At 59.0% G+C, this 54,847-nt stretch carries 58 protein-coding genes, 1 tRNA gene and 1 riboswitch (2 of these 60 only partly in view); of the genes, 35 read left to right on the top strand and 24 right to left on the bottom strand.

Annotated features, from left to right (window positions below):
* From C5750_RS25065 to C5750_RS25055, 3 genes are all read right to left on the bottom strand, one after another.
* Window positions 1–430, bottom strand: the 5' portion of a protein-coding gene (locus C5750_RS25065) for an RES family NAD+ phosphorylase (protein ID WP_105737958.1). Its footprint begins 332 nt before the window's first position; only the first 430 of its 762 coding nucleotides appear in the window; it begins with the start codon at window positions 428–430; the stop codon falls past the left edge of the window.
* Entirely contained in the window at window positions 390–773 is a 384-nt protein-coding gene (locus C5750_RS25060; protein WP_105738136.1) for an MbcA/ParS/Xre antitoxin family protein, read from the bottom strand. Before C5750_RS25060 ends, C5750_RS25065 begins: the two co-directional genes overlap by 41 nt.
* A gap of 86 nt (window positions 774–859) precedes the next feature.
* Window positions 860–2,239, bottom strand: coding sequence for a cytochrome P450 (locus C5750_RS25055; RefSeq protein WP_105737956.1), 1,380 nt, complete (start codon window positions 2,237–2,239; stop codon window positions 860–862).
* 281 nt (window positions 2,240–2,520) lie between these two features.
* Between C5750_RS25055 and C5750_RS25050 the strand changes: the two genes are divergently transcribed.
* From C5750_RS25050 to gyrB, 3 genes are all read left to right on the top strand, one after another.
* Window positions 2,521–4,341 carry a S10 family serine carboxypeptidase-like protein gene (locus C5750_RS25050; RefSeq protein ID WP_105737954.1) on the top strand — a complete coding sequence of 607 codons (1,821 nt, stop codon included), beginning with the start codon at window positions 2,521–2,523 and terminating at the stop codon, window positions 4,339–4,341.
* Window positions 4,334–4,762: an EF-hand domain-containing protein gene (locus tag C5750_RS25045; protein ID WP_130502074.1), complete on the top strand. Its 429-nt coding sequence runs from the start codon at window positions 4,334–4,336 to the stop codon at window positions 4,760–4,762. The genes C5750_RS25050 and C5750_RS25045 overlap by 8 nt, the downstream gene beginning before the upstream one ends.
* 271 nt (window positions 4,763–5,033) lie before the next feature.
* Entirely contained in the window at window positions 5,034–7,475 is a 2,442-nt protein-coding gene (gene gyrB, locus C5750_RS25040) for a DNA topoisomerase (ATP-hydrolyzing) subunit B (RefSeq protein WP_105737950.1), read from the top strand.
* A gap of 33 nt (window positions 7,476–7,508) precedes the next feature.
* On the opposite strand, the gene C5750_RS25035 is transcribed toward gyrB, so the two are convergent.
* On the bottom strand, window positions 7,509–7,874 hold the full coding sequence (locus tag C5750_RS25035; protein WP_105737948.1) for an HVO_A0114 family putative DNA-binding protein: 366 nt from the start codon (window positions 7,872–7,874) through the stop codon (window positions 7,509–7,511).
* Window positions 7,871–8,158, bottom strand: coding sequence for a toxin-antitoxin system TumE family protein (locus C5750_RS25030; protein ID WP_105737946.1), 288 nt, complete (start codon window positions 8,156–8,158; stop codon window positions 7,871–7,873). Before C5750_RS25030 ends, C5750_RS25035 begins: the two co-directional genes overlap by 4 nt.
* Window positions 8,159–8,414: 256 nt before the next feature.
* Here C5750_RS25030 and C5750_RS25025 point away from each other — a divergent pair, with 256 nt between their 5' ends.
* The 11 genes from C5750_RS25025 to thiD all read left to right on the top strand — a co-directional run bounded on the left by C5750_RS25025 (window position 8,415) and on the right by thiD (window position 19,300).
* The gene (locus C5750_RS25025; protein ID WP_105737944.1) at window positions 8,415–9,470 is read left to right on the top strand and encodes a dipeptidase; all 1,056 of its coding nucleotides are present in this window, start codon (window positions 8,415–8,417) and stop codon (window positions 9,468–9,470) included.
* Between the two features lie 28 nt (window positions 9,471–9,498).
* Entirely contained in the window at window positions 9,499–11,109 is a 1,611-nt protein-coding gene (locus C5750_RS25020) for an ABC transporter substrate-binding protein (protein ID WP_105737942.1), read from the top strand.
* 27 nt (window positions 11,110–11,136) lie between these two features.
* A complete protein-coding gene (locus tag C5750_RS25015; RefSeq protein WP_105737940.1) occupies window positions 11,137–12,204 on the top strand; it encodes an ABC transporter permease in 1,068 nt (355 codons plus the stop codon).
* Complete coding sequence (gene nikC, locus C5750_RS25010) at window positions 12,201–13,136, top strand: nickel transporter permease (RefSeq protein ID WP_105737938.1); 936 nt, start codon at window positions 12,201–12,203, stop codon at window positions 13,134–13,136. Before C5750_RS25015 ends, nikC begins: the two co-directional genes overlap by 4 nt.
* Window positions 13,133–13,966 (top strand): ABC transporter ATP-binding protein, encoded by an 834-nt coding sequence (locus tag C5750_RS25005; protein ID WP_105737936.1) that lies wholly within the window; start codon window positions 13,133–13,135, stop codon window positions 13,964–13,966. The genes nikC and C5750_RS25005 overlap by 4 nt, the downstream gene beginning before the upstream one ends.
* On the top strand, window positions 13,963–14,736 hold the full coding sequence (locus C5750_RS25000; protein WP_105737934.1) for an ABC transporter ATP-binding protein: 774 nt from the start codon (window positions 13,963–13,965) through the stop codon (window positions 14,734–14,736). Before C5750_RS25005 ends, C5750_RS25000 begins: the two co-directional genes overlap by 4 nt.
* 125 nt (window positions 14,737–14,861) lie before the next feature.
* The gene (locus C5750_RS24995; protein WP_105737932.1) at window positions 14,862–15,809 is read left to right on the top strand and encodes a TadE/TadG family type IV pilus assembly protein; all 948 of its coding nucleotides are present in this window, start codon (window positions 14,862–14,864) and stop codon (window positions 15,807–15,809) included.
* 56 nt (window positions 15,810–15,865) lie between these two features.
* A riboswitch (TPP riboswitch) is annotated at window positions 15,866–15,968 on the top strand.
* Between the two features lie 111 nt (window positions 15,969–16,079).
* Window positions 16,080–16,823, top strand: a complete 744-nt coding sequence (locus C5750_RS24990; RefSeq protein WP_245421248.1) for an ABC transporter permease — start codon at window positions 16,080–16,082, stop codon at window positions 16,821–16,823.
* Window positions 16,824–16,861: 38 nt separating this feature from the next.
* Window positions 16,862–17,815 (top strand): ABC transporter substrate-binding protein, encoded by a 954-nt coding sequence (locus C5750_RS24985; RefSeq protein ID WP_105737930.1) that lies wholly within the window; start codon window positions 16,862–16,864, stop codon window positions 17,813–17,815.
* Window positions 17,816–17,840: 25 nt separating this feature from the next.
* Window positions 17,841–18,503 (top strand): thiamine phosphate synthase, encoded by a 663-nt coding sequence (gene thiE, locus C5750_RS24980; protein ID WP_105737928.1) that lies wholly within the window; start codon window positions 17,841–17,843, stop codon window positions 18,501–18,503.
* Complete coding sequence (gene thiD, locus C5750_RS24975; protein ID WP_105737926.1) at window positions 18,500–19,300, top strand: bifunctional hydroxymethylpyrimidine kinase/phosphomethylpyrimidine kinase; 801 nt, start codon at window positions 18,500–18,502, stop codon at window positions 19,298–19,300. The genes thiE and thiD overlap by 4 nt, the downstream gene beginning before the upstream one ends.
* On the opposite strand, the gene C5750_RS24970 is transcribed toward thiD, so the two are convergent.
* Both C5750_RS24970 and C5750_RS24965 read right to left on the bottom strand, forming a co-directional pair.
* A complete protein-coding gene (locus C5750_RS24970; protein WP_105737924.1) occupies window positions 19,242–22,082 on the bottom strand; it encodes a DUF2339 domain-containing protein in 2,841 nt (946 codons plus the stop codon). The genes thiD and C5750_RS24970 overlap by 59 nt on opposite strands.
* 72 nt (window positions 22,083–22,154) lie before the next feature.
* Complete coding sequence (locus tag C5750_RS24965; RefSeq protein WP_105737922.1) at window positions 22,155–22,961, bottom strand: lytic transglycosylase domain-containing protein; 807 nt, start codon at window positions 22,959–22,961, stop codon at window positions 22,155–22,157.
* Window positions 22,962–23,395: 434 nt separating this feature from the next.
* Between C5750_RS24965 and C5750_RS24955 the strand changes: the two genes are divergently transcribed.
* The 4 genes from C5750_RS24955 (at window position 23,396) to C5750_RS24940 (ending at window position 26,065) form a co-directional block, all read left to right on the top strand.
* Window positions 23,396–24,199 (top strand): D-alanyl-D-alanine carboxypeptidase family protein, encoded by an 804-nt coding sequence (locus C5750_RS24955; protein ID WP_245432930.1) that lies wholly within the window; start codon window positions 23,396–23,398, stop codon window positions 24,197–24,199.
* Window positions 24,200–24,313: 114 nt separating this feature from the next.
* Window positions 24,314–24,898, top strand: coding sequence for a hypothetical protein (locus C5750_RS24950; protein WP_105737916.1), 585 nt, complete (start codon window positions 24,314–24,316; stop codon window positions 24,896–24,898).
* Window positions 24,898–25,485 (top strand): hypothetical protein, encoded by a 588-nt coding sequence (locus C5750_RS24945; RefSeq protein ID WP_105737914.1) that lies wholly within the window; start codon window positions 24,898–24,900, stop codon window positions 25,483–25,485. The genes C5750_RS24950 and C5750_RS24945 overlap by 1 nt, the downstream gene beginning before the upstream one ends.
* Window positions 25,486–25,489: 4 nt before the next feature.
* Window positions 25,490–26,065 (top strand): hypothetical protein, encoded by a 576-nt coding sequence (locus C5750_RS24940; RefSeq protein WP_105737912.1) that lies wholly within the window; start codon window positions 25,490–25,492, stop codon window positions 26,063–26,065.
* A 5-nt stretch (window positions 26,066–26,070) separates the two neighbouring features.
* On the opposite strand, the gene C5750_RS24935 is transcribed toward C5750_RS24940, so the two are convergent.
* Window positions 26,071–27,369 carry a hypothetical protein gene (locus C5750_RS24935; RefSeq protein ID WP_105737911.1) on the bottom strand — a complete coding sequence of 433 codons (1,299 nt, stop codon included), beginning with the start codon at window positions 27,367–27,369 and terminating at the stop codon, window positions 26,071–26,073.
* A gap of 71 nt (window positions 27,370–27,440) precedes the next feature.
* The gene (locus C5750_RS24930) at window positions 27,441–28,625 is read right to left on the bottom strand and encodes an MFS transporter (protein WP_105737909.1); all 1,185 of its coding nucleotides are present in this window, start codon (window positions 28,623–28,625) and stop codon (window positions 27,441–27,443) included.
* A gap of 223 nt (window positions 28,626–28,848) precedes the next feature.
* Between C5750_RS24930 and C5750_RS24925 the strand changes: the two genes are divergently transcribed.
* On the top strand, window positions 28,849–29,487 hold the full coding sequence (locus C5750_RS24925; protein WP_105737907.1) for a glutathione S-transferase: 639 nt from the start codon (window positions 28,849–28,851) through the stop codon (window positions 29,485–29,487).
* A 36-nt stretch (window positions 29,488–29,523) separates the two neighbouring features.
* Here C5750_RS24925 and C5750_RS24920 read toward each other — a convergent pair whose 3' ends face one another.
* Together C5750_RS24920 and C5750_RS24915 are read right to left on the bottom strand one after the other, a co-directional pair.
* Entirely contained in the window at window positions 29,524–30,405 is an 882-nt protein-coding gene (locus tag C5750_RS24920; protein ID WP_105737905.1) for a DMT family transporter, read from the bottom strand.
* Window positions 30,406–30,413: 8 nt separating this feature from the next.
* Window positions 30,414–30,827, bottom strand: coding sequence for a VOC family protein (locus C5750_RS24915; protein ID WP_105737903.1), 414 nt, complete (start codon window positions 30,825–30,827; stop codon window positions 30,414–30,416).
* A gap of 216 nt (window positions 30,828–31,043) precedes the next feature.
* Between C5750_RS24915 and C5750_RS24910 the strand changes: the two genes are divergently transcribed.
* The 3 genes from C5750_RS24910 to C5750_RS24900 all read left to right on the top strand — a co-directional run bounded on the left by C5750_RS24910 (window position 31,044) and on the right by C5750_RS24900 (window position 33,119).
* Window positions 31,044–31,205 (top strand): Thivi_2564 family membrane protein, encoded by a 162-nt coding sequence (locus C5750_RS24910; protein ID WP_105737901.1) that lies wholly within the window; start codon window positions 31,044–31,046, stop codon window positions 31,203–31,205.
* Window positions 31,206–31,503: 298 nt separating this feature from the next.
* Window positions 31,504–32,508, top strand: coding sequence for a class I SAM-dependent methyltransferase (locus C5750_RS24905; protein ID WP_105737899.1), 1,005 nt, complete (start codon window positions 31,504–31,506; stop codon window positions 32,506–32,508).
* Window positions 32,505–33,119: a LysE family translocator gene (locus C5750_RS24900; protein ID WP_105737897.1), complete on the top strand. Its 615-nt coding sequence runs from the start codon at window positions 32,505–32,507 to the stop codon at window positions 33,117–33,119. The genes C5750_RS24905 and C5750_RS24900 overlap by 4 nt, the downstream gene beginning before the upstream one ends.
* 52 nt (window positions 33,120–33,171) lie before the next feature.
* Here the strand turns inward: C5750_RS24900 and C5750_RS24895 are convergent, their stop codons facing one another.
* Entirely contained in the window at window positions 33,172–34,059 is an 888-nt protein-coding gene (locus C5750_RS24895) for a LysR substrate-binding domain-containing protein (RefSeq protein ID WP_105737895.1), read from the bottom strand.
* 123 nt (window positions 34,060–34,182) lie between these two features.
* Between C5750_RS24895 and C5750_RS26440 the strand changes: the two genes are divergently transcribed.
* Window positions 34,183–34,419, top strand: a complete 237-nt coding sequence (locus C5750_RS26440) for a hypothetical protein (protein ID WP_130502073.1) — start codon at window positions 34,183–34,185, stop codon at window positions 34,417–34,419.
* A 9-nt stretch (window positions 34,420–34,428) separates the two neighbouring features.
* On the opposite strand, the gene C5750_RS24890 is transcribed toward C5750_RS26440, so the two are convergent.
* The 3 genes from C5750_RS24890 to C5750_RS24880 form a co-directional block, all read right to left on the bottom strand.
* Window positions 34,429–34,617: a hypothetical protein gene (locus tag C5750_RS24890; protein ID WP_105737893.1), complete on the bottom strand. Its 189-nt coding sequence runs from the start codon at window positions 34,615–34,617 to the stop codon at window positions 34,429–34,431.
* Window positions 34,618–34,678: 61 nt separating this feature from the next.
* The gene (locus C5750_RS24885) at window positions 34,679–35,080 is read right to left on the bottom strand and encodes a (R)-mandelonitrile lyase (RefSeq protein ID WP_105737891.1); all 402 of its coding nucleotides are present in this window, start codon (window positions 35,078–35,080) and stop codon (window positions 34,679–34,681) included.
* Entirely contained in the window at window positions 35,071–35,451 is a 381-nt protein-coding gene (locus C5750_RS24880) for an ArsR/SmtB family transcription factor (protein ID WP_105737889.1), read from the bottom strand. Before C5750_RS24880 ends, C5750_RS24885 begins: the two co-directional genes overlap by 10 nt.
* Window positions 35,452–35,573: 122 nt before the next feature.
* Here C5750_RS24880 and C5750_RS24875 point away from each other — a divergent pair, with 122 nt between their 5' ends.
* Entirely contained in the window at window positions 35,574–36,749 is a 1,176-nt protein-coding gene (locus C5750_RS24875) for an MFS transporter (protein ID WP_105737887.1), read from the top strand.
* Between the two features lie 58 nt (window positions 36,750–36,807).
* Here C5750_RS24875 and C5750_RS24870 read toward each other — a convergent pair whose 3' ends face one another.
* Window positions 36,808–37,269, bottom strand: coding sequence for a YidB family protein (locus C5750_RS24870; protein ID WP_105737885.1), 462 nt, complete (start codon window positions 37,267–37,269; stop codon window positions 36,808–36,810).
* A 161-nt stretch (window positions 37,270–37,430) separates the two neighbouring features.
* Here C5750_RS24870 and C5750_RS24865 point away from each other — a divergent pair, with 161 nt between their 5' ends.
* Window positions 37,431–37,688 (top strand): GlsB/YeaQ/YmgE family stress response membrane protein, encoded by a 258-nt coding sequence (locus C5750_RS24865; RefSeq protein WP_105737884.1) that lies wholly within the window; start codon window positions 37,431–37,433, stop codon window positions 37,686–37,688.
* 77 nt (window positions 37,689–37,765) lie between these two features.
* On the opposite strand, the gene C5750_RS24860 is transcribed toward C5750_RS24865, so the two are convergent.
* From C5750_RS24860 to C5750_RS24835, 6 genes are all read right to left on the bottom strand, one after another.
* Window positions 37,766–38,764 (bottom strand): DUF930 domain-containing protein, encoded by a 999-nt coding sequence (locus C5750_RS24860; protein WP_105737882.1) that lies wholly within the window; start codon window positions 38,762–38,764, stop codon window positions 37,766–37,768.
* Between the two features lie 86 nt (window positions 38,765–38,850).
* Window positions 38,851–39,354, bottom strand: coding sequence for an ankyrin repeat domain-containing protein (locus C5750_RS24855; RefSeq protein WP_245421247.1), 504 nt, complete (start codon window positions 39,352–39,354; stop codon window positions 38,851–38,853).
* Between the two features lie 139 nt (window positions 39,355–39,493).
* Window positions 39,494–40,519 carry a fatty acid desaturase gene (locus C5750_RS24850; protein ID WP_105737879.1) on the bottom strand — a complete coding sequence of 342 codons (1,026 nt, stop codon included), beginning with the start codon at window positions 40,517–40,519 and terminating at the stop codon, window positions 39,494–39,496.
* Between the two features lie 91 nt (window positions 40,520–40,610).
* The gene (locus C5750_RS24845; protein WP_105738132.1) at window positions 40,611–40,907 is read right to left on the bottom strand and encodes a hypothetical protein; all 297 of its coding nucleotides are present in this window, start codon (window positions 40,905–40,907) and stop codon (window positions 40,611–40,613) included.
* Between the two features lie 82 nt (window positions 40,908–40,989).
* On the bottom strand, window positions 40,990–41,790 hold the full coding sequence (locus C5750_RS24840) for a family 1 encapsulin nanocompartment shell protein (protein ID WP_105737877.1): 801 nt from the start codon (window positions 41,788–41,790) through the stop codon (window positions 40,990–40,992).
* Between the two features lie 8 nt (window positions 41,791–41,798).
* Window positions 41,799–42,857, bottom strand: a complete 1,059-nt coding sequence (locus C5750_RS24835) for a Dyp-type peroxidase (protein WP_199537978.1) — start codon at window positions 42,855–42,857, stop codon at window positions 41,799–41,801.
* Window positions 42,858–43,434: 577 nt separating this feature from the next.
* Here C5750_RS24835 and C5750_RS24830 point away from each other — a divergent pair.
* The 5 genes from C5750_RS24830 to C5750_RS24810 all read left to right on the top strand — a co-directional run bounded on the left by C5750_RS24830 (window position 43,435) and on the right by C5750_RS24810 (window position 49,145).
* Window positions 43,435–43,857, top strand: a complete 423-nt coding sequence (locus C5750_RS24830) for a hypothetical protein (RefSeq protein ID WP_105737875.1) — start codon at window positions 43,435–43,437, stop codon at window positions 43,855–43,857.
* Between the two features lie 80 nt (window positions 43,858–43,937).
* Window positions 43,938–47,360 carry a YadA-like family protein gene (locus tag C5750_RS24825; RefSeq protein ID WP_105737873.1) on the top strand — a complete coding sequence of 1,141 codons (3,423 nt, stop codon included), beginning with the start codon at window positions 43,938–43,940 and terminating at the stop codon, window positions 47,358–47,360.
* A 13-nt stretch (window positions 47,361–47,373) separates the two neighbouring features.
* Window positions 47,374–47,934: an invasion associated locus B family protein gene (locus C5750_RS24820; protein WP_105737871.1), complete on the top strand. Its 561-nt coding sequence runs from the start codon at window positions 47,374–47,376 to the stop codon at window positions 47,932–47,934.
* Between the two features lie 15 nt (window positions 47,935–47,949).
* The gene (locus C5750_RS24815) at window positions 47,950–48,618 is read left to right on the top strand and encodes a hypothetical protein (RefSeq protein WP_105737869.1); all 669 of its coding nucleotides are present in this window, start codon (window positions 47,950–47,952) and stop codon (window positions 48,616–48,618) included.
* 50 nt (window positions 48,619–48,668) lie between these two features.
* Window positions 48,669–49,145 carry a DUF4189 domain-containing protein gene (locus tag C5750_RS24810; protein WP_342588485.1) on the top strand — a complete coding sequence of 159 codons (477 nt, stop codon included), beginning with the start codon at window positions 48,669–48,671 and terminating at the stop codon, window positions 49,143–49,145.
* A gap of 547 nt (window positions 49,146–49,692) precedes the next feature.
* Here C5750_RS24810 and C5750_RS24800 read toward each other — a convergent pair.
* Window positions 49,693–50,796, bottom strand: coding sequence for a porin (locus C5750_RS24800; protein ID WP_105737865.1), 1,104 nt, complete (start codon window positions 50,794–50,796; stop codon window positions 49,693–49,695).
* 486 nt (window positions 50,797–51,282) lie between these two features.
* Between C5750_RS24800 and C5750_RS26435 the strand changes: the two genes are divergently transcribed.
* Complete coding sequence (locus C5750_RS26435) at window positions 51,283–51,822, top strand: hypothetical protein (protein ID WP_130502071.1); 540 nt, start codon at window positions 51,283–51,285, stop codon at window positions 51,820–51,822.
* A 193-nt stretch (window positions 51,823–52,015) separates the two neighbouring features.
* Window positions 52,016–52,447 (top strand): DUF2750 domain-containing protein, encoded by a 432-nt coding sequence (locus C5750_RS24790; RefSeq protein ID WP_105737861.1) that lies wholly within the window; start codon window positions 52,016–52,018, stop codon window positions 52,445–52,447.
* Window positions 52,448–52,509: 62 nt separating this feature from the next.
* On the opposite strand, the gene C5750_RS24785 is transcribed toward C5750_RS24790, so the two are convergent.
* Window positions 52,510–52,586 (bottom strand) — tRNA-Arg (locus C5750_RS24785).
* Between the two features lie 418 nt (window positions 52,587–53,004).
* Here C5750_RS24785 and C5750_RS24780 point away from each other — a divergent pair.
* The 3 genes in view from C5750_RS24780 to virB10 are tightly spaced (at most 3 nt apart) and all read left to right on the top strand, a layout consistent with a single transcriptional unit that may run on beyond the window.
* On the top strand, window positions 53,005–53,742 hold the full coding sequence (locus tag C5750_RS24780; protein WP_105737859.1) for a VirB8 family type IV secretion system protein: 738 nt from the start codon (window positions 53,005–53,007) through the stop codon (window positions 53,740–53,742).
* Window positions 53,739–54,542: a P-type conjugative transfer protein VirB9 gene (virB9, locus tag C5750_RS24775; RefSeq protein ID WP_105737857.1), complete on the top strand. Its 804-nt coding sequence runs from the start codon at window positions 53,739–53,741 to the stop codon at window positions 54,540–54,542. Before C5750_RS24780 ends, virB9 begins: the two co-directional genes overlap by 4 nt.
* A 3-nt stretch (window positions 54,543–54,545) precedes the next feature.
* A protein-coding gene (virB10, locus tag C5750_RS24770; protein WP_105737856.1) for a type IV secretion system protein VirB10 crosses the window boundary here: on the top strand, window positions 54,546–54,847 show its 5' portion. 994 nt of this gene lie beyond the right edge of the window; the window shows 302 of its 1,296 coding nt (coding positions 1–302); its start codon is at window positions 54,546–54,548; the stop codon falls past the right edge of the window.

The following is a 54,847-nucleotide window of genomic DNA, read 5'->3' as shown; positions in this document are numbered from 1 at the left end:
CAATGCCGCGCTTGGTTGCATAGCGGCTTTCGAATGCGGTGAATTCCAGCGCATTGCGCGGCCAAGGTGTTCCCGGACTCTCGCTGAAGAACAGGAGGCGGTAGAATGCCGTCTCGGCCACTGCCGTTTCAACCGCTTCGCTGGCATAGAACACGCCGGGGGAATAGCCCTCGCGCCGGAAGCGGGAATTGCCGGGATAACGGCCGTAGCGGAACGGTGTTGCCAGGAGATAATCGAGCCGGGCGCAATCCGGCGGCAAAGGCGGCTTGGTCGCTTCGATCTCGTCCTCAAGCAGAGCCTGCTCGTCGAGCGTATCGACAAGTTTCATGGTGGAAACGCGGTGTTGTGCCTCGACGAGACGCCAGCAGGCGCCATGCCGGTCGCGCGCCTCAGATCGGAGCGCGTCGGGCGTCCAGATAGGCAAGGACATGGGCGAGACCGTCAATGGTTTTGATGCGGTTGAGCGGCTTGCCCCCCAGCATGCTGTTGTCGGTGCGGATCCACTGCCGGGCGACGCTGTCGTCACCGCCGACAATGGCGTCCAGCGAGCGATAGAGCCGGATGAAAAGCAGCGCCAGTTCGTAACTCTTGCCGGTGAGCGGCGCGCCATCCTCGCTGCGCTTCAGGCGCGAAATGCTGGGTTCCGACAGGCCGACCACGGTCGACAGTTCCTTGGCGGTCAGCCCGAGCAGTTCGGACGACCGCAGCAAGGCCTTGGAAACAACGGCGGTCTTGCTGGTGTGTTCCGGTGTGCGTTGGGTGAGTGCCGACATATCCAAACCTTTCATCTGAAAGGAATATAGCTTTAATTTCAGGTGAAATCAATGGGTGAGGATTTTGGTTGTCTGGCAGCCATTCCCTACCGCCTTGCCGAAACCGCCATGGGCAGTCCGCCATCGGGTTGCGTCGTGAGTTTCTGCACCGGCCATGGCTTTGCGGTGCCCACCGTATCGAAACGGTAGCGGTGCAGCAGCGTTGCCAGCGCGATGATGGCCTCCTGCAGCGCAAAGCTGGCACCGATGCACACGCGCGGCCCGGCGCCGAACGGCAGGTACTGAAAGCGGTCGATCTTGTCGCGGTTTTCCGGATGGAAGCGCGAGGGCACGAAGGCTTCAGGATTGTCCCAGTAGAGGCGATGGCGATGCACCGTCCACGGCATGACCAGAATGGCGGACCCCTTGGGAATATGCAGATCCTTGTACTGGTCGTCTTCCACCGGTTCGCGATTGATCGACGGCGCTGGCGGGTAGAGCCGCATGGCCTCCTCGAAGGCGGCCCGCGTCAAGGGCAGGGCGTTCAGCCAGTCATGCGGCGCCGGCAGCGGGTCCTGCTGCATGAAGGCGTCGATTTCCTGCTCGATCAGATCGCGTTCCCATGGCGCCTGCGCCAGCAGATAGAACGTCCAGCCCAGCGCGCGTGCCGTGGTTTCGTGCCCGGCACCAATGAAGGTGATGATATTGTCTTCGATCTCGGCGCGCGACAGTCCGTCCGGCCCTTCCGCGCGCAGCAGCAATGTCAGGAAATCGTTGGGAACGGCATCGCCATCCCGGTCCATGCGCGCCTTGCGCAGGACGATCGTCTCGGCAACGATCTTGCGGAAGAAGGCCAGTGCCCTGCGGCCGCGGATCTGGGTGAAGCGCGGCAGCCAGCCCGGCGCGCCGAGGAGGTCCAGCGGATCGACCCGCCCCATTGTCTCGAACAGGCGGTCGACTTCATGAGCGAATTCATCGGGTTCGCCGGCAATTTCGCCGGAAAACAGGGTTTCCGCCAGAATATCGTAGGTGAGCATCGTCATGTCGCGGGACACGTCGATGGTGCCTGCCACGCTTTCATAGCGTTCGGCAAAGCTTTCCGTGGTCCGCTTCATCGCTGCGGCAAAACCGTTGATGTGGCGCGGGGTGAACACCGGGGCCATCGCCCTGCGCGAGCGTTTCCAGGTCTCGCCTTCGGCCGTCAGCAGTCCGTCGCGCAGGATCGGGCGCAGGATGCGCTGGCGCACCGCCGCCATCTTGTAATTCCTGGCGTTGTCGACGAGGACATGGCGGATCAGGCCGGGATCATTGGCGATGATCGTGTGCTGGAAGGCCCAGTCGATGGATACCCATGGTTCATTGTAGGACGGCTCTCCCCACAATTCGAGCGGATTGCGGTAAATGGTGCGGATCAGTTCGATCGTACCAACCGGGCCCGTGCGCGGCACCGGTGCGGGGGGAATGAATGCGGTTCTGACAGTGTCCATATGGCAGCCTCCAGACCCGGAATGTGGGGATGGTGTTTCCCGATGTCCACCCATTCAACCCTGATTCCTGCAATGCCCCGGCATTTCGCCGGTTTGCCGTTGGCCTATCGACCAATGGCTAATTGACGAGGGATGGCCGGGCGGGGTGTACTCATCCCATAGGCTGCCATTTTTGTGAGTCAGTCGAAACGGCCGGCCGAAAACCAGATATGCTTTCAATTTTTATCTCATTATATCAATAGTTTAAGTATTTTATCGATTTATATTGTGAGGTTGTGACCATGGCTTTTCGCCTGTATTGGCTCCTGCTGGCGGTGTTTCTCGCGTCCTGCAGTGGCGGTTCCGATTCCGGAAAATCCGATTCAACCGCCTCGTCAGGAACTTTTACCACCCCGGCGCCCAAGCCTGTACAGCCGGTGCCCGGGAGTGCCGTCTTTGCCTATGGGCTCCACGATGCGGTGGACCGCCTGGCCGTGAGCGAAACGCCTTCCAGCAAGGCACAGACGATCAACCTCAAGGGGAACGTCATTCCGTTCACCGCAACCGCCGGTCATATGATCGCCTATGACTGGGAAAGTGCCCCACCGAAGCCAGCTGATCTGGCTGGGCTCGATGCGCAAGCCGCCATTTTCTATACGGCCTATACGCGTGATGACCTGCCGCGCGAAACCCGCCCGGTTACCTTCGTTTTCAATGGCGGGCCGGGCGGCGCATCTGCAGTTCTGGATCTCGATTTCCTTGGGCCGAAGAAAGCCGATCCGGTGTCGCCGGAACTGAGGCTGCTCGATAATCCTGATACGCTGCTCGACAAAACCGATCTTGTGTTTGTCGATCCGGTTGGCACGGGCTATTCCACAGCGATCCGGCCGCATGAAAATGCGGATTTCTGGGGCGTCGACAGCGATGCTGAAGTCCTGCGTGATTTCATTACCCGTTACGTCAACCTCACCGGCCGGCAAAGCTCGCCGAAATATATTTACGGTGTATCCTATGGCGGTCTGCGTGCGCCCATCATCGGGCGCCGGCTCATCGAAAGTGGCAGCCGCGACTATATGGCTGGCCCGGATGGCAAACCGGCCAATATCCTTGCCGGACTGATCCTGAACTCGCCCATGCTGGACATTAAAACAGACTGCAGCCGATCCAACTTCTCCTGCGGGGGAGCGCTGCCCACCTACGCCATGGTTGCTGCCTATCACGGCAAACCCGCAGGACGTCAGGGTCTGACGGCCGAGGACCTGACAACGGCCGATCCAGCATCTGTGGCCCCAAAGATTGCGAGATTCCTGTCGGATGTCCGCGCATTTGCCACCACTTTCAACAGTCTGTATCGGGCCGTATTCCCGGGTGTTTCGCAAGCGGCCTCTGACCGAATCAACTGGGACGCTTACCTCAAGGCACCCAACTGGTCCGTTTCGGACGCAGGTCAACCCAATGCTGAAGATTTCCTCAATAGGCTCTACACGCTTACCGGCATAGGCAAACCGTACCAGAAAGGGGATATGCCCAAGGACAATCCCTGGATCGAAACCCCCAATCTCAATTCATTGCAATTCCTTGAAAGGTTTGATCCGGCGCAGGGTAAGCTTTTCATCAATGACGGACGGAAGTTTTTGCCCAGGCAGACAATCGATCCGATGTTGGACCGGACTGATATTTATTACGATTTCATAAAGACCTATCAGGCCAGTTTCATGAATTACAAGCCGACGTCGGAGTATCTGGGTCTCAACGGCCGCATCATCGACAACTGGAATTACTTGCCTGATCCAAGGCTGCCTGGTGCCGAACGCAGGTTCGCAACCAGTCTTCCGGATATGGCGTTTGCCTTGACCTTGAACCCCAGCCTGAAAGTTCTCATCCAGCACGGCTATTACGACCTCAACACCGTGTTTCATCAAACGGAACTGAACATAACGCGCGCTGGCTTGGCGGTGAAGGTGCCGGTCAAAACCTATGAGGGCGGTCACGGCATCCTGCCCGGCAAGACCCGTTCCTATGAACATGTCATGCAGGATCTCGATGCATTCTATGCACAGCCCCAGACGAACATGATTGCCGCGTTGAATGCGCCGCTCGCAGGAGGGGATAGCCATGAATAAATGTGCTTTGTGGATCACCGCGGTCTTGCTCGCCGTCAGCGCTCAAGCGCCGGCTTCCCATGCCGGGGATTCCATCAATCTGACCCGGCCGGATCCGGACATGCGGACGCGCATGCTGCGCGCCATTCCTTCGCATGACCAGCCGGGACGGGAACGTCCCGAGCCGATCACGCCGGAGGGCGTAGGCAGCGCTGTCGACCGGCGTATCCGCTCTCTGTTCGACCGGGCTGCTGACCCTGCCACGCAGCGCGTCACCGTCGCTTCGGCGGAAAAAGCCGGTGTTGGCTATTTTGCCGATCATTTCAGGGAAATCGATCGCGACGAAAGCGGCAGTCTCGACTTTGCCGAGGTCAAGGCGTTTTTCGGCGCCCAGTCTCCCATTGCACAGCCGGAATCGGCGGGAATTCAGATGATCAGGTAGCGCACACGGTCACCTTTCAGGTCAGACCATAGCGTCCGGATCAAATTGCGGGAAAAGGTTGGCCCTGCTCACGCCTGATCTGCGCCATACCGCAGGGTTCAGGCACAGATTTCCGTGTCAATCAGGCGTTTTTTGGCCATGATCCGTGGATAGCCTATAGGCTAAGAATTGGAAAAATGTACATTAACCACTATATCTAGGTCTGTAGCCGGGCATGATTCGCCCGGGTCCTTCACGCCAGTTCACGGCGCCAAGAAAAGATTGAATTTATATGAGTGATACACCTGAGATGACGACCGGAACCTCACCGGAATATGGTGCAGATTCTATCAAGGTTCTCAAGGGGTTGGATGCTGTCCGCAAGCGCCCGGGTATGTATATCGGCGATACGGACGACGGCTCCGGCTTGCACCACATGGTCTATGAAGTCGTCGACAACGCCATTGACGAGGCGCTTGCCGGTCATGCGACCCGCGTCACCGTCACGCTCAATCCCGATGGTTCCTGCACCGTCACCGACAACGGGCGCGGGATTCCCACGGATATGCACGAGGAAGGCGTCTCCGCGGCCGAGGTCATCATGACCCAGCTGCACGCCGGCGGTAAGTTCGATCAGAACTCCTACAAGGTGTCAGGCGGTCTGCATGGCGTGGGTGTTTCCGTGGTCAACGCCCTGTCTGTCTGGCTGCGTCTCAAGATTCGCCGCCAGGGCAAAATCCATGAAATGAGTTTCACCCATGGCGTTGCCGATGCTCCGCTGCGGGAAATCGGTGATTCCAATGGCGAGACCGGCACGGAAGTGTCGTTCCTGCCATCGACCGAAACATTCACCATGGTCGAGTTCGATTTCAAGACGCTGGAACATCGTCTGCGCGAGCTCGCGTTTCTGAACTCGGGTGTCCGCATCCTTCTGGCTGACCGCCGCCACGCCGATCCCGTCGAGCTTGAGCTGTTTTACGAAGGCGGGTTGACCGCCTACGTCAAATATCTCGATCGCACCAAAAAGGAACTGGTCAGCGAACCGATTTACATTCGCGGCGAACGCGATGACACCACGGTGGAAGTCGCCATGTGGTGGAATGACAGCTATCACGAAAATGTTCTGTGCTTCACCAACAACATTCCGCAGCGCGATGGCGGGACGCATCTGGCCGGTTTCCGTGGTGCGCTGACGCGCCAGATGACCGGCTATGCCGAAAACACCGGGCAGGCGAAGAAGGCAAAGGTATCGCTGACCGGCGACGATTGCCGCGAAGGTCTGACGGCCGTTCTCTCGGTCAAGGTACCGGACCCGAAATTCTCGTCGCAGACCAAGGACAAGCTCGTTTCATCGGAAGTGCGCGCTGTTGTCGAAAGTCTCGTCAACGAAGCCTTGTCGAGCTGGCTGGAAGAGCATCCCGCCGAAGGCAAGGTTCTGGTGGAAAAGGTCATCCAGGCCGCCTCCGCCCGTGAGGCCGCGCGCAAGGCGCGTGACATCACCCGCAAGAATTCGCTGAGCATCAGCTCGCTGCCCGGCAAGCTTGCCGATTGCCAGGAACGCGATCCGGCCAAGTCGGAAATCTTCATCGTCGAGGGCGATTCCGCCGGTGGTTCGGCCAAGGGCGGGCGCTCGCGCCAGAACCAGGCCATCCTGCCGCTGCGCGGCAAGATCCTGAATGTCGAGCGCGTCAAGCTGGACCGCATGCTCTCCTCCGACCAGATCGGCACGCTGATCCTGGCGCTGGGAACCAGCATCGGCAAGGACGAGTTCAACCCGGACAAGCTGCGGTACCACAAGATCATCATCATGACCGACGCCGACGTCGACGGGGCGCATATTCGCACGCTGCTGCTGACGTTCTTCTTCCGCCAGATGCCGGAACTGATCGAGCGTGGCCATATCTATATCGCGCAGCCGCCGCTTTATAAGGTGTCGCGCGGCAAGTCCTCGCAATATATCAAGAATGAAGCCGCCTTTGAGGAGTTCCTGATTGATTCCGGCCTTGAAGAAGCATCGCTGGAACTGACCGGCGGCGAAGTGCGGGCCGGCACCGATTTGCGGTCTGTCATCAACGATGCCCTGGCCGTCCGTCATCTCCTGCTGGGCCTCAACACGCGCTATGACCGCGCTGTCGTCGAGCAGGCGACTATCGCCGGAGCGCTCAATCCGGAAGCCATTTCCGATACGCCGCGCGCTGAGCTTTTGGTGAAGGAAGTCGCTGCCCGCCTCGACCTGATTGCCGAAGAGACGGAAAAGGGCTGGACCGGCCGGCTCGCAACCCCGGATGACGGTGTTGATGGTTATGTCCTGGAACGTTCGCTGCGCGGCGTGAAGGAAACCGTGACGCTCGATATGGCCTTGATCGGTTCGGCCGATGCGCGCCAGCTCGACCGCTATTCCCCGCGCCTGCAGGAAGTCTACGGCAAGCCGCCTGTCCTGCGCCGCAAGGAAAAGTCCGAATCCCTGGCCGGGCCGATTGCCCTGCTTGAGGCGGTCTTTGCCACGGGACGCAAGGGCCTGTCGCTGCAGCGTTACAAGGGACTGGGCGAAATGAACGCCGATCAATTGTGGGAAACCACGCTTGATCCCAATGCGCGTTCGCTGCTGCAGGTCAAGGTCAATGACGCCACGGATGCCGACAGCCTGTTTTCAAGGCTGATGGGCGATGATGTGGAGCCGCGCCGCGAGTTCATTCAGGACAATGCGCTGAGCGTTGCCAATCTGGACGTTTGATCCCGGACATAATCCCGGCTGCGGGCGTTGCCGTCAGGCTACCGCCCGCAGATCGAAATCGGCGTGAATGATGTCGAACGGCACGCAAACCTTTGCATCCTCGGTACGTTCGACAAGACCCCAATGGATCAAGGCCGTTACATCGTCATGAACCCGCTTCACATCGCGCTGGAGCGAGCGGGCAAGACCGCGAATGCTGGACGGGCCAATCTTTTGCAAATGCTCGATCAGTTCCCAACGTTTGGGCGTGATGATTGAAAACAGCTGGGCCGGGGAACTGAAGGTGAATGTCGCAACCGGATCGGCGCTCCCCTTGTTCCAGGTATTGGTAAATTCCTCGGCAGCATCACGCATGACGGCTTTCGTATCGCTGCATATCTGGATCGCTGCCCGTCTCATTTGGCTATTCTCCTGTCAATTTCCGAATAAAAATCGGCGATCAACGTCTCGACGGAGATGAAGCGATACGGATATTCCCGCCCATCGAGATGGCAGTGATCGCCTTTTCCTCTCTCATTGTCATATCCGACAATCCGCCGGCCCCAGAAGAGCCTGTATTTGTAAGGGTGCACGCTTCCTTTGACCGGTATGGGAACGAACCAGATGATCATCTCCATGATGGAGCCTTCGGGGAATATGCTCTTGTGCCGGTAGATCAGTTTGGCGCCGATATTGTCAATCATGCCAACGCTCCGGCGATATTTCACCTTCGTATGGGTAGCAAGTTTGGCAATCCGCAGCCACGATCCACAGGTTGCAATCCATCCACACAGGTGGCTCGGCACAAATGGGGTTGCTATTATACTTTTGTACAATTCCTATCTTGCCTGTTCCTCCGTGACATGATCTTTTGTCGAAGAAGAAGCGCGCGGCACCGGACGTTGATGAAACGATTTATCGGTGGGTGTGCCTTGTCGGGTAACCTGAGTGGGAATTGAAATGCAGCCTGTCTTTGATGGTCACAACGATGTGCTTTACCGGTTGTGGAAACATTCAAAAGACGGCGCCGACCCGGTTCGCGAATTCATCGAAGGCACCACATCGGGCCACATCGACAAAAGTCGTGCGCTGAAGGGCGGACTTATTGGCGGCCTGTGCGCCATCTATGTTCCGTCAGGCGATCTTGCCTTCAAGGCGCCCGACGCCAAGGGGCATTATTTTACCCCGCTCGCTGCGCCGCTTGAACGGGCACCATCCCTCGACATCTCCTTGGAAATGGCGTCGATTGCGCTGCGTCTGGAACAGGCGGGCGGATGGAAACTGTGCTGTTCCACCGCCGATATCGAGGAGTCGATGGCCAGGGACCTGTTCGCCGCGGTTCTGCACATCGAGGGCTGCGAGGCGATCGGGCCGGATCTGGCGGCACTTGAGGTTTTCTATGCGGCAGGGCTGCGCTCGCTCGGACCAGTCTGGAGCCGCAACAATGTTTTCGGCCACGGCGTTCCCTTCGCCTATCCCGCCGACCCGGATACCGGTCCTGGCCTGACGGCTGCGGGCGGGGATCTGGTCAGGGCATGCGACCGGCTCGGCATTCTCGTGGATCTCGCCCATATCACCGAAAAGGGTTTCTGGGATGTCGCGCGGATCAGCGATCAGCCGCTGGTTGCCAGCCATTCCAATGTTCATGCGCTCACGCCGGTCGCGCGCAATCTGACCGACAAGCAGTTCGATGCCATTCGCGAGCGCAAGGGGCTGGTTGGCCTCAACTATGCGGTTGCGATGCTGCGTCCGGACGCCCGCGAGAATGCCGACACGCCGCTCAGCGATATGGTCCGCCACATCGACTATATGGTCAATCGCATGGGAATTGACTGCGTGGCCCTTGGCTCGGATTTCGATGGTGCTAAAATCCCCAGCGAAATCACTGACGCGGCAGGCAATCAGGCGCTTGTCAAAGCGCTGGAAGATGCTGGATATTCAAACGAGGATCTTGCAAAGATTTGCTACGGAAACTGGATGCGCGTCCTGCGGTCCGCCTGGCATGAAACGAACTGAAACAATACAAAAAACAGGGGTGACTACTATGTTGATCAACCAGTTAAATGCAAAGTTCCGGCTGCTTGTCGGAAGTGCGGCGCTCTCCGCGCTCGTGATATCCGGTGTGCCCGCATGGGCGGGAACGCCAGCCGATACGCTGGTCGAAGCCTTCGCCATCGATGACGTGATTACGCTTGATCCGGGCGAAGCCTTCGAGCTCACCATGGGCGAGATCAACGGCAATACCTATGACAAACTGGTGCGCCTCGACATCAATGACCCCTCGAAGATCATTCCGGACGTTGCCGAGAGCTGGACGGTTTCCGACGATGGCCTGACCTATACGTTCAAGCTGAAGCCGGGCCTGAAATTTGCCTCCGGCAATCCGCTGACGGCCGATGATGTCGCCTATTCGTTCGAGCGCGCCATCAAGATCGACAAGAGCCCAGCCTTCATCCTCACCCAGTTCGGCCTGAAGCCGGACAATGTCACGGAAAAGGCCAAGGCGACCGACCCGAACACCTTCGTCTTCACCGTCGACCAGCCCTATGCGCCGAGCTTCGTGCTCAACTGCCTGACATCGACGGTTGCATCCGTCGTCGACAAGAAACTGGTCTCGCAGCATGTGGTCGACAATGACTACGGCAATGCCTGGATGAAGACCAATTATGCCGGTTCCGGCCCGATGAAGATCCGCGACTGGCGCGCCAACGAAATCCTGGTTCTGGAGCGCAACGACAATTACTACGGCACCAAGGCACCGCTCAACCGCGTGATCTACCGCCATGTCAAGGAAAGCGCCACGCAGCGTCTGCTCCTGGAAAAGGGCGATATTGACGTCGCCCGCAATCTGGAGCCCAACGATCTCGAACAGGTGGTCAAGAACAGCGACATCAAGACGACCAGCGCAGCCAAGGGCACGATCTATTATTTCAGCCTCAACCAGAAGAACGCCAACCTGGCCAAGCCAGAAGTGCGCGAAGCGCTGAAATACCTCGTCGATTATGACGCCATCGGCGAGAAGCTGATCAAGGGCATCGGCGAAATCCACCAGACCTTCCTGCCGAAGGGCATCCTGGGCGAGCTGGACGAAAAGCCCTATTCCCTCAACGTGGCCAAGGCCAAGGAACTTCTGGCCAAGGCGGGCCTGAAGGACGGCTTCTCGGTGACCATGGATGTGCGCAACGGCCAGCCGGTCACCGGTATTGCCGAATCCGTGCAGCAGACCTTTGCCCAGGGCGGCGTGAAGCTGGAGATCATCCCCGGCGACGGCAAGCAGACGCTGACCAAGTACCGCGCCCGCACCCACGATATCTATATCGGTCAGTGGGGCGTGGATTACTGGGATCCGAACTCCAATGCGGAAACCTTCACCAGCAATCCGGATAATGCCGATACCGGCACCAACAAGACACTCGCATGGCGCAATGCCTGGGATGTGCCGGATCTGACCAAGGAAACCAAGTCGGCCCTGCTGGAGCGCGACACGGCCAAGCGCGCCCAGACCTATCAGGATCTGCAGAAGAAGGTTCTGGCAACCAGCCCGTTCGTACTCCTGTTCCAGCAGACGGAAGTTGCCGGTATCCGCTCGAATCTCAAGGGTTTCAAGCTCGGACCATCTTTCGATACCAACTACGTTTTCACCGTATCGAAATGATCAGGGCAAGCGCCCAAGGCTGAAATTATGACGACCACAGAAACACAACTGGAGGCCAGGCGTTCAGGCGCCTGGGCCTCCAGCCTTGCCATTGCTATTGGCCGCTTCGTGCTGATCGGCGCGATCACGTTCCTCGGCCTTCTCGCCGTGACCTTCTTTATCGGACGGGTCATTCCCATCGATCCCGCCCTGGCGATCGTCGGCGACCGTGCCCCTGCCCATGTGGTTGAGCGCGTACGCGAGGAATATGGCCTGAACCTGCCGCTCTATGAGCAGTTTTTCATCTATGTGAAAGGCGCGTTGCAGGGCAATTTCGGCAGTTCGGTTTTGACCTCCAATCCGGTCATGACCGATATTCGCCGGGTGTTTCCGGCCACCATGGAGCTTGCCACGTTCGGCACGCTCATCGGCACCCTTTTTGGTGTACCGCTTGGGGTCCTTGCCGCCGTCAAACGCGGCAGCCTGATCGACCAGATCGTGCGTCTTATCGGCCTTATTGGCTATTCCATGCCAATCTTCTGGCTCGGATTGCTGGCGTTGCTGGTCTTTTACGCCAAGCTTGGCTGGACTTCGGGGCCGGGCCGCATCGACGTCATCTATGAATACACCTTTACCCCCATCACCGGCTTTTATCTGCTTGATGCGGTGCTGCAGGGCAATTGGGATGCCTTCTGGAACATCTTCTCGTTCATTATCCTGCCCGCGTCGCTGCTTGGTTATTTCTCGCTTGCCTATATCAGCCGCATGACCCGCAGTTTCATGCTCAATGAACTGGAGCAGGAATATATCGTTGCTGCCCGTGCCAAGGGCCTGTCGGAAACCCGCATCATCTGGGCCCATGCCCTGCGCAACGCCGCCGTGCCACTGGTGACGGTCATTGCCCTGTCCTATGCCAATTTGCTCGAAGGTTCAGTCCTGACCGAAACCGTCTTCTCGTGGCCGGGGCTTGGCCTCTACATCACCAATTCCCTGCAGAATGCCGACATGAACGCTGTGCTTGGCGGCACCATCATCATTGGCGCGGTGTTCATTGCCATCAATCTCCTGTCTGATCTTCTGTATCAGGCGCTTGACCCACGGACGCGCGCACGATGAGCCAGACGATCCATACACCGCCTCCACCCTTGTCACGCCGCGAGTGGCTGATGAGTGACCGTCCGCAATCGCGCCTGCAGGCAAGGCTTGGCCGCGCCTATCTGGTGTGGGGGCGCTTCGCCAGCAACCGGCTGGCGCTTGCCGGCCTTGCCATTATCGTCGCCCTGCTGGTGGTTGCAGCATTGGCCAATGTTCTTGCACCACATTCACCCGTTATCGGCGACCTGCGCAATGCGCGCCTGTTGCCACCCGGTGGTGATTATTGGCTCGGCACCGATGATCAGGGCCGCGATATTCTCTCACGCCTGATCTATGGCTCGCGCCTCACGCTCTATGTCGTGATCCTCGTAGCGATCATCGCAGCGCCCATTGGCCTGATCGTCGGCACCGCTGCGGGTTATGCGGGAGGCTGGGTCGATTCCATCCTCATGCGCCTCACCGATATTTTTCTGGCCTTCCCAAAGCTTATTCTTGCACTTGCGCTCGTCGCAGCCCTGGGGCCTGGCATCGAAAATGCGGTCTTTGCCATCGCGGTGACGTCCTGGCCACCCTATGCGCGTATCGCGCGGGCCGAAACACTGACGATTCGCAATTCCGACTATATTGCCGCCGTCCGCCTGATGGGGGCCTCGCCGGTCCGCATCGTCCTGCGGCACATCATGCCACTCTGCCTGTCCTCGCTGATTGTCCGTGTGACGTTGGATATGGCCGGTATTATCCTGATTGCCGCGGGTCTTGGCTTTCTTGGTCTCGGCGCTCAGCCGCCATTGCCGGAATGGGGGGCGATGATTGCGTCGGGCCGCCGTTTCATCATGGATCAGTGGTGGGTTGCCGCAGCACCGGGCTTTGCCATCCTGATTGTCAGCCTTGGCTTCAATCTGTTGGGCGATGGCCTGCGCGATGCGCTTGATCCGCGAGGCAACAACCAATGAGCACGCTTTTGACGGTCAAGGACCTGCGGGTCCAGTTTCCGACGCGGACAGGGGTGGTCGATGCCGTGCGCGGCGTATCGTTCACGCTCGGCCGCGAACGTCTCGGCATTGTCGGCGAATCCGGTTCGGGCAAGTCCCAGACCGGGCGTGCCATCATGGGGCTGACGCCGCCGCATGCGAAAATCACCGCCGAGACGCTGAATTTTGACGGGATCGATCTTCTGCATGTTTCGGCTGCCGAACGGCGGTCGCTGCGCGGCAACCGTATCGCCATGATTTTGCAGGACCCGAAATATTCGCTCAATCCGGTCATGAGCATCGGGCGGCAGATTGTCGAAACGCTGCGCACCCATGAAAAGGTCAGCAAATCCGAGGCGCGCAAGCGCGCGCTCGACATGCTGGCCGCCGTGCAGATCCGTGACCCCGAGCGCGTCTTCGATCTGCATCCGCACGAGGTATCGGGCGGCATGGGACAGCGTGCCATGATTGCCATGATGCTGGTCACCGGCCCGGAACTCTTGATCGCCGATGAACCGACATCGGCACTCGACGTGACCGTCCAGCTGGATGTTCTCGCCATTCTCGACAATCTGGTGCGGGACCGCGGCATGGGGTTGATCTTCATTTCGCACGATCTGCGGCTGGTCTCGTCGTTCTGCGACCGGGTCATCGTCATGTATGCCGGCCGGATCGTCGAGGAGATCGCCGCCAAGGATCTGCACAATGCCAAACATCCCTATACGCAGGGGCTTCTGAACTGTATGCCGAAAATTGGTGCCGATACCCATCCTCTGCCTGTTCTCGACCGCAAGCCGGAGTGGGCAGCATGACAACATCTCCCGTCAAAGCGCTTGTCGTCGACAAGCTTGAAGTCACGTTCGATCGCTTCCGCGCCTTGCGGGGCGTCAGCCTCGACGTGATGCCGGGTGAATCCTTCGGGCTCGTCGGTGAGTCCGGCTCCGGCAAATCGACTTTGCTGCGGGCCGTTGCCGGGCTTGCGCCGACCAGCGGCGGTTCGATCAGCGTGAACGGCAAGCGGCTGGACGGGAAGCGCACCAAGGCGTTCTACCGTGAAGTGCAGATGGTGTTCCAGGACCCCTATGGCTCGCTGCATCCGCGCCAGACCGTCGACCGGCTGCTGCTCGAACCATTGGCAGTCCACGGATTTGCCGACATCGAAAAGCGCATTCTGCGCGCGCTCGATGAGGTGGGGCTCGGCTCCAGCTTCCGCTTCCGTTATTCGCATCAGCTGTCCGGCGGCCAGCGCCAGCGTGTCGCCATCGCCCGGGCATTGATCCTGGAACCGTCGATCCTGCTGCTTGACGAACCGACATCGGCGCTCGATGCCTCCGTGCAGGCCGAAGTGTTGAACCTGCTGGAACAGATACGCCGCGACCGCAAGCTGACCTTCCTGATGGTCAGCCACGATCTGGCGGTGGTCACCCACATGTGCGACCGGCTGATGGTCATGCAGAATGGCGCCGAGGTGGAACGCCTTTCCGCCGCGGATCTTGCCGCCCGCAAGGTGACACAGGCCTATACGCGCAATCTGCTCGTCGCCAGCGAGGGATTCGTGCGGCCGGGCACGCCTGCCGCCTAAGCCGTGCTTTATGGGATTTTTACCATGGCGCACGACTTATCGCAGATTGAGACAATCTGAACGATTTTGCTAAGCAGGCATTTACGGCATGGCCTTCATGGTCCGCTCAACAACCGGAGCGGGCTATGAGAAACTTCAAACAATTCCTGAAAGACAAGCGTGGCGCCACGGCAATGACGTTCGGTCTGCTGCTGGTCCCGCTTCTGGGCATAACCGGTCTTGCCGTTGATTATACGATGGCCTCAAATGAAAGAGCCAATCTGCAGAATGCTGCGGATTCGGCGGCACTAGCCGGTGCCTCCATCTTCACTGGCGGCAATGCACAGGCTGCCGAAGACAGGGCGCGGGCCTTTTTGCGGGCCAATCTTGGCGACAAGGCCAGCGCGGTTAGTATCAATTTCAGCGCAAAGGATCAGAAAGTCACTGTTGATCTGGGAGGGCAGACGAACACTGCATTTATGCATTTGCTGAACCAGAATAAAGTTCAGATTGGCGTTACCTCCTCTGCCTTTGCGCCGCTCAAACCAAGCAGCGCATCGATCACCGTTGGTGATGTCTATGGCTGGTATTTCAAACGTGTGACCATTGTCGGGGTGCGGAATGGTACGGAAAAAGCATTGGGAACGGTTGTCTACAATCCTTATGATCATAAGGGAGCGAACGGGCGCGGCACAGGTAGTACCGTTCCAACTAAAAGTCAGATGACAACAATCAATCTCGATGGATATGACGGTCTTTATCTGAAAATGGACGTCAAAAATGACGGATGTGCTCTTGGCTATAGAAACCCGAACGTAAACGACAGATATGTGAAATGTGTCGTTGATAACAGCCAGGTGAATTATGATTTGACGTTGAAAACCAACAACGACAAGCAGGCACAGTATCTGTTTGTTGATGGAAAACAGCTGCCCGCCAACCAGATACCAAAAATCCTTGATATTCTCAGCTGCACCGGCACCCATCAGCATGCTTGGGAAGATGGTGGTGGTTGGGATCAGCAGGACTTTTTCTATACTGTTGTCACTACCTGCAAAGCTGTCGATGGCGAGAATGTCCGATTGACCAACTAATGCCGGCAATCCTCAAGCGGCGCGATTGACTTTGCGCCCCCGCCGCTCCATCATGACTTCATTCCGAGGGGGGCACTGTACAGTGCTGAGATAGCGTCGAGCTGGACCCTTGAACCTGATCCGGGTTATGCCGGCGTAGGAACGGGAATTGAGCATTCTTCACGCACTCTGCCTTGTCTTCGCACATATCCGGATCTCCACACGTTTGATGGAGTCCTGCAGATGCCGTTTTCGCTGAACCGCCAATCATCCCGTTTGTGACGGCCCGTCATGCGCATGCTTGTCCGCATCGCCGGTGCCCTGCTGGCCGTGCTCGCGTGCTGGCAGCTTGTGGTCTGGGCGCTGCAGCCGCCGCGCTTCATCCTGCCCGGTCCCGGCTCGGTCATTGCCGCCCTCGCCGAACAGCACCATTATCTTCTGACCAACGCCGCCATCACCTTGCTGGAGATCGTGCTCGGGCTGTTCTTTGGCGTCATGGCCGGTATTCTCGTTGCGCTTCTGGTGGCCGGCCTGCCGGGCTTTGGCCAGATCGTCTGGCCGCTTCTGCTGGTCCTGCAGGCGCTCCCGGTCTTCGCCATTGCGCCGCTTCTGGTTCTCTGGTTCGGCTTCGGCCTCGCATCGAAGGTTGTCATGGCCAGCCTGGTCATCTTCTTCCCCGTCGCCTCGTCCTTTGCCGATGCGCTGCGCCGGACCAGTCAGGACCTGCTGGATGCCGCGGCCCTGACGCAGGCAACGCCGCTGGCCACGCTGTTCCTCATCCGCGTGCCCAGCGCCTTGCCCGGTCTCGGTTCAGGCCTGCGTGTCGCGGCGGTCTTTGCCCCCATTGGCGCGGTGATCGGCGAATGGGTCGGTGCCTCGCGCGGACTGGGCTTTGTCATGCTGCAGGCCAATGCCCGCATGCAGGCCGATACGCTGTTTGCCGCCCTCATCATCCTCGCCGTTCTGACCATCGTTCTGCGTTTTCTCGTTGATGCCTTCGCTGCACGTCTCACGCCGTGGGTACAGGCATCATGACCACCCCGTTTTCCCGTCCCGTTGATAAAGGAATATCCATGTTTCGCCGCCGCGCGTTTACCCCCGCCATCATCCTCCTGGCCGCCTTGTCGCTCCTCGCATCCCCAGCCGCCGCCGCAGACAAGCTGTCCGTCCTATTGGAATGGTTCGTCAATCCCGACCATGCGCCGCTGGTCGTCGCCCGTGAAAAGGGCTTCTTCAGCGCAGCGGGACTGGACGTGGATCTGATCCCGCCGGCCGATCCGGCCGCGCCGCCGCGCCTTGTTGCAGCCAGGCAGGCGGATGTCGCCATAGGCTACCAGCCCAACCTTTATCTCAGCCATGATGAAGGCCTGCCGCTGGTGCGCTTCGGTACTCTGGTGGAAACACCGCTCAACACGGTGACGGTCCTCGCCGATGGTCCGATCAAGAGCCTGAAGGACCTGAAGGGCAAGAAAGTCGGGTTTTCCGTGGCTGGTTTTGAAGATGCCATGCTTGGCGCCATGCTGAAATCCGAAGGCCTGAAGGCTGGGGATGTCGAGCTGATCAATGTCAACTTCGCCCTGTCGGCATCGCTGATCGCAAATCAGGTGGACGCTACCGTGGGCGGCTATCGCAATTTCGAGCTGACACAGATGGCGCAGGAAGGCCACAAGGGAACGGCATTCTTTCCCGAGGAGCATGGTGTTCCCGTCTATGACGAGCTGATCTTCCTGACGCATCCCGACCTGGCGAAAGACGACCGTTTGAAACGTTTCATCGGCGCCGTGGAAAAGGGGGCGATCTACCTGACCAACCATCCCGATGAGTCCTGGTCGCTGTTCATCAAGGCCTATCCCGATCTCGACAATGCGCTCAACCGGCAGGCCTGGACCGATACATTGCCGCGTTTTGCCAAGCGTCCCGCCGCCCTCGACCGCAGCCGCTACGAGCGGCTCGGCGTGTTCATGCACGAGGCGGGGCTGATCAAATCCGTCCCCAAGGTGGATGACCTTGCCGTTGAACTGCAGTGAAACGATTTATTCGGAGAAAAAGACCATGCCAAAAGTAGATTTCCGCCTGAACGCCATTGTCGACGTCGATGCCATCGGCGGTGACGCCGATCTGGGTGCGCTGGCTTTGCAGGCTGCGCGCGGCGGCGCGACGATCATCCAGTATCGCGACAAGAATTCGCCGACGCGCATGATGGTGGAGCGCGCCCGTGCCATCCATGCGGCCCTGACGGGAACAGGCATTCCCCTGCTCGTGAATGACCGCATCGATGTGGCGCTGGTGGCGGGGGTCGAGGGGGTGCATGTGGGGCGCGAGGACATGCTGGTCGCCGATGCCCGCACGCTGCTCGGTCCCGATGCGATCATCGGCCTGACGGTGAAGAATGAGGCCGATGCGCAGGCCGCCATAAGCTCTGCCATCGACTATGCCTGCGTGGGCGGCCTGTTCGAAACCCCTGCCAAACACAATCCCGACGGTCCGATCGGCTTTGACGGTTTTGCCCGGCTGGCGGCCATGATCCGCGCCGCAAAGCCCGATCTGCCGGTTGGTGCCATCGCGGGCATTGATCTCGTCCGGGTCGCCCCGGCTATTCGGGCGGGCGCCGACGGGGTTGCGGTGATTTCGGCGATCTTCCGTCAGGCCGATCCGCGTGCCGCCGCACAGGTGCTTCGCGATGCCGTCGACGAGGCATTGAGGGCAACCGCATGACCGCGATTGCCTTGACCATTGCCGGTTCCGACAGCGGCGGTGGTGCCGGTATCCAGGCCGATATCAAGACGTTCTCGGCGCTCGGTGTCTATGGCACGAGTGTGCTGACCGCGATCACTGCACAGAACACGCTGGGCGTTACGGCCATCGAGAACCTGAGCCCTGGCATCATCCGCGCCCAGATCGATGCCGTTCTCTCGGATATCGCCGTTGGAGCGATCAAGATCGGCATGGTGTCCACGGTCGAAACCATCGGCACTATTGCGGAGGCCTTGATCCGCTGGCAGCGCCAGGCGGTCGTTGACCCGGTGATGGTGGCAACGTCGGGCGATCCGCTTCTGCAGCCGGAGGCGGTGGAGGCGCTGCGCGCGCAGCTCCTGCCGCTGGCCAGCGTGCTCACGCCCAACTTGCCGGAAGCAGCATTGCTGACCGGCACGAGCGTGGCGGAAACCGAACGGGAGATGGCAATGCAGGCGGAGATGTTGCTGAAGCTTGGCCCGGCGGCGGTGCTGATCAAGGGCGGTCACGGGCATACAAGCCTTAGTACCGACCTTTTGTTCGACGGCACGTCCGTCACGCGCTTTGACGGGCCGCGGCTTGCCACCACCCATGACCACGGCACCGGCTGCACCCTGGCAGCGGCGATTGCCGGCGGGCTGGCCAAGGGCCTTGATCTGCAGACGGCGATTGGCGAGGCAAAGGAGTATCTGACGGCAGCCATGGCCGCTGCCGACGGGCTCAATGTGGGTCGGGGGCGCGGCCCGGTGCACCATTTTCATCGCTGGTGGGCGGCGTAGCCGCCGCCCCTGTATTGAGAATGCGCTGGTAGAACATGCCGACGCCAACCAGCGACAGACCCAATCCGATGAAGGAGAGGGCTCGCAGGATGCCTTCAAGGTTCGACATGTCGAGCAGGAAGACCTTGGCGATGACAAGGAACACGATCGGAGCCGAGATCAGGCGCAACGGCCTGTTCTGCCGCCATGCGCCCAATCCGAAGAGGCCAAGGCCGAACAGCAGCCAGACGGCCGAGTAGGTGAACATTTCCATCGAGTCCACACCCTTCCACAGATGAATGCTGCTGCCCCAGAAGAACACCCGGATGGTGAGCGTCACCCACGTAAACAGCATGAGGCCGGACAGGATCGCCAGGGCCATGGCGTAGTGCCGCGGACGATTGGCCTGCGCCATGACCAGCGGCAGGCCGAACAGCTTTATCTGCGGTTCGCCGAAGGCATTGAGCGCGACGAGTGCCGCCAGCAGGCCCGGCAGCAGGTAGCCCATGAACAGGCTGTTGAAGATCAGGCCATCGCCAACCGAGCCGTCAAACAGCGGATTGAGGAAAATGAAATGCTGCGTCACGGCCACCAGGATGCCGATATAGCCGACAATGAGCGCGGCGGTGCGGTAAAGCCAGTCCTGGCCGCCCCGGCTCAGCATCATCAGCGACAATGATCCGCCGAGCGCGATAAGTGTATAGAGCGATTGCTCGTTCAACGTCACGTCGCCGCCGCTGTCGAGCGTGCCGCCATTCATCCAGTGGCGGACGAGGATATTGACGAGCACGAAGCCCGCCAGGACGGCAAGGGCCTGGGCAAGCCGGTAGGCGGTGTCCCTGATCCCTTTCGCCAGCACGATCTGCGCAACAGCCATTGCGGCGAAGAAGCCGCCGTAATTGAGCAGGAGCTGGTTGAAGAACGGTGTGGCCGACAGACGGTCGCTGCCGACGATCGTCGGATCGAAGAGGATATGCCCGAGGATAACCACGGCAAACACTGCCGGAGCAAAGCGCAGCACCGGCGCAGGGCGGGTCCGGGTGGCAAAGGCATAGACAACCGCCAGGACACAGGCAGCCAGAACGCGCCATTGCGGGTCGAACACCACGAAAAGCGCAAGGACGGCAAAGCCGATGGATGCGGCGTCAAACAACCAGGCCGGGGATGCCGGCTTCACATCATCCTTCCACAGGCGCGTCAGCCATGTCGCGGCGCCAAAACCGGCGATGGCGAGCCCGATGGTGAGTATTTCTTCGGTCGCAGCCGGCGTGTTGCCGAAGATGGCGAGCATCATGGTGATCATCACGAGGGGAACGGCGGTTCCGAGCGCCGCGTAGGCGAGACCGCGCATGATATCCGGCAGGCGGGCAAAGACGGTTGCGGCGAGAACGCCGATGGCGGTGAAGGCAAGCGCGGTGACAATGGCGAAGCTGCGATATTTCGCCGGATCGTAGAGCGACAATCCCGAACTGCCGAAGCTTTCGTCCAGCAGTTGATGCATGTCCACGCGCGTCAGCGGCACCAGCGCAATGAAGGCGGCCGGAACCAGGAAGGGCAGGGCCCGGCGTACCAGCAGCGGCGCCAATGCCGATACCGCAATGATGAGTACCGCCAGAACCAGATAGCGCGACGACGCCAGCCCGAAAAGATCGTGTGAGACGTAGCCAAGACCGAGAAAAACCGCGCCGGCGGCACCCGCTATGGTGATGGGGTCGTACCAGGGCTCTCCGGTGCGGTCGAACAGGGTGTAGTTCACCGGCTTGAGATGGCTAAGGACGGAAAGAGCCAGCAGGCTGGCTGTGAGGAGGCCAAGCGCGCCGCCATTCGGCATGGGGTCGAACCCGGTATAGGCCGCGCCCCAGAGCGCTGCGAGAACGATTGCCGCACCCCCGATCAGCGGCCACGCCTTTGCCCGGGCGAGGACAACGGCCACGACGGTTACAACCGACAGATAGGTCATGAAGCTGTAGGGCGCCGGTGCCTGCGCATTGACCAGGGCCGGTGTCAGGTAGGAGCCGATAAGGCCGAGGCCGGCAATCCACGGACCGTGTTTGATGGCAAGGGCGAGGGTGGCGAGGCCAACGGCGCCCAGGGCAAGGAACGCGGTCGAACTGCCGATGAAGCCATAGATGCCGTGGGTGGCATAGACGACGGCAAAGAGGGCCGCTGATCCCGCAGCGGTGAGAACGCCGGGAATATAATCCGGGCCAGCGACGGACAGGCCAAGCGGCTTTTCCTTGCGGCGCAGATATTCACCCGCGCCCAGAAGCAGCAGGCCGAAAATCGCGCCAAGGCAGAGCCGGATGCCGGGGCCGAGCAGTTCGTTTTCGATGGAGTACTGGACGACGAAGATGCCGCCAAGGAACAGCGCCACGCCGCCGATCCACACGGGCCAGTTGCGGCCAAGCGACCGCTCGAAATCACCGTAGGATTTCTTTGGCCGCGCTGGTGGTGTGGATGGTGCAGGGGTAGCGCGGACGGTGACAGGCATTGCCGAAGGCTTGCCCGACATGATTTCCGCCACTTTTTTTGGGTCCAGCCGTGCTGATGCCGCCATGGCCGGTGCCGGTGTTCCCACAGGCTCGGCCGGGGGGACTGCGCGTGCCGGTGCCTCCGCCAGGGGCTCATCGGCCCGGAAACGGCGAATCGGTTTTACGGTTTCGCCGGCAACCGGTGCCGGTTGCGTGCCTTCCGCAATCTGCCGCCGCAATTCCTCGACCTGCTTGCGCAGCGCGGTTGCTTGCTGACGCGCTGTGGCCGCTACAACCAGTGCGATGATCGACAGAATGACGGAAAAAACCATGCGTGTGCTCCAGATTGAGCACACAACGCCATGAATCGGCTCATTATTCAACTAGGCGTTGTTAGATGGGGTCTATAACCCGTAGGGGCGATCCGCCGGAATGGCGATAAAGCCGGGACGCACAGGCGCCGGGTCGGGCTGATAGGCCACCGTCTGCACGGTGGCGGCGGGCTGGTTCACCGCAGGCACCGGTGCCATGGGCAGCGAAGCGATCTGGGTGGACTGCACGGGCGTGGTTCCGCCCTTCAGGCCGGTTTCATCCAGCATGCCCTTGCGCTTGGCCTGGTAGTAATAGCCGCTGGCATAGAGGCGAACGGCGCGGTCAAAATTCCGGTCGGCAACCTTGTAGGCACCAGCCAGGTATTTCACGCCATATTTAAGGTTGGTTTCCGCATCGAGCAGATCCTTCGGGGTGCCGTTGTGGCCCATGGCGCGCGCCGTGGACGGCAGAATTTGCATCAGGCCCCAATACTTGCCGTTGCGGGCTTCCGGGCGGCCGCGACTTTCACGGTGGACGACGCGGCGCACCAGCGCTTCCGGCACAGCATAGGCAGCCGAGTATTGTGAAATCAGATTGTCGACACGGGGCCCGTAAGTCTCAGTCTTTGCCGGTGCGGCAGCCTTGGGGGCCTCGGTGACGGCAACCTGTGCCGTGGCATTGGTGGTTGCGAGCGCCGCCGGATTGGCGGCGGGGCCGGCATAGGCCATCTGCACAGGCGCACCGGTCACGGTCAGTGCGGTGGTACGCGGCGCGGCCGCAGGGACAGGAATCGACGCTGTGCTGGTCGGCAATGTCGGGTTAGCCGTGGCGCAGGCTGCCAGGGTCAACACCAGACCGAGACAAGCCAGCGGGCGCAGCAATCGAATGTTTGAAACCATTGTCCACCAGTTCTGAGCGACCGTTTACGGCCTGTTAATCTCTTCTCATAACCTGTTCGGCGGCTTCCCTGGCAATCACTTTCCGCAACAGTCTGTAACAAATGCCGTCTCCACAGGCCTGCAGGGCGGTTATCGGACCTCTTTCAGCCATGCGCGGCCACCCGCCGGTGCGCCTGATCACGCCCATTGCGCGCAGCGTCAAGGTCCTCCTGACGGCTTGATCACCCGGCGACCATTTGCCGTCACGCTGTCGCTTGGTCTGGCGGCGGAAATCCGCTAACAGGATGGCCGAGCAGCGGATTATTAACAATGATGCGCTAAAGACCTCACATCGATATCTCTGGAAATCAGACCGCCAAATGAACGTGCCGCGTGTTTTTCACCCTCTGTCGCTGATGTCAAAATGTGTGGCATTGTTTGTTCTGGTTGTTGGCATGGCGAGCGGTTGCACTACCACGTCGGCGCTGCAGCCGGTTGCAACCACCGTGCCCGCTTCCATCACGGAAAAATCTGCTTCGATCGTCGTCGATGGCAGCACCGGTGCCGTGCTGTACCAGGCCAGCGCCGACCTTCCGCGCATACCGGCCTCGCTGACCAAGATGATGACGCTGTACCTGACATTCGAAGCGCTGGAATCCGGCCGTCTCACCAAGAATACCGTCATTCCCGTTTCCGCCCACGCGGCGTCGCAGGCGCCGAGCAAGCTCGGCTTCAAGCCGGGTCAGTCCATCGATGTGGATACGGCGATCAAGGCAATCGTGGTCAAGTCGGCCAATGATGTCGCCGTTGCGCTTGCGGAAGCCATTGGCGGCTCCGAACCGCAGTTTGCCGCATTGATGACAGCCAAGGCCCGGCAGCTTGGCATGAAGGGCACAACATTCAACAATGCCTCGGGCCTGCCCGATCCGCTGCAGGTCACCACCGCCCGCGATATGGCGCTGCTCGGCATGGCACTGCGCAGGCATTTCCCGCAGCAATATTATTATTTTTCACTGCATGAGTTCATGTTCAACGGGAAACTCGTTGAAGGCCACAACCGCGTCCTGGCGAAGCTCAATGGCGCCGACGGCATCAAGACGGGCTATGTGCGCGCCTCCGGCTTCAATATCGTCACATCGGTCAACGACAACGGACGCAAGCTCGTTGCGGTGGTGATGGGGGGCGACACGGCAAAAGCGCGCGACCAGCAGGTCGTCGATCTGGTTCACAGCTATCTGTCCATGGCCGCCTCGCGCTGATCCGCCCTACACCGGCAGGACTTGCCATGCAGCGCGCATACGTTGCATGGTTCTGCGGAATGCGACTCAGAATTTAGCGCAATGACAAGGCGCTGATCGGAGGAAGATCGCCCGATGTGGTCCTATGTGCGCAATCTTTCCAGCAAGGCACGCGCCTGGATAACCGCCGGCCTCGGCACCTTTGCCGCGCTGGCTGTCGCGGTAGCCCTCGGGGTTTTTGAAGCGCAGCCGCAGGCAGCCGTCAGCCAGATTCTTCCCGGACAGCCGTTTGATGCCGGTAAGTGGCGCATCAGGCCCCTGAAAGCCTGGGTGACGAATCAGAAAATCTATGGCCTCACGCCAAAGCCGGATCAGAAGGCGCTGGTTCTTGAGGTCGAGCTGATGAACCGGACGGCGCGGTCGGACAAGGGCTATTACGGCACAGTCCATCTGCCTCCCGCGATTGAGGCAAAGGCGGAAAAACCGATGATCTATCTTGCGCGGGATGACGCGCTGATGCCGTCGCTCCAGCCGGGTCTTGCGGAAAAAATGGCCTATGTCTGGTTGATGCCGGCGGCTGCGGCACCTGAAGGCCGGATCGATTTCAGCATCGAGGCAGAGAAGTTCAAACCGCGCGATAATCTGTACGGCATGCCCGGATGGTTCAACGCTTACACGGCAGCCAAAGCCAGTCTGGCCCTTGCCGGAGGAGAGGGCTGATGCGCCCGGTCGTCAATATTCTGGCGGTATGTGCTGCTGTCATCGTGCTCTATGCGATGCAGCGGACAATGCCGCATTATATGGATTTGACCGGTCCCATCCCGGCCTATGGCCGGATGCATGAAACGGTTCATACCCGGCTGGTCGACCTCAAGCTGGAGCAGGTGGATTTTGCCCGCCAGCTGACATTCACGCAATATGGGCAACGCAAGACGCTGACGACATCGGGCCTTTGGGCGGTTGCGACAACAGAATTGGCGGCGACGGCCGCGTCGACAACGGTTGCTGCCGCCGCATGGCTTGGGCCTGCAGGCCTGCGGTATGAAAAAACCGACCGTGTCGGGATGCTCAGCAGTCAAATGCCGCCAATGCTTGATCCGGGCATGCCGAGGAAGGTGCGGTTCGTCTTCGAAATCCTGCCGGATCAGGTGAATGGGGCAACGTTCACGCTATCCAGTCAAATGGTGCCGCGGCTTGATTCCGAGGCGCGCATCGCCATCGATGATTTCAGAAAGTTCAACGACGGCCAGCCGCTGATAGCCGACAGTTATGATCTTTCAAAACCCGTGCCTGTTTCAGGGAACTGATTGCATGACCCTCACGCTTGACCAGACGCCGGATCTTTCGCAACGCCGCTGGCGCCGGCGCAGCCTGTGGGCACTGGTGCTGCTCGTTCCTCTGGCGCTGTTCGTCATGTCGTACAGCGATGTCAGGGAAATGGGAAAAAGCGGCAATTTCCTGCCGGTTGACGTCGCTGCCGGCCAGAGTGCCCGCTACGGCGGCAGCGACTGGCAATTCATCGAACTGCGCACCGTCAGCGAAGGCATAAAACCCGGATCGCTGCCGCAAAACGCTGTTCCGGTCATTGCGCGTTTCATCGTTGAAATCGGTGATCCCGACCTGAAAAACCTCTGGCTGATGTGTTCGGTCAGGCTTGTGGACGCATCCGGGCGCTCCTGGTCGCCAGCAGCGGTGCCGGGCCTGCCGCGTCCTGCCGAGGGGATAGAAACCTGCACCTCCACCATCTTTGCCGGGGTCAGCCAGGGCACGCGGCGGGTGGTCGAGGAGACCTATCTTGTCCCCGCCAATGTCGTTGGGGAGTTGAGGCCGACCATCGGCATGCGCAGCGAGCGTCCCTATTACTTGCGTTTTGCCCGTCCGGAATAGCAGGATTAGCTGCTGGCTGCGGCCGGTTGCGCCTCTACGCTCTGCGGATTGCGCCGCATCGAGAACGCCGTTTCCAGAATCGCCGCCAGAAAGCAGATGCGCAGCGGTTCGACCAGTATTCCGGTCGAGGAGTCCTGCAGGGGACTGCCAAACAGGAAGCTGACGCCGTTGGAAAGAGCCTGCCAGATATCCAGCGAATGCGGACCGATGAGCCGGGCGGTCCCCAGCCACATCCATGCGGCCGCCCATTCGATGAAACGATATCCGAGGATCAGCGTGAGGATGAGCAGCAGCCCGGAGTTGAGGGTCAGCTTGACGCCATTGGCAATGGGCAGATAGCGCGAGCGATAGCCGCCGATGAAATGTTCGATGAAGTCGCGCAGGAATTTCGGGATCGATGCGTAGCGCGTGCCGAACTGTTCGAAGCGGCGGTGCAGATGCAAAAGTTCCTTTTCGTCGCGCACATTATAACCATAGACCAGGGCCACCATCACAAGCCAGATCACCGGGATAAGCGCATAAAAGAACAGGCCGATTGCGACGGTGCCGAACGTCTCGGGAACCTGTTCGACGGGTATGAGCGCTGCTGAATGGGCCGATGCGACCAGCTCCGGCAGACCGGCAAGCAGGGATTTGATATAGGTCCAGAGATTGCCCTCGCTCAGGGCCTTCATCCAGCTATCCTTCCAGCGGCTGATGATGAAGAGGCCGATGAAAACCCAGTTTGTCTCGCACACCACCATGATGATCTGCCAGATGGAACGGCCGGTCTTTTCCTTCATGGCTTTTGCCAGCTTGCGGATGATCCAGGAGATCGCAACGGACAGGAGCAGCCATCTCGAATCCAGCACGTCAAGCACATTGCCGCCACTCTCGCCGAAGGGCATCTGCGCCAAAGCCGTGCGCGAATACTGCCGCACCGTATTGCCGAGAAAGCCCCAGGCGGCGTAATAGGCAAAGAACGGGATGAGCGCGACCGACACCATGGCCGCCAATCCGGAAAATCCCCCGCGCGCATCGCCGCTATCGTTTCCTGTCTGGATTTTCTCCTGCGCCGCGTTCAATGCCGGCAGGCCGGGCCGGACGATCTGGATCATGGAAACGGTTGTCACGAGTTGGGCAAGGGCCACCAGCGTCAGGACTGCCAGACCGGCGTAGTGATTGATGTAGGCGGCATCGACGGCCAACTGCATGAGCATGTGCGAGGCGATGACCCCGAGCAGCACGACGGCAAAAAGCTGTGGCCAGTATTTCAGCCACAGCCGGAATGTCAGCTTCAGGGGCAGCATCACTTCGGCCAGCATGATCAATTCCCTGCGAATCTCATGCGGACTTTATCAAAATCGCAGGGTCTGTCACCCCGCCGCAAACCGCTCTAGCAAGTCGCCAGAACCTGCGTTGCTGCACGGCGGTCAAGCGCCTGGCTCCAGAGTGTCAGGCCAAGGGCACCGATCACGAGAATGGCGCCGACCCACGGTGTTGCGCCAAGACCGAGGGGGGAGGCCACGATGATGCCGCCAAGGAAGGCACCACCGGCAATGCCAAGGTTGAACGCGGCGATGTTGAGCGCCGAGGCAACGTCGACGGTTTCCGGCGTATGGATCTTGGCCAGCTGCACCACGTAAAGCTGCAGGCCGGGGACATTCGAGAAGGAGAGTGCACCAAGCACGGCCAGCGTGACCAGCGACCAGACCGGCGAGACAGCCGTGAAGGTGAAGATGGCCAGCACAAGAGCCTGCAGGGCAAACATCACAACCAGCGCGCCAACCGGGTTGCCATCGGCAACGCGTCCGCCAACCATATTGCCCACGGCAATCGACAGGCCATACAGCACGAGGATGAGACTGACCGTCGAGCCTGCATAGCCGGTGATTTCCTGCAGCACCGGGGCAAGGAATGTGAACATCACAAAGGTCCCGCCATAGCCGAGTGCGGTCATGGCGAAGGCGAGCAGCAGGCGGCCGCTGCCCAGCACGCGAACCTGATCGATCAGGCGCGCGGGAGCGGCCTTGGCGATGGTTGCGGGCAGAAGCACGGCAATGGCGGCGAACGCGATGACGCCAAGTGCGGCAACCGCCCAGAATGTTGCGCGCCAGCCCAGCTGCTGGCCGATGAAGGTACCAAGCGGAACGCCGGTGACGATGGCGACGGTCAAGCCGAGGAACATCATGGCGATGGCCGATGCGCGCTTGTTGGGCGCGACCAGATCGGCGGCAATGGTGGCACCAACCGAGAAGAACACGCCATGTGCGAAGGCGCTCAGCACGCGGGCGACGAGCAGGAGTTCATAGGTCGGCGAAAGTGCGGCAGCGGTATTGCCGACGATGAAAAGCGCCATCAGCCCGAGCAGGAGCGGCTTGCGCTCGATCTTGCCGGTGAGCGCGGTCAGAACCGGTGCGCCGAAGGTGACGCCCAGCGCATAGACGCTGACGATGAGACCGGCGAGCGGCAGGGTGATGCCGAGATCGCCGGCAACGGTGGGTAGAAGGCCGACGATCACGAATTCTGTCGTGCCGATGGCATAGGCGCTGATTGTCAACGCCAGAAGTGCGAGAGGCATTGTCTTGTCCTTTAAATGGCAGGCGGGATGTCGATCCGGCCCGTGAATGGAATGATGACGGATGGCAATCCGGTTGCGCTGAATATGGTCGAAGCGCATTCCATTGATAATCGTGTGATATAGCGGGATAATCATGAATTGAATTCATGGATCGAGGCAATTCACGCGCGAAGCTTGTTATCGGCGCCGGTTTCATGAAAACTTGTGTCAACCGAGGCCTTCCATGACACATGCTTTGCCAGTTCTTTATACCTTTCGCCGCTGTCCCTATGCCATGCGGGCGCGCCTTGCTATTCAGGCCGCGCACCAGCTCTGTGAACTCAGGGAAATCGTTTTGAGAGACAAGGCACCGGAATTTCTTGGCGTCTCGCCGTCCGGAACGGTGCCGATGCTGCTTCTCCCCGATGGCACGGTGATCGATGAAAGCCTCGACATCATGCGCTGGGCCTTGACCCGGCACGATCCGGAACACTGGCTCGAGGTGGATGATGGCGGCTGGATTGCGCGCAATGACGGACCGTTCAAGCGCAGCCTTGACCGCTACAAATATCCCACGCGCTTTGATAAAACCGATCCGCTGGCGGAACGCGAAAAAGCCGTGGCAATTCTTGATGAATACGAGGAACGGCTGGCCTGGTCGCGCTGTCTCTTCCGCGCGACGCCGTCGCTTGCCGACATGGCGATCCTGCCGTTTGTCCGGCAGTTTGCCAGCGTGGATGCGGACTGGTGGAGCGGGCTGGCCCGGCCGCATGTGAAGCGGTGGCTGGGTGAATTCGTGTCATCCGGCCGCTTCGACGCGGTGATGCTGAAATATCCGAAATGGCAGGTGGGCGATGCCCCGACGCTTTTCGGCGTGGCCTGAGCGTGGCTTGCAGCGGCTTTAAGCGGATGAAACGTTTCAATCCGCTTGTACGGCCTTTGCCGGCACGCTCTTGTTTTTCAGATTCAGCAGGTTGCCTGACAGGATGAGGGCTGCGCCGAGCGCCGTGTAGATATCGATCCGTTCCGCATAGATGAGCCAGCCCAGCACGGCCATGAGCGGGACGCGCAAAAAGTCCATCGGGATCACCACGGTGGCATCGGCATAGAGCAGGGCCTTCGCCATGCAGAAATGCGAGAACGTGCCGGTGAAGGCGATAATCACCACCCAGGGCCAGGCCTGCAGGGTCGGCCACTGCCAGACATGCAGCGCCGGCAGCAATCCGATGGCTGACTGGATCACCAGCATCCAGAAGATGATTTTCACCACGCTTTCCGTGCGGGTCAGGGATTTGACCATGGTGAAGGAAATACCGAACGTGAAGGCCGCGCCGAGCACGATCAGCTGTCCCATTTCGATCGACCCGACGCCGGGGCGCACGATGATGACGACGCCGACGATGCCGAGGAGAATCGTCAGCGTGCGCCAGAGATTGAACCGCTCGCCGAGAAAGGCGACGGCCATGACCGCCGTCCAGGCCGGTGTGGTGAATTCAATGGCGATCACCTGCGCCAGCGGGATCATGGACAGCGCCTGCAGCCAGGCGAACTGGCCGGCATAATGGGCGGTATTGCGTCCGATATGCTGCCAGATGCGGCCGGTCCTCATGGCGCGCACGCCGCCGGACGACCGGATCAGCGGATAGAGCATGGCCAGCCCGATCAGGGAACGCATTTCCATGATCTGAAAAACGTTGAGTTCCTTCGAGGCCTCCCGGCCGGAGATCGCCATCATGAGAATGGCGGCCAGCGACCCGGACATCCAGAACGCCGCCTTCAGGTTTGATGGCTTGAATTCCATAATGCCCGCTATTTTGCGTAGACGCTGGCGAAATCGGCAAAGCCCTTCACTTCAATCGGGTTGCCCGAGGGATCGCGGAAGAACATGGTCCATTGTTCGCCCGGTTCACCCTTGAACCGCACCACCGGGGGCATGACGAAGTCGACCTTTGCCCCTTGGAGCCGCTCCGCAAGAATATTCCAGTCTTCGAGGGGCAGAATGACGCCAAGATGCGGCATGGGCACCATGTGATCGCCGACCTTGCCGGTGTTGGCCGTTTCGAACGGCTTGCCGAGATGCAGGGAGATCTGGTGGCCGAAGAAATCGAAATCCACCCAGCTGTCGGTGCTTCGCCCCTCCGCACAGCCAAGGATGTCGCCGTAGAAGCCGCGCGCCTTGTCGAGATCATGGACATGGTAGGCAAGATGAAACAGCGAGCGCATGGGGAGAATCCTGGGAAACGGGGATGATGGCGAAGCTATCAGCAACTGAACGGGCAATGCAATGCACGGTGGTTCGAAATTGTACGCAGCATTCTCGGCTGGCGGTGCGCCTGGATACTGGTCGTGCGCGGTGCGGCGTTTTCATGGAACAAAAAGAGCCAGCAAAGAGTTTTGCCACGCTACGATTGTTCCGATCCCGAAAACAGGAAACTTGCAATGTCCCTTCTTATCAGCCTTTTGATCACCGTTCTGGTGATCTTTCTTGTGCTTTATCTCGTCCAGATGCTGCCGCTTGACGGCCGCGCCAAGCAGATCGTCCAGGTGATCGTCGTGGTGATCGGCATTATCTCGCTGCTGCGCTATCTCGCAGTCTTCTAGCCATTCGTTCCGCTGGTTGGACTAGAAAAATTGTTGATCGCAAGTTTGGTCTTGCGATCAAGATTTCTTGGATTTATCGTGTGCTGATTATTGCTGCTATTAATAATTTATAAATTTTTCGTTTAGTTTTAATCACTTTTTAGGGCAGGACATTTCGAGGCTGTCTCAACGCTTTCTGAACATTCATAAGCTGCGCCAAGTTTTCGGACTACACTGGTTAGGAGCAGGCAAAGCCATATTGGGTATCAAAAAACCGCGCTGAGGAATGCTGTCCAAATAACAAGGTCAGAGTAAGAAAATGGATAGCTTTGCAGCGTTCATCGAAGAATGTGACCGTGCTCCGCGACTTAATCAATTAGCAGGATTTTTTGCGAATACCGCCGCAGGGAAAACGGGCCAACCAATTCACAAACCAAGAGTTGATCGGAGACTGTTTGAAAGCAATAGCCTTTTAGGAAAATTTATAGAGTTACATTCTCAAAGATGTGGTCCATTTGATCTTCATTATCACAGCAGCATTCCCTATCGACTAGAGGAAGAATGCCGTCTAGGGACTGCAATCCTTTCCTATGGACTTGAGCTAACTCCAAAAATATCTTCGCTTAAAGTCTATACCTTGGGTACCGCTGAAGGGACCATGGCGCGGGTAATTTCAGAATTGGCAGACGGCGTAATTGAGACGCTATCATGCAGTCCAAATAGGGAAAATTTTGACAGTTTTTGTGCGTATGGAATGCCTCCCAACGCGCAGTTCTTCCTTGGGTCATTTCATCGCTTGACGAAAGAAACATTGAGGGCGGATCGTGATCTGCTTCGTTTTGAGGCCGGGTTCGATATTATTCTAGAAGATACCACCTTCCAGATGTATTCGGCCAATCGCGTGGGGCAGATTGAGTTTGTAAGTCAGCATCTGAAGCCGGATGGTCTGTTCCTTTTTGTAGAAAAATTTCATCATGATTGTGCTGACGAATATATCAAGCGTGAGCGTCAAAAGGATTATGGCTTTAAAGCTAGATTCTTCAAACGTAGTGAAATCGAAAATAAAGCGCGGGATGTCTTGACTGTAATGGGCCGGAATCAATGTACGCTTAGTGAAATGGCTGCGGCAGTCTCCAGACGTTTTACGAATTGTTGCATCACTTGGAATAGCGGTAACTTTTACACATTAGTTGCAGGAAATAACATAAAGAATATCGAGAGGTTAATAATTTTGTTGGGGCAGCCGGCCATTCCCAACGAATATGTCTATGTTGATACCCCTTTGTCGCTGGCAAAATTCGACGAAGACAGGGGAATTCGATGACACTTTCCGTTTGGTTATCTTTTCTTCTGGTAGCAGGAATACAAACCGCAAGTCCTGGGCCGACCGTTTCATTATTGGTGACGACAAGCATCGCATATGGGCCCAGAAGGGCAATTTATCTTATGCCCGGAATTTTTATCGGCGACACGACATTGATAATAGCAGCTTTCGCGATCGCAACCGCTGCGTTGTCTACTTCCGCGCTCATGCTTGATATTATTAGGATCGGGGGCGGTATGTATTTGGTCCTTCTGGGAGTAACGATGTTCGTCTCAAACAGAGAGATCAACAGCGTCGCAATGTCAGGAGGGTGGGGATGGCAACAATTTGTAACCGGTTTCTTGACCACTGCCCTCAATCCAAAAGGCATTCTTTTTTTTATTACATTGTTGCCGCAGTTCATATCGTCTGAAAAATCATTTGAAGTGCAATTTGCAGTTCTAGGGGTATGTTTCTTGGTTGTGGGGCTATTGACAGACTTTGCTTATATCTTCGCGGCGGCTTACGGGAGCAAGTTCTTAACGTCGCGTGTTCGTCTTGGATTGGTCAGGGCAGCGGGTTTTAGTTTAGTCGTTATCGGATTATTTGTGCTCTTTCAGCAGGCGTTTTAAATCTGCTAAAAGGTGTTTGGGTATTGCTCGCTTCGCGACACTATTGTCACACCTACGCCGTTGCCTCGCCGAGCTGCCCCAGCATCCAGTCGCGGAACGCGCGGATTTTCGGAACATTCCGCCGCGCCTCCGGATAAACCAGCCAGTAGGCGTGCTCGGACGATCCCACAATATCGAAGGGTTGGATAAGCTGTCCTTGTTGCAGCTCCGGCTGGAAGAAGAAGGGTGTCAATATGCCCACGCCCTGTCCGGCCAGCACCGCCCGCCCTTCCAGATGCTGGTCGCCCAGCCGGTTGCGCAGGTCGCCGCGCAGGGCCGGCTTTTCGATGCCAACCAGGCTGAACCAGATGTTCCACCATGGGTCGCTGGGATCGAGAATGGGCAGTTTGAGCAGGTCGGCCGGTGTCTTCACGCCGCCAATCGAGGCGGCAAGGGCGGGTGACAGCATCGGGGTGAAATTGGCCTGGAAGAGCTTGTGGCAAACAAGACCGGCCCATTCCTTTGTACCGCTGCGAATGCCGACATCCGCCTCCTGACGCACGAAATCCGTCATTTCGCGGCCGGATTTCAGCCGGACAGCCAGCGCGGGGTTCTCCATCTGGAACGAACCCAGCCGCGGTACCAGCCATGTGGCGGCAAAGGTCGGAATCGTGGCGATGGTCAGGATACCGTCGGCACTTTCGCGCGTCGTTGCAAAGGCCGCACGCAGGATTTCAAATGCCTCCGTCGTTGCCGGGGCCAGCCGCGCCCCGATTTCCGTCAGGACAACCTGGCGCGGCAGCCGCAAAAACAGCGGCGATCCCACCCGCTCTTCCAGCAGTTTGATCTGGTAGCTGACGGCCGCCTGCGTCATGCCGAGTTCCTCCGCCGCCTTGGTGAAATTGCCATGGCGGGCGGCAGCCTCGAAGACACGGATAGCGGCAAGGGGCGGAAGATTCATCGGTATGATCCATAAGGGGTACTTATGAATCATACTCGCCGTTTTGTTGGAAAACAAGCGCGAACAGGCGCATTGAATCCCCACCCAAGACATGAACGTCGCATACCAAACGGAGTTGAGGTCATGAATCCCTCACCATCACACTGCACATCCATCGACAACCCCGGATCCCGCTGGGGTTGGTTCACAACCCTGAGACGGGCGCTGGCAAGGCCATCCGTGCCAATCACCGTCAATGCCGGGGATTTCTCCGATCACATGCTGCGCGATATCGGCATGCGGGATGGCCGTCCCGGGCGCGGCGATATCTTCCCGCCGCACGCCGGTCTGAAGAAGGATGTTTTCAAAGGACCCGTCTGAGCGTGGCGCTCAGGAATCAAAGTCGACTTCCAGCTGCTTCTCGAGGGCGACAAGGTCCTCGGGGAGCGGCATGCCCATGGCCTTCAGTTCGTTCAGGTGTTCGCGCAGGGTCTCGTGGATTTCATGGGCATCGGCAGGCCGTTGCACCATCTCTTCGAGCAGAAGCGCAATCTGTGCCTTGATGTCTTCGAACGCCATGGGTTTTCCTTTCAACGCCACTGCAAAGCCGGGTTTTGATGCCCGCACGCATGCTAGCAGATTATTCCGTGCCGGAATATTGCGTATCGGAAACCTTTTCCATCCATTCGACGGCATTGCCGTCCAGGGCTTCCTGCATGGCGATGTGCGACATGGAATTTGCCGGGCCCGCGCCATGCCAGTGCTTTTCGCCAGGCGGAATCCAGATGACGTCGCCAGCCCTGATTTCACGCAATTCCTCGCCCCAGACCTGGGCAAGGCCTGCGCCTGAAACCACATAGAGCGTCTGGCCAAGCGGATGGGTGTGCCATGCGGTGCGGGCGCCCGGTTCAAAATGCACGACGACGGAGATCAGCCGCGCCGGGGAGGGCGCCTGGATGATCGGGTCCTGCCAGACCGTGCCGGTGAACCATTCTTCCGGCGCGCGGCGGGTGGGTATGGAGCCGCTCGATTTTATGTCCATTCGGTTTCTCCCGGGGTTTCGGCCGGACCGGCCGGAGACTGGTTTTCAGGCAAAGGGATCGTGCTCGCCGAAGCAATGACCGAGTCGAGAAAGCCGGGAAAGCGATTGTCGAGATCGGCACGGCGCAGGGTCAGAAATCGTTTCGTTCCGTCGGGCCGCACATTGATCACCCCTGCCTCGCGCAGCTTGGCGACATGATAGCTCAGGGCTGTTTTGGAACCAAGTTCGGTGAATTGCCCGCATGTCATGGCGCGTTCACCGTTGCGCGCGAGAATGGCGATAATGTTCAAGCGCGTCTCGTCGCCGAGCGCGGTGAAGATGGCGGGAAGCGAAATCTCTTCAGCATCCGGATGAAACAGCGGGTGGGTCATGCCTTCCTACCTAGCAAGTGCGTACGAAAAGTTCAATGTTCAATAATCGTTGAACTTTATTCTTGACTTCACATGCTGGTGAGTTCAATAGTTCAAGGATCATTGAACAAAGGATATCTCCCATGGACATTCGCCTTGTCGGCCTGGCGTTGGGTACATTCGTCATTGGCATTGAAGGTTTTGTCGTCGCCAGCCTTCTGCCGCAGATCGCCGGAGACACCGGCGTGACGCTGGTTCAAGCCGGTTATCTCGTGGTCATGTTCGCGCTCGCCTATGCGCTGGGCGCGCCGCTGCTTGCCGCCCTCACCGGATCGGCAGACCGCCGTCTCATCCTGGCGGGCAGTGCCACCACTTTCGTCATCGGAGCGATTCTGGCGGCATTTGCGCCGTCCTACGCGTTTCTCACAGCCGCCCGGCTGCTGATCGGCATGTCGGCAGGGCTCTATGCGGCCACGGCACAGGCCACGGCCGTCGCCATTTCTGAATCGCACCACCGGGCACGGGCGATTTCCGTCATCGTCGGCGGGACCACACTGGCGGTGGCCTTCGGCGCACCGCTCGGGGCGCTGATCGCATCATTTGCCGGCTGGCGCGGCACCTATATCTTCATTGCCCTGATCGGCGCCGCCGCGACAACCTTCGTCTGGTTTCTCCTGCCGCGCGGATTGCGCGCCGACCGCTTGACCCTGCGCCAGCGGCTCGGTGTGATCCGCCATCCCGGGCTCTTTCCCGCGCTTGTCACCATGCTGCTCTATATGGCCGGCGGCTTCATTGTTTTCACCTATATCGCCGCCATCGCGGTGCAGGGCACTGGTCTTTCCCGCGCGATGGTGCCGCTGGTTCTGCTGGCCTTCGGTCTTGGTGCTGCCCTTGGCAATGTTGCCGGCGGACAATTATCGGACCGTTTCGGCCCGACGCGCACGGTGATCGCCGCCTCCTTCCTCAATGCGGCGTCACTGATGGCGATCAGCTGGATCATGCAATGGCCGCATGAAATTGCCGGTCCGGCGCTCATGACGATCATGGTTCTCTGGGGCATTGCCGCCTGGATGTTCCCGCCCGCGCAGGCCAGCCGGATTCTGGCGATCGCCCCGGAGAGCGCGCCGCTCGCGCTGTCGCTCAACGGTTCGGCGCTTTATCTGGGCATTGCCTCGGGATCGTTCATCGGCGGCCTGATCATCGCCAATCTCGGCCTTGATTATCTCGGCTGGATCGGCGGCGCCTTCCCGCTGCTCGGGCTTGTCGTGATGCGGCTCGCCAGCGTTGGCGCGCGCAAGACCGAACTTTCCGTTGCCTGATCCCAGGCGGCCGGGTCAAGACCGGCCGCAACCAATACCGTTGCGGCCGGTTTGAACTTTATGACGAGGATTTCAGAAGCGACGCAATCTGCTGCGTGCTTGGTACCTGACCGTTCGGCGTGAGCTGGTCGACCACGCCGGGCAAGATCTTCGACAGCTGCGCGAGCAGGTCCTGTTCGCTCATGCCGGTTTGCTGGGCGATCTCGCTGATGGTTTTCTGGCCAAGCGCGCTGCCGAGGTCGCCAGGAGCGATGGGCTTGTTTTCACCCGGCTGAAGCCAGGAGTTTGCCGTTTCGCCATGGCCCGCATTGGTCAGGCTGTTCAGGAGCCCGCCGAGCCCGCCAAGGAGCCCGCCGCCAGCCGCGGTATTGCCGTTGTCCGCCGTCTGCGGATTGTCGGGAGCCTGCGCGGGCTGGCTCGAACCGCCGCTCAGCATTTTTCCAACCAGAAGTGCTCCAAGCGCAATGATCAGCGGCTTCGATATATTTCCGCCTGGTACCGCATTATCGAAAATTCCCATCTCGATCTCCCTTCAACGTTGCTCGGTTTCAGCTCGAAATCTGTCGTTCTCCCCCGCAAAGATATTTGTTCATTCCGGGAGAAAGCACAACCATCTTGCTTTTATTCAATCTATGCGAAAACATGACGACATTAAGCCAATGGATAGGAAGGAATGTTCGCATGTCTGTTATCGGTTGGATTGTACTTGGACTTGTTGCGGGATTTATTGGCAGCAAGATCGTCAACAAGAGCGGCCAGGGTTTTATCCTTGATATCGTTCTGGGCATTGTCGGCGCTGTCGCCGGCGGATTTATCTTCAGCCTGTTCGGTGCCACCGGCGTCACGGGTTTCAACATCTACAGCCTGATTGTCGCCGTTATCGGTTCCGTCGTCGTGCTCTGGCTCTATCACGCAATCACCGGCAACAGATCCGCCTGAACTGAAACCGCCTGCGTTTTGGGATGAACAGCGTGGCATTCGTGCCGCGCTGGGGCAATTGGGAAGATTTGTACTTGCTAATCCATTGGCAGGCCGCGCTTACGCACCTCACTGCTTGGAATAGCGTTGCCGATTTTGAATTGGAATGATGAGACACGAGTGACGTTAGAATCGGCGGAACACTGAAAGTCCCAGTTGTACCAGTTCCCGTTACGGCGAAAAAATACGCCGACGCCCTTGTAGGAAGTATTTGATACAAACCCGCTTGAAGGTCCTGTAAGGACCAGCGCGTCGTTCTGTCCCAAACCCAATTGTCCAATTGCCTCCGCTGTACAGAGGCTTTTGAGACGCCCTTGTGGTGAAAGATGTGTGACAACCCGACCCATTCTTGGATCGAGCCTTGGATTTGGTAAGAACTTCTGGCTCAAATTTGCGAACGGGTTAGAGCTTTTCATTGCTTTGGATCCGTCGGGTTTAGATTGCTGCTCTATTTTCTTAGGAACAGGCTGCGATTTTTGTTGAGATACCGCTGCATTTTCAAGGGACATGGTAGGAGTGGGGGATTGTAGCTCTGCCTGTCCAGCAGTCTCGCTGGGCTTGGGGGAAGACTGTGATTCAGCAATATCCGGCGTCACCGGTTTGGCTTCAATGGGAGAAGCACTCTGACCGGCATCCGTCTTTGCCGTTTCAGCGTCAGAACTCTGCGGCGTTGACGCCTCATTCTGTGTTGTACCCTCGCCGGAAGCTGGCTTTTTTTCTTCCGTCGATTCCTTCTCGGACCTGGGCAAGATTGGAAAAGTAGCTCGCGACGAAGCCGCCGCGGCGGCGGGGGCCGGGGCGGGCTGCGGCTGTGGCGCCTCCGCCTTCTCTTCCTTTTTTTCCGGTTCAGGTTCGGGTTTTGGTTGCGGTTCGGGCGGCGGAACGACCTTCACCTCCACGCTTTCCGGCTCTGGCGGTGTGGTTTTCCACTGGGGAAGCTGGAGAAACAGCAATGCCGCAACCAAAAGATGCAGGGCGAGGGACGTCAGGACGCCCCCTCCAACTTCGTCCCGCAGCTTTTTGGCGAACGCTAACATTGCTTAAACGATTTCCGACCGCATGCCCGAAACCTAGGAGCTTGACCGGCCCGCAACAAGGGGGAAGGGCACAGGGCCGCTTCCCTCTACTTCAACAGTGCGGCAATGGCGGGCTTGTCGGCCGCCAGTTCCAGTGCAGTTTTGCCGCCTGCAGTCCTGGCTGATTTATCCGCTCCGTGTTTGAGCAGAGCCTGAACCACGGCGGGATCATCGCTGTAGCTAGCCGCCATGTGAAGCGGCGTCATCTTGTCGTAGTCACCGACGATGTTGACCTTTGCGCCCTTGGAAACCAGCAGATCGATGACGCTTGCCGGGCCGTAATAGGCTGCGGTGTGCAGTGGCGCCCAGCCCTCCTGGGTTTTCTGGTTCACGTCGGCGCCGCAGGCCAGCATCTTGGCGACAAGATCGGCCTTCTTGTCGCGGATGGCGATGCTGAAATGCGTGTCGCCGCCCATATCCCGCCCGTTCGGGTCGAGCTTTTTGCACTGTGCGGCCGATGGCGCCGCGCTGGCGCCGGAAACCGGAACAATCGCGCTGACCGCTGTCAGAGCCAACCCGAACAAGACCACACTTGAAAACAATCTCGGCACGCTGTCGTCCTCACCAATTTGGATTGCGTCCGTCATCCGCGACGGATCGATCCCTGCTTTCTACAGGGCTTTTTGTCTGCCGGGCAAGGCAGGAAAGATGCATTTGCCGGGGAGGAGATTGCCGGAGAACCTGCCGCGGTCAGGCCAGGTTGCGTGCCTCGCGAAACGTGACCAGTCTCTTGCGGCCTTCATCCCACAGCACCAGTTTGACACAGCGCAGGCTCTGCAGAATGGTGATGCGTCCGACATTGCCGAGTTCGGGATAGTCCCGCAGAACTTCCGGCAGCCGGTAGTAGGGCACCCGGCTGGAGAGATGGTGGACATGGTGGATGCCGATATTGCCGGTCAGCCATCTGAGGGGAAGCGGCAGGACGTAATGCGAGGATCCGTGCAGGGCGGCTTCCTGGAACTGCCAGTCAGCACCTTGCGACCAATGGGTTTCCTCGAATTGGTGCTGCACGTAGAACAGCCAGATGCCTGCAGCCCCGGCGAGAACGACGATCGGCAGATGCACCATCAGGAAGGGAATGACACCCACCAGCCAGATCAGGATGGCCGCCAGCAGCGCAATGGCAAAATTCGTCGCCATGGTGGAAATCCACGGCTGCGCCCCGGAACGCATCATGCCGAACGGCAATCTCTGCTTGAAAATGAAAAGCCATGCCGGTCCGATGCCGAACATGATCACCGGATGCCGATACAACCGGTAGCCAAGGCGGCCCCAGCGGGAAAGAGCCCGGTATTCGGCGACGGTCAGGGTCGTGATATCGCCGACACCGCGCTCATCCAGATTGCCGGCCGACGCATGATGCAGCGCATGGGCGCGCCGCCAGTAATCATAGGGGGTCAGAGTGAGAACGCCGATTGCCCGGCCTGTCCAGTCATCCGAATGCCTGTGAGCGAAAAAGGAGCCATGGCCGCAATCATGCTGGATCATGAACAGGCGCAGCAGGAAGCCTGCCGCCGGAATGATAAACAGCAATCCCCACCAGAAGCCGTAATGGACCGCAGCCCAGCACACCGCCCACAGGATGGCGAAGGGGATGACGGTCACTGCAAGCTCGAAAATGCTGCGGCCACGGTGCGGTTTGCGGTAATTCAAAAGGATTTTCGGCCATGCGCGGCCGCTCAATCCAGCTTCAAAAGTGGGAGAGGTGTTTTTCATCGGCTATCATAGGCTTGCCACAGGGAGCGGCACAAGGGACGTTGCCGTTCTTTTGTCGTATCAGAGAGATTTCTGTGCGTATGCCCCTGGCCTAGGCCTTCAGGATCTGGTGATACATATCGAGCTTGCCCGGTTCGTCCTTGGCGATCAGAAAAACCATGTTCTGCGCATCGAACAGGCGGAACCAATCATCCCATTCGACCACTTCGAGGCCACCGGCGTCCAGGGGCTGGTCAACATCCGCAACAAACTCCGGTTCGAAGACGATGCGGAGCACCGGCGTTCCCTCGGGTTCCGGCGCGGTGTCGATGATGGCCGGAGATCCGGCCCGCGCCGAAACCCAGTCCCGGATTGCCTGATGGTCGGTGAGAGTGATCGATTCGCTCATGTCCATGCTCCTTTTCAGTGAAACGCGTCCTGCCCGATTGATTTGCCGCGGCGGCTCCAGCGACGGCACGCGCAACGCACCGTCATGCGGCGGACAAGACAACGGCCGCTTCTGCCGTCAGCATGCGGAATGTGAAGGTTTCCTGCAGATAAAGTTCGACTGCCGTGCTGGAATGGCTGAGATAGCCGATGGAAATGTCCTGGCCGATATCCAGCTCAAAATCACCGCCGCGGGTGGTCAACACAAATCCGCCTGCCAGAGCAGGCGCCCAGATGATACCTCCGTCGACTTCGCGCTCGATATGGTGGAAGACGGGATAGCCTTCGTCGCTTCCGCCGCTCGCGGCGGTGTAGGCTTCGGCACCGAGAACGAGCGCATAGGGGCCGTTCACGCCGGCAAGCCGCAGCTGGCTGACCGCTTGCGCCACGGCCTGCGGGTAGCCTGTGGCAATCGGCGGGAGCGGCACGGGCGCATTGCTGCTGCCTTCGCGGATGCCTTGAATGGCTGCCGCGGCAAACCCGTCAAAAACCGACCGGTCCTCGGCGAACGCGAGCTTGCGCGCCGCGTCCTTGACTGGGGTCCAGTCCGAATCCGTCGAACCACGCTCGACGTCGTCAATGGCCTGCCGCGTGAGTTCAAAGGGAACCCGCACCTCGACCAACGGCTTGACTTCGCGCTGGACCGACTGGATTCCCTCGCCAAGGCCTTGGATCGGCTTCACATGGCCGGTGCCCACGGCGGAAAAATCAACACCCTTCGGGCCGGCGACATCCACAACCCGGCGGGCCGCCAAATGACGTTTCAGGGTGCGTGACGCCTCTTCCTCGATTTGCTCCCAGGCACTGGCGGAGATCGGAGCGAGCTCCCGATGAAGATTGTTCATTGTCTGCCTCACTTCTTTAACGAACCAATGCCGAGCGAACCGTCGCTCCGGGGTTGTTGTGGTTTGACGATATCTTGCGGTCCGGAGCTGTCTCCAGCCGGGGCGGCGATGGCAGAGGCCGCGCCCTCGGGCGTGACATTGTCCAGGAACGTCGCGGTGGGAACGAAGAACAGCGTGCCGGTTACCGCACGGCTGAAGTCGAGCAGCCGGTCGTAATTGCCAGGCGGCCGCCCGATGAACATGTTTTCGAGCATCTGTTCAATTCGGTGCGGCGAACGCGCATAGCCGATGAAATAGGTGCCGAACTCGCCTTTGCCCGCATCGCCGAACGGCATGTTGTCCCGCAGGATTTCGAGCTGTTCACCGTCTTCGATAATGGTCGTGAGCGCGTTATGGGCAGAAGTCGGTTTCACGGCATCGTCAAGTTCAATGTCGGAAAGCTTGGTCCGGCCGATGATATTCTCCTGCTCAGCAACGGGCACATCGTTCCACCGTTTCAGGTCATGCAGATATTTTTGCACGATGACATAGCTCCCGCCCGCAAAGGCCGGGTCTTCCTCGCCGATGATCGTGGCTCTTTGGGCCGCCTGGTCAACAGGGTTCTCCGTTCCGTCAACGAAGCCGATCAGATCGCGGTCATCGAAATAGTTGAAACCGTGCACCTCATCCGAACTGGCAACCGCGCCATCAAGCCGTGCCATGATCTGCGTGGCCATTTCAAAGCACAAATCCATGCGCGTCGACCGGATGTGCAGGAGAATGTCGCCCGGTGTCGAAACGGCGTGATGCTGGCCGCGGATTTCGCGGAAGGGATGCAGATCCTTCGGTCTGGGATCCCCGAAGAGCCGGTCCCAGACATCGGAGCCGAAGCCCATGACACAGGAAAGGCCGCTCTCCAGATCGCGGAAACCCACGGCGCGCAGAAGCCCCGAGAGATCGCCGCACAGTGCACGCGTTGCTGCTGCGGCGGCCTGTCCGGGCTTGACCGTGAGGACAAGAAATATTGCGGCGCGTGTCAGCTTTGCCACGACCGGTTGTGAAACAGATGAGGGTATCGGTGAATCCATATTGGCTCCATGTGAAACGCCGACACGGCATGCCGGTGGTTCTTCGAACGCTGGAAGAACAAGGTTGCGCGGTTAATTTTCGATACGCAAGAGCATATATCGCTATACGCTGCTGCATAGGGTCCTTGTCTTAACGGGTGTTCATGACACTCAAGCGCTTGCCTGCTGCATGACGCGGCAACGCTCGCTTGAGTCTGGGCGGGAATGCATGGCTTTCGCGAATCTCACTGCTCATGTCCCAGTCGCTGTCTGGAATAGTATTTTTCTTTTCGGCTTCTGGCGGTATAAAATACTCACTATTCGCCAATATTTATTTCTATATTTGAATGATTTTTGAAATTATTCCGACAATCCCATTGATATATCAATATTTTTCTTGCATATAATTTTATGTACTTTGATTTTTAAGTAAAGAATAAAATATTGCTCCCAATTTCTAGCTAGTTTACTTGGTTGAAATCCGTGAAATGAATGATCGCGCCGCATAGATCGCAAGTGGGAGCGATACATCTTGTCACTCGTGGAAACTCAGATCGCCACTCTTCGTAAACGTTTTTGGCCGGGAACGTCGAGCGGGATGGCCGGTTGCCTGCCGGCAGGAAACGGGTTGCAGGGGGAGCCCGCATCCGCTTTGCCGCAATCCCTGCTTGATGACATTGACCGCAGGATAAAAGTTGTCGCCGCTTCATTGAAGCAGCGGCAGCAGACGGAGCAGCCTGATCCCCGATGCGATCTTCTGCTTGCAACCTATGCGCTGGGTCTTACGGCCCCCTTTTACGAAAACGGGCCGCCCGACCGGCATCTTGACGCGATCCGCGACCGTCTCGCGCACGTGATGCCGTCCGACCGGATGACCCAGGCGCTTCTTGCCACGCCGCCCGACGGGGACGACTGGTATGCAAACGCTCTTGATCCCATTGAAGCCATCGGCCGCAAGGATGGCCGGGAGTTCTTTGCCCGATACGCCGGTGCCGGTGGCGCCGCTGCCATTCAGAACTGACATCCATATCACTGTGCATCGGAAATGAACGCGGGGTTCGCGGAAGAACCTGCCGCCGCTAATTTGAGAGGGACTGCAAAATGATGCTTCTGTCATGCGTTACTGCTCTTCGCAGGATTGCCCGTTCCACTGGACATTGGCTGCCGGGAGCGGTTGACGGCAACCGCTCGGTGCGCCGCCGTCTGATGGCGGTGTTGCGGTCCGCCCACCGTGTTCTTGGTATCAAACGCAATCGGCTGGGACTGGGCACGCTCGGTGCCGGCGGGGTGCTTGGGGCGCAGCTTGTCGTGGCAGGGATCATGATTCCGCAGGCGGCCTTCGCGCAGGTTGTCATTGGCAACGGCGTTCTGACCAACGTCGCGAACTGCACGACTCCCTCCGCAGGGGGGCAAAGCACAGCGATCGGATGTGGCAGCACCGCTCCCGGCGCCGCCTCAACCGCCATCGGCGCTGGCGCCCATGTGAATGGCAATAATGGCGTGGCGTTGGGCACCGCTATCACCGCAACGGGCGATGCTTCGATTGCCATCGGCTATTCGATGGGCGTCAGTGGCCTCAACGCCATAGGCGTGGGTGTCTTCGCGAATGCCACCGGTGTCAATGCACTTGCCGTAGGCGGCAACGCCCGCGCACTTGCGGACGGAGCATCAGCCTTTGGTGTCAACACCACGGCAAACGGGGCAAACGCCATCGCCCTTGGCTCGACGGCCAGCTCTTCGGGCGGTGCCTCGGTGGCGATTGGATTGTCCTCCAACGCTTCATCTTCAAACGGCTCCGCCATAGCTATGGGCGTCGGCGCCAAGGCAAACGCTGGAACGGGCGGCGGTTCTCCCGTTGCCATTGGCACGAATGCCGATGCAAGCGGCACCGCGCCTGCTGGTTTCACGTTCGAGGCCGTTGCGCTCGGGACGGCTTCAACCGCAACGGGAGCATGGTCGGCCGCAGTCGGTTCGAGCTCTTCGGCCACCGGGACCGGGGCCAGTGCGTTCGGAACCTCCGCCACCGCATCGGCGAACCAGTCCACGGCGGTCGGCAACGGGGCAAGTGCCTCCGGGGTGGGGACCGCAGCCATGGGCTATCTCGCCAACGCCGCCGGGCAAAATGCCGTCGCCATCGGCTCCCAGGCCAATGCCGCAGGTTTAAACGCGCAAGCACTTGGCAATGTCGCCAAGGCTTCCGGTGATTTCTCCCTGGCTCTGGGCAATCAATCCGTGTCCAGTGGAGCAGGTTCCGTTGCAACCGGCTCTGGAGCCCAGGCCACGAACGTCTCCACCACCGCACTCGGCAACAACGCCACGGCGACCGCCGCCAGTGCAACCGCTGTGGGACTGGGTGCCACGGCGAGCGGTGTGAACGCCAGCGCGATCGGCAAGTCGGCCAATGCGAGCGCGCAGGACGCCATCGCCTTCGGTACGAGCGCCAAGGCCGATTCGGCCGACGCCGTGGCCATCGGCACCGGCGCAACGGCAACCGGTGGCAAGGCAGTGTCGATCGGCGCCGGCAATACCGCTTATGGTGACGGTGCGGTTGCCATCGGCGATCCGAGCTATGCCAGCGGCACGGGCGCCTTCACCGGCGGCGCCAACAACATTGCCAATTCAGATGGGACAGCGAGCGCAACGGCTGCAAATGCGGCCAATGGTGCTGTGGCTATCGGCAACTCCAACAGGGCCATCGGCCAGGGGTCGGTCGCGCTCGGCAACACCAGCAGTGCACTCGGTGCCGGTTCGCTGGCTTTTGGCGATACGGCCATAGCGAACAATGCCCGCGACGTGGCGCTGGGCTCCGGCTCTGTCACCGCCGTGGCCGTCGGCACGCCCGGCATTGTCATCAACGGCACGACCTACAGCTTTCAGGGAACCACCCCGACCTCCACGGTCAGTGTCGGTGCAGCGGGCGCTGAGCGCACGATCACCAATCTGGCGGCAGGCCGGATCGGCGCGGCTTCGACGGACGCGATCAACGGCTCGCAGCTCTTCGCAACGAACCAATCGATCGAGGCCGTATCGGGACAGCTCACGCACTATTACAGCTTCAATGATGGCGGCACGCAGCAGGCAAACTACACCAATAACGGTGCCACCGGGATCAATTCGCTGGCGGCGGGCGTTGCCGCCTCGTCGACGGCCGCCGATTCATTGGCCCTCGGCTACAATACCCAGGCCACGGTGCTCGGCGGTGTCGCACTCGGTGCGGGCTCGGTATCCGGCCGCGCCCTCGCGCCAGCGACAGGTACGATCGGCACCTTCATTCCCTACAACACCACCGACCTTGCCTTGCTCGGCGCCGTCTCGGTCGGCAATGCCACCGGTTATCGCCAGATCACCAATGTTGCCGATGGCACGCAGGCAAGCGATGCAGTGACGATCCGCCAGCTTTCCGGCGCCCTCACTTCGTTTGCCACCACGACAACAAAATATTTCCATGCCAACTCCACTCTGGCGGATTCGCTGGCCGTGGGCACCAATTCCGTGGCGGTAGGCCCATCGACCGTCGTCAATGGCGACAATGGCATCGGCATCGGCAATGGCGCACTTGTCCAGCAAACGGCTCCGGGGGGCATCGCTCTCGGTCAGAATGCCACGGTCAATTTTGCCGATTCAGTCGCCCTGGGCACCAATGCGCAGGCGAACGGCATCCAGTCCATGGCGCTGGGTGCCGGAGCCTCGACAACTTATGCGACCAATGTGGCGCTTGGCGCGGGCGCGCAGGCCACCTCGCAAGCCGGGGACGTCGCGCTGGGTGCCGGCTCAACCACCTCGGCCGTGGTTGCAACCACCAGCACCACCATCAACGGCAAGACCTATAATTTTGCAGGCACCAATCCGACGTCAACAGTGAGTGTCGGCAGTGCCGGTGCGGAACGGACGATCACCAATGTGGCGGCGGGCCAGATCAATGCAGCATCGACTGACGCCATCAACGGCAGCCAGCTCTATGCAACAAATCAGTCGATTGCATCGCTCTCGACCGGCATTACCAACCTGGGAAACTCCGCGGTCCAGTACGACACGAACAATGGCAGCAAGACAAATACAATCACGCTCCAGGGCGGTGATCCCAATGCCCCTGTGCTGATCAGCAATGTTGCGACCGGCGTTGCCAATACGGATGCGGTGAATGTCAAACAACTGAAGGACGGGCTGAGCACGACATTCACCGACTCCAAGGCCTACACCGATCAGGTTGGCGCGACGACGCTCAACAGCGCCAATGCCTATACGGACTCCAAGCTGGGCCAGTTGAACAATGATATCGGTGAGGTGCGAAGCGAGGCCAGACGGGCCGCTGCCATTGGTTTGGCTGCCGCGTCGCTGCGCTATGATGATCGCCCCGGCAAGCTCAGCGTGTCGATGGGCGGCGGCTACTGGCGCAATGAAGGCGCCCTGGCTTTCGGCGCCGGTTACACCAGCGAGAATGGACGCGTGCGCGCCAACCTGTCCGGCGCCACGACCGGCGGCAGTGTGGGCGTCGGCGCGGGTGTCAGCGTAACCCTCAACTGAGACAGCTGACGCGATGGCACGTGCGAGACTTCCGTCACTATCAAGGGTTCTGGTTTGCCTGCTCCTTACAGGCAGCCAGGCCGTGGCGGCAGGCTACAAGGTCAAGCCATCGGATGTGCTCGTGCCGCAGGGGGTGCCGATCGGCAAATACCGCCGGATCATTCATCCCTTCGAGAACTGGACCCTGATTTGCGACGAGAACCTGAAGACCCGGCGCAAGGTATGCAACATCAGCCAGTCCTTCACCGATGAGCAGGGAACGCCGGTGTTCAGCTGGTCCCTGGCGGCAAATGTGGATGGCAAGCCCTTCATGATCTTGCGGGCTCCGGCAGTGATCGGCGCTGGCAGCAAGATTTTGCTGGGGCTTGCCGGAATGGACCGCGATGTCGGTGTCGAGGTGAAGGCCTGCGACACGGCCGTCTGCATCGGTTATCTGCCGGTCGGCCCGGTCCTGCGCCAGCAAATCGGTAAACAGACAACAGCGCGGGTGTCGTACTCTTTGAATTCGGGTGAAAACGTCAGCATCGAGGCCCCGTTCAAAGGTTTGGCGGCTGCCCTGTCGGCGATCAAGTAGCGGGAGAGAACCAAATTGGCCAAGCAATCGATCAATGATCGTATCCTGTCGCGTTCCGAGAACGGGGGAGGCGAGGGAGAACCCGCCGGTTCCGGGCTGCCCCGGCCGGGCCGCCTCAAATGGTTCGCCGGCATCGGGGCTGTTGCCGTTGCGGGAGCGGCGCTGGCTTTTCAGTTCTATCCGCCTATGGGGTCGGTGTTCCCGGCCGCCGCTACCGCGCAGGCGCAGGCCCCCGCCGGAGCCAACGACGATACGCCGTTTCGCACCCATATCAGCCAGGCCGGCATCCGCACCTGTGCCAATCTTTTCCCCGCGCTCGGACAGGCGCTGACCTTCGGCTCCACCTATGCCGTCAATACCCAATGGAACAAGACGTCCCCGGATGCGCATCCCGTGCAGGCCGTTGCCGGAATGAGCTATGACACCCCCGAGTACAAGGAACAGGCGGCCGGTGTTGTGGTGGCCTCCCCGACCGCTTCCGGATGTGAAGGGACCTTTGTCCGGGTGGCGCCGTTTCAAAAGCCCTGCCAGGAGGTCATCACGACCCTGCCGCAGGGAAGCACGCTTGCTGAAACCCTTTCCGGAACACCGTACTACAATCTCGCAAACAATGGCGGCCAAGCCCTGCTGATCGCCTCGGGCAACAGCTGCGTGGTTGTGTCCGTCGGGAGCGTGGCGGGATGAAAACCGCGCCGCGCTTCCATAGTGCAACCCCCAGACAATGGAGCATTCATATGCATGCCAATCGTGCCCTTTTGATCGGACTGCTCGCAATGGTCGTCGGTTTTTCTCCCGCAAGCCAGGCGGCCGATATGTCTGCGCCCGAATCCATTCCGGAACCGGCCCTTGCCGAGAAAGGAATCTGGGGCGCAATCGCCTATTCCGCCGGGGATAACCGGCACGGCTTTTTCTGGGGTGCGGACAAGCGCGACGAAGCGGAAAACAGCGCGCTCAAACATTGCGAGAACGCAGACGGAAAGAGCTGCAAAATCGTGACGGTGTTCCGCAATCATCGCCACTGGAATGACGATGACGGGACGGGCTTTCCCTATGAGCATTGTGCTGCCCTGTCGGTCGGCAAGGCGTCCGGTGGACTGTCCGCCTGGGGTGCCGCCTCGGAGGCGACCCGGCGCAAGGCAGAGGAGAAGGCGACGCATCTGTGCGGCGGTGAGGCGCAGGCATGCAAGATCCGCGAATGGGTCTGCACCTGATCTGTATCGCGGCTTTTGCCGCTAAACTATCGCCTGTGACCGCCGCGGGAGTTTCCCTTGCCCTGGGTGTTGCCCTTTGCCTTGCCGCTTTCTTTGCCGCTGTTGCGGGGGCCGCCGAAACTCAGTCCAAATCGTGCGGCCTCAGCCGTGCTGGCAAGCACAAAGCTTGCTAGGGTAAGGGCGGATATTGCGATAACGAGCATTCTCAACATTGTCGTTGCAATCCAAACAGGAGCGAGGTTGCGGCAAATCGAATTTGGTACGACCGCCGTGTCAATGCAATTGTTGTTAAAATGCCCCCGGAACCGCATAAAATCGCATATTGCGGCGCATCTATGGCATTAGCCCTGATCCTTTGGGCTGGACGGTTCCGCGCGCACCCGCCGGCGCCTTGTTCATTGTCCGCATCGGCGGAACCAGCGCACAAAAAAACGGCGGGGCGAACCCCACCGTTTCCTGCGAACGACTTGACTGGAGGTCAAAACCGCGTCCGCTATCGGACGACGTTGCTATGTCACTACCAACCTCGTCAGATCTGTGTCAGATCCTAGAAGTTGCGCTGGAAGCGGATCATACCACCCCATGCATCGTCGTTGCCGCCCTTGGAGATGGAGTAATCCTTACGGGCGCCATCGAACTTGGTGTAGCTGACTTCAGGCGTGATGGTGAAACCGGGAACCAGTTCATAAGCGAGATTGCCTGTTGCAGCCCAGGTGCCTTCGGATTCGTAAGCAACCTGCGCGTTGACAGTTGCCTTGCTCGAAACCTTGGCGGATAGACCGCCCCAGATGGCCCAATCGCCTTCCCAGGTGCCGTACCAGTTGCGAGCGCCGAACGCTGCATCGTCATAGTTGGACTGATAGCCGCCCATGACGAACGCCGAAACGGTGTCGGTGAACTTCACGTCCAAACGCAGCTTGCCGCCGAATTCTTCGACCTTGGAGTCATAACCGGCAACACCCGAGATTGCACCCCAGCTCTGTTCGAACTTGGCACCAACAAGCACGTGCGGCATGTAGCTGTCGATACGATAGTCATTATCGAAATAGCTGGCACCCTGTACGCGGCCCTGTTCTGCAGCGATGATCGCCGAGAAACCATTGCCTGCATTGAATGTGTAGCTGACCTGGTTGCTTACGCCGGACTGGTAGTTGATCACGTCATCATTGATGACCTTGCCGGCAGCGCCTGTCCACGAACCGAAGATCGCATCGCTGACGCCGATGCGGAAGCCGCCGAGTTCGATGTAGGCCTGGGGAAGTTCCGTGGCGTTGCTGCCGTTCGTGTACTGAAAGCGTGTTTCAATGTACGAACGCAGTGTACCGAGTTCGGTTTCCGAACGGGCATCGAAACGAACGGTAGCGCGTGTGCGCATGTAGTAGGTGCCATCGCCATCGGGATCGCTGCCCTGATTGACATGTCCGCCCTTGTAGACGTCATCGCCGCCTTTGACATCGGCCCGCAGATAGCCGCCGATCTTCAGGCAGGTCTCTGTGCCAGGAATGTAGAAGAAGCCTTTGCCGTAAGCATCGCACACGCGAACGTATTCGACGGCTTCCGGTTCGGCGACGACAACTGCGTCGGCAGCATGTGCGCCAGTGACTGCAACCAGGGCTGCAGCCGAGCCAAGTAGAAGGCTCTTAATGTTCATTGTTGCTCTCCATGAGTTGATAGTAACAATTTCGTATTCCGCGACTTCGATGGCGGAGTCAAATGTCAAGTTACAAATTTTTAATGTGGAGAGCCGTTGATTTTTTACTGTTGCCTATTTGCAACTTAAAGTTTAATTTGAGTCTATATTATGTATATATTTGACAGAAATCCAATATTACACAATATCACTCTAATGTAACAAAATTGTGATCGCGATTATAAATATTTTACAATATAAATATGAAAGATTGTTTTGATACTTCGTATTGTTTTCGATTGGGTAAATATTATCGGTAAAATCAATAGCCTTTTAACGCCATTGATGTCGTAAACAGGCTCCCGCATGAACGGCGAGACGGACAGGGCGGCCTGACAGAAACGGCGTTGCCGCAATCGCCGCCAAAGGACGTTGCCTGGTGAAGGCATACGGATTCAACATTGCAGGAACATTGTGGGCCGGTCTTGGATGTAAGATTGGAGCGGGATGGCCTGCTGCCGGCTGCACGGCGAAAAAAATACTGAAAATCCGATCCGGTCCGGATTTCCGTCACGGTCACGTCACGCCGGTTCTGGTGATATCTCCCTGACTGGCAACACCATTCTGTTGCCCGTCAAAAATTCAACATGTCGGAAGCAGCGCGGCCACACCACTTTCCCAGAGAAGGACGAGGTCCAAGTTCCCATCGAGTGCAGGGAGCCGGGCAAATCGAACTGCCGATGGAAGGACGTTCTGCAAAATCCTGTTCCGAGCAAGCTTAACCCCACCGTCCTCGTGATGGTGGGGTTTTTACAGCGACAATCGTCACTGCTCAGTGCCGCCATCCTGGAGTTCAGAATGTATTCGATTGATCCGGAGCCGTATCAAGCCAAGGCTTGGAAATATATCGGCGTTGTTCTCATCATGGCCGCATTGGCATTTGGCCTTGGCCGGTATTACGCCGTGGCGAAACCGGCAGCAGAAGCGGATATTCAGCGTTTGAATGCGGGTCAGCAGGGTAAGATCACGCCGGCGGCGATGAACTAGGAAGCCCAATGCCCTGTGCAAAAAGCAGTGCGGGCTTCCACACGAAACCCTGCCGTCTCCAGCGCGGCAATCGGGTTTCTAACGCTTTGCCATTTCAACTTGAATCTCATGCTGCCTGTATTGGCTACAATTTGAAATAAATGTTCTTCTATCTTTATTGTTCTGGTCTATCCTCTGGGATGAGGGTGGGCACATGGAGACAAAGCCAGGTATTGACGAGGCAACGAGGGTTCTCAAGCTCTCCCATTCTGCACGCTACAAGTATTTCATCAGGAAATCGGTCGAAACCTACACAGTTTACACCATCAATCTTGGTTCGAACTATCTCATTCTCAATGACCCTGCGGGGACGTCAATGTGCTGTCCCCTGTGGCCGGCGGCTGTTTTCGCCGAGATATGGCTGGGGCCGATCGGTCAGGGCGCCGGTTTGCAGATCAAAACCGAAGTCGTTCAGATGGAGCTTGACGCGACGCTGAAAACCTTTTTGCCGGCCTTGAAGCGGCGCGGGCTGAAAGTCGGAATCTGCTTGGATCAGGCAAGCGATGGGCGCATCGAGTCCGTTGACAAGTTCATTGCCGATATCAGGCGTGAGATCCAATCGGGCTTTTCCCACTCAAAACCATGAATGGCCGAACCTGCGGCTTCAGCGGTGCGGGGCATTCCTATCCAATAAAATCCGAGTGTTGATGGCGCACCCGACAGGATTCGAACCTGTGACCTCTGCCTTCGGAGGGCAGCGCTCTATCCAGCTGAGCTACGGGTGCATGAGGCTGCGATAGCTCGCATGCGCGAAGCGGTTCTAACCGATGCGGCCCTTGGCTTCAATGGCGAATTTTGAACGTTGTTGAAAGAATTGATTGGGTCAGGTGCGTACATTCATTCCCGGCCACGGCCAAACTGCTTGGCCTGGGCTGACTGAGGCTGAACGGTGCCGCCTTGACTGATGTCCCGCGGAGCCGTTGAAACCTGATAGGATAGTCTGCCGCACGACGCGGCGGACCGCATTTTCTCCGGCCGGCGGGAAAGGCATCAGACCAAAGTCGAATTGTGTTCCGCATTCGCATGATATTTACAACTTAAGCGGTTTTCCGAACGCGGCGCGATGAAGACAGGGCGCCGCGATACCACACTTTTTATTTTAGAATTTTCAGTTTTAGCGATTTCAAGGTTTCGCCAGCGGTGATGAGCGCGTCAGGACCGAATGAACATATAATCGAGGCGGCATCCGGGCCGGACAGGCGATATTTCAGCGAAGCCGTTCGCTGGGAAAACGATGTCATCCGTACCGTGAAACGGTCCCGGCTGACCGCGTGGCTGGTGGCTGTGATCAGCTTTGCCCTGGCCTGCCTGGCGCTGACCTGTCTCGCCCTGCTCCTGCCGCTCAAAAGCTTCGAGCCCTATGTCATTGAAGTCGACAAGACGACCGGATTCATGGAGATAAAACAACCGCTTGCCGATGGAGACCTGACGCAGAACGAAGCGATCGCACGCATGTATGTCGTGCGCTACCTGAAAGCGCGCGAGACCTATGATCCGGCCACGGTGAAAGACAATTTTGATCTTGCCCAGCTGCTGTCGGCCCGCGATGCCGCGCGGGATCTGTTTGCGCTCTTCAGCCCATCCAATGCGGACAATCCGGTGACACGCTATGGCCGCGAAACCCGCGTAGGCCTGAAGATCAAATCCATACAGCTCCCCAACGCCCTCACGGCAGTCATCCGGTTTTCCACGCAGCGGACCGGACGGGAATCGGGCGCGGAGGAACACTGGGTTTCCCTCCTCCATTTCCAGTATTCCAAGGCGCCGATGCCCAATGAATGGCGGTTCGAAAATCCGCTGGGTTTCCAGGTCGTCGACTATCGCCGCGATCAGGAAAGCGTGTCCGGGCAGGGCGAATCCGGTGGGCAGTACCAGCCATGAGGACATTTGCGTATGCCTGCCTGGTCTTGCCGGTTGGTGCTGCATTGACGCTCCTGGCGATGGACGGCGGCGTCCGTGCGGAGGTGGCACCGCGACGGGGCGCTGCGGATGCCCGTGTCAGGACGGTGGTCTATAACCCCAGCAATGTCGTCGCGGTTGATGCGACCTATGGTGTGTCGACGATGATTGTTTTGGGCGACACGGAAAAAATCGAAACGGTCGCCGTTGGCGACAGCATGTCCTGGAAGATCGAACCCAACAAGAAGGGCAACATCATCTTCCTCAAACCGGTGGAGCCGAAAGCGGCGACGAACATGAACATCGTCAGCGACAGGCATGTCTATACCTTCGTTTTGCGTGCGCATCCGGATTCGCAGTCCGACCAGACCTACATGGTCAAGTTCCGGTATCCCGACCTGGAACTGGACGCCAAGCTTCTGGCCCAGGCGCAGCGGCTGGTCTCGGAGCCAAACCGTGCGGGCTTTCGGCATGATGACGCCAATACCGATTATCATTTCCGCGGCGACCGCGCGCTCAAACCCGCCGAAGCATTTGATGACGGCGTCAAGACATGGTTCCGGTTCCAGGGCGATGTCCCGGCGATCTTCATTGTGGAAGGAGGCAAGCGGGAAATCCTCGCCAATTACCGGCGCGAGGGCGACTATATCGTTGTCGACAAGATTGCCAGGCAGTGGATGCTGCGGCATGGCGGCTATGCGACCTGCCTGTTCAATCTCAACAGGAAAACGCCGCCAGCGGTTGTCGCCGATGTGCCTGTCTCCAAGAAAAGCTGGAGATAAGCAATGCCCGATCCCGGTTATCATCGCAGTCTGGACATCGAGGCAGGGACGGATCCCAGCCTGCTGGAGCCAAAACGTAAATTGAGGGCCGGTCTCATTGGCCTGTGTCTTGCGGCAGGCGTCAGCGGGCTGTTTGCCGTACCCCTGTTCAGCAATCCCCGGCCGCAGCAGGGTGAGCGGGCTGCCTCCGACGAGGCCTTCATGCCGTCACGCTCGAGCCAGCTTAATCTCACGCCGCCGCCGGAAAGGAAGGAAACTCCTCTTCCACTGCAAGCCGCGGCGATTGAAGCAAGGACGGTTAATAC

This window comes from Phyllobacterium myrsinacearum (assembly GCF_002980555.1).
Taxonomy (GTDB): domain Bacteria; phylum Pseudomonadota; class Alphaproteobacteria; order Rhizobiales; family Rhizobiaceae; genus Phyllobacterium; species Phyllobacterium myrsinacearum.
Note: the sequence above shows the minus strand (reverse complement) of the source record. Positions and strands in the feature narration are given on the sequence as shown.

Excerpts from the sequence above, each read along its gene's own strand:
- C5750_RS24910 (WP_105737901.1), top strand. The coding sequence starts at position 31,044 with ATGTCCCTTCTTATCAGCCTTTTGATCACCGTTCTGGTGATCTTTCTT.
- C5750_RS24935 (WP_105737911.1), bottom strand. The coding sequence starts at position 27,369 with ATGCTGGCCGAAGTGATGCTGCCCCTGAAGCTGACATTCCGGCTGTGG.
- C5750_RS25035 (WP_105737948.1), bottom strand. The coding sequence starts at position 7,874 with ATGAGACGGGCAGCGATCCAGATATGCAGCGATACGAAAGCCGTCATG.
- virB9 (WP_105737857.1), top strand. The coding sequence starts at position 53,739 with ATGAGGACATTTGCGTATGCCTGCCTGGTCTTGCCGGTTGGTGCTGCA.
- C5750_RS24900 (WP_105737897.1), top strand. The coding sequence starts at position 32,505 with ATGACACTTTCCGTTTGGTTATCTTTTCTTCTGGTAGCAGGAATACAA.
- C5750_RS24890 (WP_105737893.1), bottom strand. The coding sequence starts at position 34,617 with ATGGCGTTCGAAGACATCAAGGCACAGATTGCGCTTCTGCTCGAAGAG.
- C5750_RS24930 (WP_105737909.1), bottom strand. The coding sequence starts at position 28,625 with ATGCCTCTCGCACTTCTGGCGTTGACAATCAGCGCCTATGCCATCGGC.
- C5750_RS24885 (WP_105737891.1), bottom strand. The coding sequence starts at position 35,080 with ATGGACATAAAATCGAGCGGCTCCATACCCACCCGCCGCGCGCCGGAA.
- C5750_RS25055 (WP_105737956.1), bottom strand. The coding sequence starts at position 2,239 with ATGGACACTGTCAGAACCGCATTCATTCCCCCCGCACCGGTGCCGCGC.
- thiE (WP_105737928.1), top strand. The coding sequence starts at position 17,841 with ATGCCAAAAGTAGATTTCCGCCTGAACGCCATTGTCGACGTCGATGCC.
- C5750_RS24965 (WP_105737922.1), bottom strand. The coding sequence starts at position 22,961 with ATGGTTTCAAACATTCGATTGCTGCGCCCGCTGGCTTGTCTCGGTCTG.
- gyrB (WP_105737950.1), top strand. The coding sequence starts at position 5,034 with ATGAGTGATACACCTGAGATGACGACCGGAACCTCACCGGAATATGGT.
- C5750_RS24945 (WP_105737914.1), top strand. The coding sequence starts at position 24,898 with ATGCGCCCGGTCGTCAATATTCTGGCGGTATGTGCTGCTGTCATCGTG.
- C5750_RS24830 (WP_105737875.1), top strand. The coding sequence starts at position 43,435 with ATGGCCGGTTGCCTGCCGGCAGGAAACGGGTTGCAGGGGGAGCCCGCA.
- C5750_RS24920 (WP_105737905.1), bottom strand. The coding sequence starts at position 30,405 with ATGGAATTCAAGCCATCAAACCTGAAGGCGGCGTTCTGGATGTCCGGG.
- C5750_RS24860 (WP_105737882.1), bottom strand. The coding sequence starts at position 38,764 with ATGTTAGCGTTCGCCAAAAAGCTGCGGGACGAAGTTGGAGGGGGCGTC.
- thiD (WP_105737926.1), top strand. The coding sequence starts at position 18,500 with ATGACCGCGATTGCCTTGACCATTGCCGGTTCCGACAGCGGCGGTGGT.
- C5750_RS24985 (WP_105737930.1), top strand. The coding sequence starts at position 16,862 with ATGTTTCGCCGCCGCGCGTTTACCCCCGCCATCATCCTCCTGGCCGCC.
- C5750_RS25045 (WP_130502074.1), top strand. The coding sequence starts at position 4,334 with ATGAATAAATGTGCTTTGTGGATCACCGCGGTCTTGCTCGCCGTCAGC.
- C5750_RS25030 (WP_105737946.1), bottom strand. The coding sequence starts at position 8,158 with ATGATTGACAATATCGGCGCCAAACTGATCTACCGGCACAAGAGCATA.
- C5750_RS24835 (WP_199537978.1), bottom strand. The coding sequence starts at position 42,857 with ATGGATTCACCGATACCCTCATCTGTTTCACAACCGGTCGTGGCAAAG.
- C5750_RS24990 (WP_245421248.1), top strand. The coding sequence starts at position 16,080 with ATGCGCATGCTTGTCCGCATCGCCGGTGCCCTGCTGGCCGTGCTCGCG.
- C5750_RS24950 (WP_105737916.1), top strand. The coding sequence starts at position 24,314 with ATGTGGTCCTATGTGCGCAATCTTTCCAGCAAGGCACGCGCCTGGATA.
- C5750_RS24780 (WP_105737859.1), top strand. The coding sequence starts at position 53,005 with ATGAGCGCGTCAGGACCGAATGAACATATAATCGAGGCGGCATCCGGG.
- C5750_RS24895 (WP_105737895.1), bottom strand. The coding sequence starts at position 34,059 with ATGAATCTTCCGCCCCTTGCCGCTATCCGTGTCTTCGAGGCTGCCGCC.
- C5750_RS24925 (WP_105737907.1), top strand. The coding sequence starts at position 28,849 with ATGACACATGCTTTGCCAGTTCTTTATACCTTTCGCCGCTGTCCCTAT.
- C5750_RS24825 (WP_105737873.1), top strand. The coding sequence starts at position 43,938 with ATGATGCTTCTGTCATGCGTTACTGCTCTTCGCAGGATTGCCCGTTCC.
- C5750_RS26440 (WP_130502073.1), top strand. The coding sequence starts at position 34,183 with ATGAATCCCTCACCATCACACTGCACATCCATCGACAACCCCGGATCC.
- C5750_RS24850 (WP_105737879.1), bottom strand. The coding sequence starts at position 40,519 with ATGAAAAACACCTCTCCCACTTTTGAAGCTGGATTGAGCGGCCGCGCA.
- C5750_RS24865 (WP_105737884.1), top strand. The coding sequence starts at position 37,431 with ATGTCTGTTATCGGTTGGATTGTACTTGGACTTGTTGCGGGATTTATT.
- C5750_RS24845 (WP_105738132.1), bottom strand. The coding sequence starts at position 40,907 with ATGAGCGAATCGATCACTCTCACCGACCATCAGGCAATCCGGGACTGG.
- C5750_RS24870 (WP_105737885.1), bottom strand. The coding sequence starts at position 37,269 with ATGGGAATTTTCGATAATGCGGTACCAGGCGGAAATATATCGAAGCCG.
- C5750_RS26435 (WP_130502071.1), top strand. The coding sequence starts at position 51,283 with ATGGCCTGCTGCCGGCTGCACGGCGAAAAAAATACTGAAAATCCGATC.
- C5750_RS24810 (WP_342588485.1), top strand. The coding sequence starts at position 48,669 with ATGCATGCCAATCGTGCCCTTTTGATCGGACTGCTCGCAATGGTCGTC.
- C5750_RS24880 (WP_105737889.1), bottom strand. The coding sequence starts at position 35,451 with ATGACCCACCCGCTGTTTCATCCGGATGCTGAAGAGATTTCGCTTCCC.
- C5750_RS24875 (WP_105737887.1), top strand. The coding sequence starts at position 35,574 with ATGGACATTCGCCTTGTCGGCCTGGCGTTGGGTACATTCGTCATTGGC.
- C5750_RS25025 (WP_105737944.1), top strand. The coding sequence starts at position 8,415 with ATGCAGCCTGTCTTTGATGGTCACAACGATGTGCTTTACCGGTTGTGG.
- C5750_RS24915 (WP_105737903.1), bottom strand. The coding sequence starts at position 30,827 with ATGCGCTCGCTGTTTCATCTTGCCTACCATGTCCATGATCTCGACAAG.
- C5750_RS25060 (WP_105738136.1), bottom strand. The coding sequence starts at position 773 with ATGTCGGCACTCACCCAACGCACACCGGAACACACCAGCAAGACCGCC.
- C5750_RS25020 (WP_105737942.1), top strand. The coding sequence starts at position 9,499 with ATGTTGATCAACCAGTTAAATGCAAAGTTCCGGCTGCTTGTCGGAAGT.
- C5750_RS24955 (WP_245432930.1), top strand. The coding sequence starts at position 23,396 with ATGGCGAGCGGTTGCACTACCACGTCGGCGCTGCAGCCGGTTGCAACC.
- nikC (WP_105737938.1), top strand. The coding sequence starts at position 12,201 with ATGAGCCAGACGATCCATACACCGCCTCCACCCTTGTCACGCCGCGAG.
- C5750_RS24970 (WP_105737924.1), bottom strand. The coding sequence starts at position 22,082 with ATGGTTTTTTCCGTCATTCTGTCGATCATCGCACTGGTTGTAGCGGCC.
- C5750_RS25005 (WP_105737936.1), top strand. The coding sequence starts at position 13,133 with ATGAGCACGCTTTTGACGGTCAAGGACCTGCGGGTCCAGTTTCCGACG.
- C5750_RS25050 (WP_105737954.1), top strand. The coding sequence starts at position 2,521 with ATGGCTTTTCGCCTGTATTGGCTCCTGCTGGCGGTGTTTCTCGCGTCC.
- C5750_RS24800 (WP_105737865.1), bottom strand. The coding sequence starts at position 50,796 with ATGAACATTAAGAGCCTTCTACTTGGCTCGGCTGCAGCCCTGGTTGCA.
- C5750_RS24905 (WP_105737899.1), top strand. The coding sequence starts at position 31,504 with ATGGATAGCTTTGCAGCGTTCATCGAAGAATGTGACCGTGCTCCGCGA.
- C5750_RS24940 (WP_105737912.1), top strand. The coding sequence starts at position 25,490 with ATGACCCTCACGCTTGACCAGACGCCGGATCTTTCGCAACGCCGCTGG.
- C5750_RS25000 (WP_105737934.1), top strand. The coding sequence starts at position 13,963 with ATGACAACATCTCCCGTCAAAGCGCTTGTCGTCGACAAGCTTGAAGTC.
- C5750_RS24840 (WP_105737877.1), bottom strand. The coding sequence starts at position 41,790 with ATGAACAATCTTCATCGGGAGCTCGCTCCGATCTCCGCCAGTGCCTGG.
- C5750_RS24820 (WP_105737871.1), top strand. The coding sequence starts at position 47,374 with ATGGCACGTGCGAGACTTCCGTCACTATCAAGGGTTCTGGTTTGCCTG.
- C5750_RS25015 (WP_105737940.1), top strand. The coding sequence starts at position 11,137 with ATGACGACCACAGAAACACAACTGGAGGCCAGGCGTTCAGGCGCCTGG.
- C5750_RS24995 (WP_105737932.1), top strand. The coding sequence starts at position 14,862 with ATGAGAAACTTCAAACAATTCCTGAAAGACAAGCGTGGCGCCACGGCA.
- C5750_RS24790 (WP_105737861.1), top strand. The coding sequence starts at position 52,016 with ATGGAGACAAAGCCAGGTATTGACGAGGCAACGAGGGTTCTCAAGCTC.